At 70.0% G+C, this 57411-nt stretch carries 49 protein-coding genes, 1 tRNA gene, 1 rRNA gene and 1 pseudogene (1 of these 52 only partly in view); 20 read left to right on the top strand and 32 right to left on the bottom strand.

Going from position 1 to position 57411, the window contains the following annotated elements:
- The 5 genes from G3I56_RS20895 to miaA all read right to left on the bottom strand — a co-directional run.
- Window positions 1-526, bottom strand: the beginning of a protein-coding gene (locus tag G3I56_RS20895) for a M1 family metallopeptidase (RefSeq protein WP_164411100.1). It extends 929 nt beyond the left edge of the window; only the first 526 of its 1455 coding nucleotides appear in the window; its start codon is at window positions 524-526; the stop codon falls past the left edge of the window.
- A 69-nt stretch (window positions 527-595) separates the two neighbouring features.
- A complete protein-coding gene (locus tag G3I56_RS20890) occupies window positions 596-2836 on the bottom strand; it encodes an HD domain-containing protein (RefSeq protein ID WP_164411098.1) in 2241 nt (746 codons plus the stop codon).
- A gap of 298 nt (window positions 2837-3134) precedes the next feature.
- Window positions 3135-4004, bottom strand: a complete 870-nt coding sequence (gene dapF, locus G3I56_RS20885) for a diaminopimelate epimerase (RefSeq protein WP_164411096.1) — start codon at window positions 4002-4004, stop codon at window positions 3135-3137.
- 24 nt (window positions 4005-4028) lie between these two features.
- Window positions 4029-4520 carry a hypothetical protein gene (locus G3I56_RS20880; RefSeq protein ID WP_164411305.1) on the bottom strand — a complete coding sequence of 164 codons (492 nt, stop codon included), beginning with the start codon at window positions 4518-4520 and terminating at the stop codon, window positions 4029-4031.
- A gap of 108 nt (window positions 4521-4628) precedes the next feature.
- Window positions 4629-5567 carry a tRNA (adenosine(37)-N6)-dimethylallyltransferase MiaA gene (gene miaA, locus G3I56_RS20875; protein WP_164411095.1) on the bottom strand — a complete coding sequence of 313 codons (939 nt, stop codon included), beginning with the start codon at window positions 5565-5567 and terminating at the stop codon, window positions 4629-4631.
- A gap of 181 nt (window positions 5568-5748) precedes the next feature.
- On the opposite strand from miaA, the gene G3I56_RS20870 reads away from it, so the two are divergent.
- Window positions 5749-6024, top strand: a complete 276-nt coding sequence (locus G3I56_RS20870) for a hypothetical protein (RefSeq protein WP_164411093.1) — start codon at window positions 5749-5751, stop codon at window positions 6022-6024.
- A 23-nt stretch (window positions 6025-6047) separates the two neighbouring features.
- Entirely contained in the window at window positions 6048-6317 is a 270-nt protein-coding gene (locus G3I56_RS20865; RefSeq protein WP_164411091.1) for an antitoxin, read from the top strand.
- A gap of 117 nt (window positions 6318-6434) precedes the next feature.
- On the opposite strand, the gene G3I56_RS20860 is transcribed toward G3I56_RS20865, so the two are convergent.
- From G3I56_RS20860 to miaB, 3 genes are read right to left on the bottom strand one after another with little or no spacing between them, the layout of a single operon-like run.
- Complete coding sequence (locus G3I56_RS20860; protein ID WP_164411089.1) at window positions 6435-7154, bottom strand: class III extradiol dioxygenase subunit B-like domain-containing protein; 720 nt, start codon at window positions 7152-7154, stop codon at window positions 6435-6437.
- A gap of 34 nt (window positions 7155-7188) precedes the next feature.
- Window positions 7189-7458: a hypothetical protein gene (locus G3I56_RS20855; protein WP_164411087.1), complete on the bottom strand. Its 270-nt coding sequence runs from the start codon at window positions 7456-7458 to the stop codon at window positions 7189-7191.
- A gap of 46 nt (window positions 7459-7504) precedes the next feature.
- Window positions 7505-9034 carry a tRNA (N6-isopentenyl adenosine(37)-C2)-methylthiotransferase MiaB gene (gene miaB, locus G3I56_RS20850; RefSeq protein WP_164411085.1) on the bottom strand — a complete coding sequence of 510 codons (1530 nt, stop codon included), beginning with the start codon at window positions 9032-9034 and terminating at the stop codon, window positions 7505-7507.
- Between the two features lie 92 nt (window positions 9035-9126).
- Between miaB and G3I56_RS20845 the strand changes: the two genes are divergently transcribed.
- Window positions 9127-9339: a hypothetical protein gene (locus tag G3I56_RS20845; RefSeq protein ID WP_164411083.1), complete on the top strand. Its 213-nt coding sequence runs from the start codon at window positions 9127-9129 to the stop codon at window positions 9337-9339.
- A 93-nt stretch (window positions 9340-9432) separates the two neighbouring features.
- On the opposite strand, the gene G3I56_RS20840 is transcribed toward G3I56_RS20845, so the two are convergent.
- Together G3I56_RS20840 and G3I56_RS20835 are read right to left on the bottom strand one after the other, a co-directional pair.
- A complete protein-coding gene (locus tag G3I56_RS20840; protein WP_164411082.1) occupies window positions 9433-10125 on the bottom strand; it encodes a M24 family metallopeptidase in 693 nt (230 codons plus the stop codon).
- Between the two features lie 114 nt (window positions 10126-10239).
- Complete coding sequence (locus tag G3I56_RS20835; RefSeq protein ID WP_164411080.1) at window positions 10240-10668, bottom strand: hypothetical protein; 429 nt, start codon at window positions 10666-10668, stop codon at window positions 10240-10242.
- A 138-nt stretch (window positions 10669-10806) separates the two neighbouring features.
- Here G3I56_RS20835 and G3I56_RS20830 point away from each other — a divergent pair.
- From G3I56_RS20830 to G3I56_RS20815, 4 genes and pseudogenes are all read left to right on the top strand, one after another.
- Window positions 10807-11039, top strand: a pseudogene (locus G3I56_RS20830) (TOBE domain-containing protein).
- A gap of 35 nt (window positions 11040-11074) precedes the next feature.
- On the top strand, window positions 11075-11896 hold the full coding sequence (gene modA / locus G3I56_RS20825; RefSeq protein WP_164411078.1) for a molybdate ABC transporter substrate-binding protein: 822 nt from the start codon (window positions 11075-11077) through the stop codon (window positions 11894-11896).
- Window positions 11893-12765 (top strand): molybdate ABC transporter permease subunit, encoded by an 873-nt coding sequence (gene modB, locus G3I56_RS20820; protein ID WP_164411076.1) that lies wholly within the window; start codon window positions 11893-11895, stop codon window positions 12763-12765. Before modA ends, modB begins: the two co-directional genes overlap by 4 nt.
- Window positions 12762-13838, top strand: coding sequence for an ABC transporter ATP-binding protein (locus G3I56_RS20815; protein ID WP_164411074.1), 1077 nt, complete (start codon window positions 12762-12764; stop codon window positions 13836-13838). Before modB ends, G3I56_RS20815 begins: the two co-directional genes overlap by 4 nt.
- A 49-nt stretch (window positions 13839-13887) precedes the next feature.
- Here G3I56_RS20815 and G3I56_RS20810 read toward each other — a convergent pair whose 3' ends face one another.
- Window positions 13888-14319 (bottom strand): MazG nucleotide pyrophosphohydrolase domain-containing protein, encoded by a 432-nt coding sequence (locus G3I56_RS20810; RefSeq protein WP_164411072.1) that lies wholly within the window; start codon window positions 14317-14319, stop codon window positions 13888-13890.
- A 128-nt stretch (window positions 14320-14447) separates the two neighbouring features.
- Here G3I56_RS20810 and G3I56_RS20805 point away from each other — a divergent pair, with 128 nt between their 5' ends.
- Window positions 14448-15446, top strand: a complete 999-nt coding sequence (locus tag G3I56_RS20805) for a TAXI family TRAP transporter solute-binding subunit (protein ID WP_164411070.1) — start codon at window positions 14448-14450, stop codon at window positions 15444-15446.
- Between the two features lie 21 nt (window positions 15447-15467).
- Here the strand turns inward: G3I56_RS20805 and G3I56_RS20800 are convergent, their stop codons facing one another.
- Window positions 15468-16880 (bottom strand): HAMP domain-containing sensor histidine kinase, encoded by a 1413-nt coding sequence (locus G3I56_RS20800; RefSeq protein ID WP_164411068.1) that lies wholly within the window; start codon window positions 16878-16880, stop codon window positions 15468-15470.
- A 9-nt stretch (window positions 16881-16889) separates the two neighbouring features.
- Window positions 16890-17576: a response regulator transcription factor gene (locus G3I56_RS20795; protein WP_164411066.1), complete on the bottom strand. Its 687-nt coding sequence runs from the start codon at window positions 17574-17576 to the stop codon at window positions 16890-16892.
- A 327-nt stretch (window positions 17577-17903) separates the two neighbouring features.
- On the opposite strand from G3I56_RS20795, the gene G3I56_RS20790 reads away from it, so the two are divergent.
- From G3I56_RS20790 to G3I56_RS20760, 7 genes are all read left to right on the top strand, one after another.
- Window positions 17904-18680 (top strand): amino acid ABC transporter ATP-binding protein, encoded by a 777-nt coding sequence (locus G3I56_RS20790; RefSeq protein ID WP_164411064.1) that lies wholly within the window; start codon window positions 17904-17906, stop codon window positions 18678-18680.
- Window positions 18681-18829: 149 nt separating this feature from the next.
- Window positions 18830-19669: a glutamate ABC transporter substrate-binding protein gene (locus G3I56_RS20785; RefSeq protein ID WP_203690314.1), complete on the top strand. Its 840-nt coding sequence runs from the start codon at window positions 18830-18832 to the stop codon at window positions 19667-19669.
- A gap of 113 nt (window positions 19670-19782) precedes the next feature.
- Window positions 19783-20451 carry an amino acid ABC transporter permease gene (locus tag G3I56_RS20780; protein ID WP_164411062.1) on the top strand — a complete coding sequence of 223 codons (669 nt, stop codon included), beginning with the start codon at window positions 19783-19785 and terminating at the stop codon, window positions 20449-20451.
- On the top strand, window positions 20448-21332 hold the full coding sequence (locus tag G3I56_RS20775; RefSeq protein WP_164411060.1) for an amino acid ABC transporter permease: 885 nt from the start codon (window positions 20448-20450) through the stop codon (window positions 21330-21332). Before G3I56_RS20780 ends, G3I56_RS20775 begins: the two co-directional genes overlap by 4 nt.
- Before the next feature lie 278 nt (window positions 21333-21610).
- Complete coding sequence (locus G3I56_RS20770; protein ID WP_164411058.1) at window positions 21611-23353, top strand: FAD-dependent monooxygenase; 1743 nt, start codon at window positions 21611-21613, stop codon at window positions 23351-23353.
- Between the two features lie 281 nt (window positions 23354-23634).
- The gene (locus G3I56_RS20765) at window positions 23635-24180 is read left to right on the top strand and encodes a cysteine dioxygenase (protein ID WP_164411056.1); all 546 of its coding nucleotides are present in this window, start codon (window positions 23635-23637) and stop codon (window positions 24178-24180) included.
- Window positions 24171-24578: a rhodanese-like domain-containing protein gene (locus G3I56_RS20760; RefSeq protein WP_164411302.1), complete on the top strand. Its 408-nt coding sequence runs from the start codon at window positions 24171-24173 to the stop codon at window positions 24576-24578. Before G3I56_RS20765 ends, G3I56_RS20760 begins: the two co-directional genes overlap by 10 nt.
- Before the next feature lie 150 nt (window positions 24579-24728).
- Here the strand turns inward: G3I56_RS20760 and recX are convergent, their stop codons facing one another.
- The 4 genes from recX to G3I56_RS20740 all read right to left on the bottom strand — a co-directional run bounded on the left by recX (window position 24729) and on the right by G3I56_RS20740 (window position 28759).
- Window positions 24729-25667, bottom strand: coding sequence for a recombination regulator RecX (gene recX, locus G3I56_RS20755; protein ID WP_164411054.1), 939 nt, complete (start codon window positions 25665-25667; stop codon window positions 24729-24731).
- Window positions 25668-25673: 6 nt separating this feature from the next.
- Complete coding sequence (gene recA, locus G3I56_RS20750) at window positions 25674-26804, bottom strand: recombinase RecA (RefSeq protein ID WP_164411052.1); 1131 nt, start codon at window positions 26802-26804, stop codon at window positions 25674-25676.
- A gap of 376 nt (window positions 26805-27180) precedes the next feature.
- Window positions 27181-28482: an AI-2E family transporter gene (locus tag G3I56_RS20745; protein ID WP_164411050.1), complete on the bottom strand. Its 1302-nt coding sequence runs from the start codon at window positions 28480-28482 to the stop codon at window positions 27181-27183.
- 82 nt (window positions 28483-28564) lie between these two features.
- Window positions 28565-28759, bottom strand: coding sequence for a DUF3046 domain-containing protein (locus G3I56_RS20740; protein WP_164318288.1), 195 nt, complete (start codon window positions 28757-28759; stop codon window positions 28565-28567).
- 80 nt (window positions 28760-28839) lie between these two features.
- Here G3I56_RS20740 and G3I56_RS20735 point away from each other — a divergent pair, with 80 nt between their 5' ends.
- Window positions 28840-29784: a hypothetical protein gene (locus G3I56_RS20735; protein WP_164411048.1), complete on the top strand. Its 945-nt coding sequence runs from the start codon at window positions 28840-28842 to the stop codon at window positions 29782-29784.
- 27 nt (window positions 29785-29811) lie between these two features.
- Here the strand turns inward: G3I56_RS20735 and G3I56_RS20730 are convergent, their stop codons facing one another.
- The 3 genes from G3I56_RS20730 to G3I56_RS20720 are packed head-to-tail and all read right to left on the bottom strand — an operon-like array spanning window position 29812 to window position 31741.
- A complete protein-coding gene (locus tag G3I56_RS20730) occupies window positions 29812-30120 on the bottom strand; it encodes an AzlD domain-containing protein (RefSeq protein ID WP_164411046.1) in 309 nt (102 codons plus the stop codon).
- Window positions 30117-30851 carry an AzlC family ABC transporter permease gene (locus G3I56_RS20725; RefSeq protein ID WP_343240018.1) on the bottom strand — a complete coding sequence of 245 codons (735 nt, stop codon included), beginning with the start codon at window positions 30849-30851 and terminating at the stop codon, window positions 30117-30119. The genes G3I56_RS20730 and G3I56_RS20725 overlap by 4 nt, the downstream gene beginning before the upstream one ends.
- Window positions 30752-31741, bottom strand: a complete 990-nt coding sequence (locus G3I56_RS20720; protein WP_239135007.1) for an AraC family transcriptional regulator — start codon at window positions 31739-31741, stop codon at window positions 30752-30754. The genes G3I56_RS20725 and G3I56_RS20720 overlap by 100 nt, the downstream gene beginning before the upstream one ends.
- A gap of 342 nt (window positions 31742-32083) precedes the next feature.
- On the opposite strand from G3I56_RS20720, the gene G3I56_RS20715 reads away from it, so the two are divergent.
- The 3 genes from G3I56_RS20715 (at window position 32084) to G3I56_RS20705 (ending at window position 38692) form a co-directional block, all read left to right on the top strand.
- Window positions 32084-36919, top strand: coding sequence for an ATP-dependent helicase (locus tag G3I56_RS20715; RefSeq protein ID WP_164411042.1), 4836 nt, complete (start codon window positions 32084-32086; stop codon window positions 36917-36919).
- A gap of 63 nt (window positions 36920-36982) precedes the next feature.
- Entirely contained in the window at window positions 36983-37822 is an 840-nt protein-coding gene (locus G3I56_RS20710) for an Fpg/Nei family DNA glycosylase (RefSeq protein WP_164411040.1), read from the top strand.
- A gap of 105 nt (window positions 37823-37927) precedes the next feature.
- Window positions 37928-38692, top strand: coding sequence for an SDR family NAD(P)-dependent oxidoreductase (locus tag G3I56_RS20705; RefSeq protein ID WP_164411038.1), 765 nt, complete (start codon window positions 37928-37930; stop codon window positions 38690-38692).
- Here the strand turns inward: G3I56_RS20705 and G3I56_RS43970 are convergent.
- The 9 genes from G3I56_RS43970 to G3I56_RS20660 all read right to left on the bottom strand — a co-directional run bounded on the left by G3I56_RS43970 (window position 38640) and on the right by G3I56_RS20660 (window position 53231).
- Window positions 38640-38930 (bottom strand): hypothetical protein, encoded by a 291-nt coding sequence (locus G3I56_RS43970; protein ID WP_164411036.1) that lies wholly within the window; start codon window positions 38928-38930, stop codon window positions 38640-38642. The two genes, G3I56_RS20705 and G3I56_RS43970, sit on opposite strands and share 53 nt — an antisense overlap.
- A gap of 296 nt (window positions 38931-39226) precedes the next feature.
- The gene (locus G3I56_RS20695; protein WP_164318274.1) at window positions 39227-39601 is read right to left on the bottom strand and encodes a helix-turn-helix transcriptional regulator; all 375 of its coding nucleotides are present in this window, start codon (window positions 39599-39601) and stop codon (window positions 39227-39229) included.
- A gap of 109 nt (window positions 39602-39710) precedes the next feature.
- Window positions 39711-40256: a CinA family protein gene (locus tag G3I56_RS20690; protein ID WP_164411034.1), complete on the bottom strand. Its 546-nt coding sequence runs from the start codon at window positions 40254-40256 to the stop codon at window positions 39711-39713.
- Window positions 40253-41092 (bottom strand): CDP-diacylglycerol--glycerol-3-phosphate 3-phosphatidyltransferase, encoded by an 840-nt coding sequence (pgsA, locus tag G3I56_RS20685; protein WP_164411032.1) that lies wholly within the window; start codon window positions 41090-41092, stop codon window positions 40253-40255. Before pgsA ends, G3I56_RS20690 begins: the two co-directional genes overlap by 4 nt.
- Window positions 41089-42660, bottom strand: coding sequence for a 30S ribosomal protein S12 methylthiotransferase RimO (rimO, locus tag G3I56_RS20680; RefSeq protein ID WP_164411030.1), 1572 nt, complete (start codon window positions 42658-42660; stop codon window positions 41089-41091). The genes pgsA and rimO overlap by 4 nt, the downstream gene beginning before the upstream one ends.
- 101 nt (window positions 42661-42761) lie before the next feature.
- Window positions 42762-43610 carry a helix-turn-helix domain-containing protein gene (locus G3I56_RS20675; protein ID WP_164411028.1) on the bottom strand — a complete coding sequence of 283 codons (849 nt, stop codon included), beginning with the start codon at window positions 43608-43610 and terminating at the stop codon, window positions 42762-42764.
- 270 nt (window positions 43611-43880) lie between these two features.
- The gene (locus G3I56_RS20670; RefSeq protein ID WP_164411026.1) at window positions 43881-46607 is read right to left on the bottom strand and encodes a DNA translocase FtsK; all 2727 of its coding nucleotides are present in this window, start codon (window positions 46605-46607) and stop codon (window positions 43881-43883) included.
- A 158-nt stretch (window positions 46608-46765) separates the two neighbouring features.
- Window positions 46766-47452: a response regulator gene (locus G3I56_RS20665; RefSeq protein WP_164411024.1), complete on the bottom strand. Its 687-nt coding sequence runs from the start codon at window positions 47450-47452 to the stop codon at window positions 46766-46768.
- 307 nt (window positions 47453-47759) lie between these two features.
- Entirely contained in the window at window positions 47760-53231 is a 5472-nt protein-coding gene (locus tag G3I56_RS20660) for a HAMP domain-containing protein (protein ID WP_343240012.1), read from the bottom strand.
- Window positions 53232-53550: 319 nt separating this feature from the next.
- Between G3I56_RS20660 and G3I56_RS20650 the strand changes: the two genes are divergently transcribed.
- On the top strand, window positions 53551-56298 hold the full coding sequence (locus G3I56_RS20650) for a SpoIIE family protein phosphatase (RefSeq protein ID WP_164411020.1): 2748 nt from the start codon (window positions 53551-53553) through the stop codon (window positions 56296-56298).
- A gap of 58 nt (window positions 56299-56356) precedes the next feature.
- On the opposite strand, the gene G3I56_RS20645 is transcribed toward G3I56_RS20650, so the two are convergent.
- The 3 genes from G3I56_RS20645 to rrf all read right to left on the bottom strand — a co-directional run bounded on the left by G3I56_RS20645 (window position 56357) and on the right by rrf (window position 57409).
- Window positions 56357-56432 (bottom strand) — tRNA-Thr (locus tag G3I56_RS20645).
- An 83-nt stretch (window positions 56433-56515) separates the two neighbouring features.
- Window positions 56516-57178, bottom strand: a complete 663-nt coding sequence (locus G3I56_RS20640) for a DegT/DnrJ/EryC1/StrS family aminotransferase (RefSeq protein ID WP_164411299.1) — start codon at window positions 57176-57178, stop codon at window positions 56516-56518.
- A 114-nt stretch (window positions 57179-57292) separates the two neighbouring features.
- A 5S ribosomal RNA gene (gene rrf / locus G3I56_RS20635) occupies window positions 57293-57409 on the bottom strand.
- Window positions 57410-57411: the final 2 nt, after the last annotated feature.

The raw sequence follows: 57411 nt of genomic DNA, 5'->3' as shown, positions 1-57411 counted from the left end.
TCGCCTTGTCGGAGGGGTGGTCGTTGCACGGGAACACCAGGTGCGCGACATCGGCCTGGTTGGCCATCGCGAGCCCGTCGTTCGTCCGCACCCACCCACCGTCCCGGGCAGCCGGCGACACAGGGTTGCTGGTGTGCCGCACGGTGATCCTCATCCAGCTCCCGGCGGGCAGCGGTTCCCTGGGCGTCACCACCAGGTCCTCGCCCGCGCTGGTGAACGACGCCGGCTCACCGTCGACCTCGACCGACCCGACCGTGCCGTGGGCGAAGTCGAGGTTGATCCGGTCGAGCGGCGTGGTCGTCCAGGCGTCGATGGTCGTGACGGCGGACAGCGGCTTGGTGTTGGTGCCGGGGTAGCTGAAGGCCAGGTCGTACGACGCCACGTCGTACCCGGGGTTGCCCAGGTGCGGAAAGAGGCGGTCGCCGATGCCCAGGGGTGCCGCGGGGGCACTCGCGGCGACGAGGCAGACGGAGACGGCGGAGGCGAGCAGCGCCGACGTGAACCGGGTACGGGGGTTGAGCAGCATGCACCACCGCTACCAGCGTCCACCCGCCGGAGGGCGACGACTCGCGCCGGGCCCACCCGAACGGGTGCCTCAGGGAACCGCCACGTGATGCTGCGCCCGGCTCACGTCGTACACACCCGGCACGTTGCGCATGGCCCGCATGAGGGCCGGAAGGTGCGCCGCGTCCGGGAGTTGGAGCGTGTAGGTGTGGCGTACGCGCTGCTGGCTGGGGGGTTCGACGGTCGCCGAGACGATCGCGACGCCCTCCATGGCGATGGCTTCGGTGAGGTCGGCCAGCAGATGGGGCCGCCCGAACGATTCGGCGACCAGGGTGACCCGGGCCTCGGTGGTGTCCCCCCAGTGCACGCCGACCTCCGCGCGCCCCGTGCTCTTCATGTGCGCCACCCCGGCGCACTCCACCCGGTGGACGGTCACCACTCCCCCGCGCACGGCGAAGCCGGTGACCTCGTCGGGCGGTACGGGCGTACAGCAGCCGGCGAGCCGTACGGTCGCGCCGGGCTGGTCGACGACGGCGGTCGCGGCGGGGTCGGCGGACTCCGGACCCTCCTGGGCCGAGCGGGCGTCGACGGCCGCGCGAGCGGCCTCGGCGGTGGCCTCCTCGGCTTCCGAGGGGTCACCGGAGGACCTCGCCGGCACGTCCGCCGGATCCCGGTGCGCCGGATGGGCGGCCAGCCAGCGCTGGATGGCGATCCTGGCGACGGGTGTGTGCGCGTGCTCCAGCCACTTCCTGGAGGGCTCGGAGGCCGGGTCCTGCCCCATGAGGAGCTGGACCGTGTCGCCGTCCCGCAGGACCGTGCTCAGCGTCGCCAGCCGGCCGTTGACCCGGGCGCCGATACAGGCGTGCGCGTCCTCGCCGTACAGCGCGTACGCGGCGTCCACGCAGCTCGCGCCCTCGGGCAGGCCCAACGAGCCTCCGTCGGCCCGGAAGACGGTGATCTCACGGTCCTGGGCGAGGTCCTCGCGCAGGGTGGACCAGAAGGTGTCGGGGTCGGGCGCGGCCTCCTGCCAGTCGAGGAGACGGGACAGCCAGCCGGGCCGGGTGGGGTCGATGCGCTCGCCGTCGGCGTCGAGGTCGGCGCGTGCCCCGTCGCCGGCGGTCTGCTCCTCCGAAGGCGGAGCGTAGGGATTACCGAGCGCGATGACGCCGGCCTCGGCGGCCTTGTGCATCTGGTGGGTACGGATGAGGACTTCGGCGACCTGGCCGTCCCCCCGGGCGACGGCGGTGTGCAGCGACTGGTAGAGGTTGAACTTGGGTACGGCGATGAAGTCCTTGAACTCGGAGACGACGGGCGTCATACAAGTGTGGAGCTCGCCCAGTACGCCGTAGCAGTCGGCGTCCTCGTTGACGAGCACCAGGACCCGCCCGAAGTCGGAGCCGCGCAGCTGGCCGCGCTTGCGTGACGCCCGGTGCAGGGACACGAAGTGCCGGGGCCGGATGAGGACTTCGGCCTGGATCCCCGAGTCGCGCAGTACCGCGCGTACCTCGTCGGCGATCTCGGCGAGCGGGTCGTCCGCGCGGGAGGCGTTGTCGACGATCAGCTCCCGGGTGTGCCGGTACTCCTCGGGGTGCAGGATCGCGAAGACCAGGTCTTCCAGTTCGGTCTTGAGCGCCTGGACGCCGAGCCGTTCGGCGAGCGGGATGAGCACGTCCCGGGTGACCTTGGCGATGCGTTCCTGCTTCTCGGGGCGCATCACACCCAGGGTGCGCATGTTGTGCAGCCGGTCGGCGAGTTTGATCGACATCACGCGGACGTCGTTCCCGGTGGCGACCAGCATCTTGCGGAAGGTCTCGGGCTCGGCGGCGGCGCCGTAGTCGACCTTCTCCAGCTTCGTCACACCGTCGACGATGTAGCGGACCTCGGCGCCGAACTCCTCGCCGACCTGATCGAGCGTCACGTCGGTGTCCTCGACGGTGTCGTGGAGCAGAGACGCCGTCAGGGTCGTGGTCTCCGCGCCGAGTTCGGCGAGGATCAGGGTCACGGCGAGCGGGTGCGTGATGTACGGCTCGCCGCTCTTGCGCATCTGGCCCCGGTGCGAGGACTCGGCCAGGACGTAGGCCCGGCGAAGCGGTTCCAGGTCGGCGTCGGGGTGGTGGGCGCGGTGCGCCTCGACGACATGGCCGATGGCGTCGGGCAGCCGGTCTCGGGTCGCGGAGCCGAGGAAAGCGGCCCTGCCCAGTCGGCGCAGGTCGATCCTGGGGCGGGTCCGTCGGCGGGGCGCCTGGGCCCCGTCCTGTTCCAGCGAGGCCGCGAGCTTGGGCGAGGACGTCACAGCACCTGGGCTCGCGGGATTCGTGGCCTCCGCACTCATGGGCACCTCCGGCTACCTGGACCGGCGGACGGGATGCCCCATGGCGGACGACGGCTCAGGGGATGGCGTTGTTCCCCCGTCCGGGCCGGTGCTTGATGCTACCGAGCCCACCACGCGCGACTGACCACCTCTCGTCGAGCGTGAAACGGATCACCCATTCGAGCGACAAGTCAGACACCTATGTCGACGAGCCATCAGAGCCGAGATCAACCCTGCATTCAAGACGCAACGGACCCAGTGATCTTCATTTCCATGACCCACGAGACATGCAGCCTGCGATATCAAGCGATGGACCGCTTCAGTTCGCCGCGATTTCCAGCCACTCGGCATCGATCTCGCCCTCGGCGACGATCACCGCGGGACCCGTCATCTCGATCTCGCCGTCGGCGCTCTCGGTGATCACCAGGCGCCCGCCGGGCACATCGACGGTGTACGTCACCGGCGTCCCGGTCACCGCCGGGTCGGCGCCGTCGCGCCGGGCGGCGGCCACAGCGACGGCACACGCGCCCGTGCCGCACGAGCGGGTCTCACCGGACCCGCGCTCATGCACGCGCAGCGCGACGTGTCGCGGGCCCCGGTCGACCACGAACTCGACGTTGACCCCGTCCGGGTAGACGGAGGCCGGGCTGACCGGCGGCGCGGTGAACAGGTTGCCCGCGTGCGCGAGATCGTCCACGAAGGCGACCGCGTGCGGGTTGCCCATGTTCACGTTCCGCGCGGGCCAGCTGCGCTCGTCGACACGCACGGTGATCTCACCTTCGGGGAGGAGCGCCTTCCCCATACCGACGGTGACGTCGCCCTCCTTGGCGATGTGTACGCGCTTCACGCCCCCGCGTGTGGCGACGGCGATGTCCCCTTCGGTCACCTGTCCGGCCCGCTGGAGGTAGCGCGCGAAGACCCGCACCCCGTTGCCGCACATCTCCGCGATCGAGCCGTCACCGTTGCGGTAGTCCATGAACCACTCCGCCTCGGCCGCCATACCCTTGGCCTCGGGATGCGCGGCGGACCGCACGACGTGGAGCAGTCCGTCACCCCCGATGCCCGCACGACGGTCACACAGGGCGGCGACGGCGGCCTGGGGGAGGTCGATGACGTTCTCGGGGTCGGGGACGATCACGAAATCGTTCTCGGTCCCGTGCCCCTTGAGGAAGGCGATCCGCGTGCTCATTCCCCGATCGTACGGCGTCGAGCCCTACCGCAGACGGGCCACTCGCAGGACGGCCAGCGCGATGACGACGACGACCACCACGACATACGCCGACACGATCCGCCAGTCCCGCCGGGGGGTGTCACCCAGCCCTGGAGCCGTGTAGCCGACCCGGCGGGCGGCCATCATGCCCCAGCCCGCCGCGCATGAGCAGATGAGGAGCCCCAGCATGGCGATCACGGCTCCGCTGTCGCCGAAGTCGAACGCCAGCGGGAAGGCGAACATCAGGGATCCGAGGGCTGCCAGGACCACGATCGGGGCGAGCTGCCAGATGCGCAGACGGCGCTGCGGCCGGAGTTCGACCTCGACCTCGGGCCCGAGGAACATCTCGTCCGGTTCGGGTCCGTCGGCGGTCACGCCGCCCTGTGTCTCGTCGGGCCCGTCGGGGCTCAGACGATCCTCGTCCCGTTCCGTTTCGCCACCGTCACCTGTGACGGGTCCCGCGCCTTGTGCGGTGTCGCGAGGGCCGGCTTCCATCGCCACGCGCCCTCCCAACTCGGACTCCACTTGGTCGATCGAAGCTCGATGATGGCACGGCGCCGGAGGCCTGGATGACGGCCTGAGCGTCCCGATGCCATGACGTGATCAGGCTGTGACCGGTCGTTCGACCAACGCCAGTGCGAGGTGCGGAAGTTCTGTGAGATCCGACGCAGCCCCACTCAACCAGTGCACCCGGGGATCGCGCCTGAACCACGAATCCTGACGGCGCGCGAAGCGCTTGGTGGCGCGCACGGTCTCGGTACGCGCGTCGTCCTCGCCGCACTCCCCGGCGAGCGCCGCGAGCACCTGCTGATAGCCCAGCGCACGCGATGCCGTGAGCCCCTCGCGCAGGCCGTGCGCCTCCAGCGCGCGCACCTCGTCAACGAGCCCCGCCGCCCACATCCGGTCGACCCGGCGGGCGATGCGTTCGTCCAGCTCGGGGCGGGACACGTCGACGCCGATCTGCACGGTGTCATACACGGAGTCGTGGCCCGGAAGGTTGGCGGTGAAGGGCTTGCCGGTGATCTCGATGACCTCCAGGGCGCGGACGATGCGGCGGCCGTTGCTGGGCAGGATCGCCTGGGCGGCCTCGGGGTCGGAGGCGGCCAGCCGGGCGTGCAGGGCGCCGGAGCCGCGCAGGGCCAGCTCCTCCTCCAGGCGGGCCCTGACCTCGGGATCGGTGCCGGGGAACTCCATTTTGTCGACGGCTCCCCGGACGTACAGACCGGAGCCGCCGACCAGGACCGGCCAGCGCCCCTCGGCGAGCAGCGCGTCGATCCGTTCACGTGCGAGGCGCTGGTACTCGGCGACGCTGGCCGCGACGGTGACGTCCCAGATGTCCAGGAGGTGGTGCGGAATTCCGCCGCGCTCCCCGGGCGTCAACTTGGCGGTGCCGATGTCCATCCCTCGGTAGAGCTGCATCGAGTCGGCGTTGACGACCTCGCCGCCGAGACGCTGAGCGAGAAACACGCCCAGATCGGACTTTCCGGCCGCGGTGGGGCCGACGACGGCGATGACTCGTGGGGTGGGGGCTGCGCTGCTCACCGCCACAGTCTCGCAAACCCCGGACGCGTCCTCGAACGAGCGACGTGACGGCGGCGATCCGGGGTCGTTGCCAGTTGCGAGGTTCGCGCCGCCGGATACGGGAGGCGGTGACGGGGGCGACGCAAACGGACGCACCGGGCAACGCGGGATTTCGCCCGCACGAGTAACGTATGGAGTGGATATGGGCGTTTTTGCACGACTTCTTGGACGGTCGAAGACCACGGAGGAGACGTCGACCGCCGACGAGCAGACCGTCGTAGTGACGGACGGGCCGGCGGCGGAGGAGACGGAAGCGGCGAAGGGGTCGCCCGAGCCCGGCAGCGGTGCCGAGACGGAGATCACGGCGGAGAGGACGGAAGCCGTGACCGTCCCCGCCACCGAGGGCGTCGAGATCCCCAGGCAGCAGTCCGCCGAGGAGGCCGCCGACAGCGAGGCCGGCGAGGGCGCCCGCAGGTAACCGCCCGTGAGGGAAGGCGAAAAATGGGTCTGCTGGACAATCTGAAAGCGAAACTCGCCCCGGCCAAGGAGAAGGTCGCGGACTTCGCGCACCAGCACGAGGGCCAGATCGAGCGAGGCCTCGACAAGGCCGCGAAGGTGGTCGACGAGAAGACCAAGGGCAAGTACAGCGACAAGATCCATACGGGCACCGGCAAGGCGAAGGGCGCCGTGGACCGACTCGCGCACAAGGACGGTGGCACCCCGGACGACACGTTCACGCCGCCACCGGACACACCGCCACCGGCTTCCTGACCGGCGCGAACGACAGAACAACACATCGACGGACGGCCGCGGAGCCCACATTCCCGGCCGTCCGCCGCGCGACGGCTACGGCTACGGCGACTGCTACTGCTACTGCTACTGCTACTGCTACGACCAGGCCGCGACCACGTACCCCACGCCGTACGGAGCGTCCTCGTACAGCAGAGTGCCCGCGAGGTCGGTGTTCTCGGCCGCTCCCGCGAGGACCTGCCAGGGCGCCCGGCCGGAGACCTTCAGTTCGTACGCCAGTTCCGCGTCCAGGGCCTTGAGTGCCGCCACGTCCGCCGAACCGAGCGCCCGTGCGATGTCCGCGTCGAAGCCGGCCGCCCGCTCGTCCAGGTACCCGGGCGCCTTGAGTGTGCGGCAGGCGCTGGCGTCGCCCATCACCAGCAGGGCCACCCTCTCCGGCCGCCCGCCGATCTCCCTCCCGGCCGCGATACACCGCTCGGCCGCCAGCGGCTCCCCCACGCCCAGGCCCTCCACAGGCGCCTGGGACCAGCCGGTCCGCTCCAGCAGCCAGGCGGCGACAGCGAGCGACAGCGGCAGCTCCCGGTCCGCCGCGGCCGGTCCGGCACTCTCGGTACCCAGGCGTACGTCGAGGTCCACCCCGAAGCCGCGGAACGAGCCCCGGGTGCCCTCCGGGTGCGGTCCGCGCCCGCTCCGTCCGGCGGGCCCGACGACCAGCAGGCGGTCGGGTCGGGAGGCCGCGAGCACGCCCAGCGCGTCCGTGCAGGCGGCGCGCGCGGTGTCCAGCTCGGGTGCGGCTTCCGCGGCAACGTCGGGGACGAGGAGCGGCGGACAGGGGCAGACGGCGGCGGCGACAAGCATGATCGGCAGGGTAACCCCGGAGGACGGCTCGGTGTCAGTCCTCGATCAGCACGTCGGTCAGGTCGATGACCGTGAGGAGGAGCACCACGAGCTTGCCGTCGCTGATCACGTACTCGATGAAGAGGTTGCGCGAGAGGGCGATCTCACGCGTTGTCTCGTCACCGCGGACGGAGTGGGAGAGCTTGTGCCGCGGGTCGGTCACCAGTATGGCCAGGCCACGCTCCAGCACGTCACGCCGGTCGGCGGGCAGGCTGTCGCGCACATGGGCGGCCTCTTCGGTGAACGCGACTCTGTACGGCAACATGTGATGCTCCTTTCCACCCGCTCTCCACCCGCATTGTGGCAGCACGTCAGTCGCAGCCGCAGCCGCTCCCCGTAGCCACCGGCAGCGGAGCAGGCGCCCCGATTCCCGGCAGGCCCAGCATCACGCCTGTCGGCTTCGCGGCCTCCGCGGTGTTGCGCTTCTCCCAGGCGTCACCCGCGCGCGTGGGACGCACGTTCAGGGCGGCGCCCTCGGCGAGGAGGTGGTGCGGGGCGGCGTACGTGATCTCGACCGTGACCACGTCCCCGGGGCGCACCGCGGTGTCCGGTCGGGTGAAGTGGACCAGGCGGTTGTCGGGGGCGCGGCCGGAGAGGCGGTGGGTGGCGCCGTCCTTGCGGCCCTCGCCCTCGGCGACCATCAACTCCAGGGTGCGGCCGATCTGCTTCTTGTTCTCGTCCCAGGAGATCTCCTCCTGGAGGGCGGCGAGACGCAGGTAACGCTCCTGGACGACTTCCTTGGGGATCTGGTTCTCCATGGTGGCGGCAGGAGTGCCGGGCCGCTTGGAGTACTGGAAGGTGAACGCCTGCGCGAACCGCGCCTCGCGCACCGCGTGCATCGTCTGCTCGAAGTCCTCCTCGGTCTCCCCGGGGAAGCCGACGATGATGTCCGAGGTGATCGCCGCGTGCGGAATGGCGGCCCGCACCTTCTCGATGATCCCCAGGTAGCGCTCCTGGCGGTACGAGCGGCGCATCGCCTTCAGGATCGTGTCCGAGCCGGACTGCATGGGCATGTGGAGCTGCGGCATCACGTTCGGTGTCTCGGCCATCGCGGCGATGACGTCGTCGGTGAAGTCACGCGGGTGCGGGGAGGTGAAGCGGACGCGCTCCAGGCCGTCGATCTTGCCGCAGGCCCGCAGCAGCTTACTGAAGGCCTCGCGGTCACCGATGTCGGAACCGTACGCGTTGACGTTCTGGCCGAGCAGGGTGATCTCGGAGACGCCCTCGCCGACCAGCGCCTCGATCTCGGCGAGGATGTCGCCGGTGCGGCGGTCCTTCTCCTTGCCGCGCAAGGCCGGGACGATGCAGAAGGTGCACGTGTTGTTGCAGCCGACGGAGATCGACACCCAGGCCGCGTACGCGCTCTCGCGCCGCGTCGGCAGCGTGGACGGGAACGCCTCCAGCGACTCGGCGATCTCCACCTGCGCCTCCTCCTGAACGCGCGCGCGTTCGAGCAGGACGGGCAGCTTGCCGATGTTGTGCGTACCGAAGACGACGTCCACCCAGGGTGCCCGCTTCACGATGGTGTCGCGGTCCTTCTGCGCGAGACAGCCGCCGACGGCGATCTGCATCCCGGGGCGCTTCGTCTTCATCGGGGCGAGCCTGCCGAGGTTGCCGTACAACTTGTTGTCGGCGTTCTCCCGCACGGCGCAAGTGTTGAAGACGACGACGTCCGCGTCACCGTCCGCGTCCTTGGGAGCGCGTACGTAACCGGCGTTTTCGAGCAGACCGGACAATCGCTCGGAGTCGTGGACGTTCATCTGGCACCCGTAGGTGCGGATTTCATACGTGCTGGTTCTCTGAACGTCCACTACCGGGCTCCGGTCACTGCTGCTGGTCATGTTTCAAGAGTAGGCGGTCGTGAACGGGGTCCCATCTCGGCAGGGCGACCCGCTCGACGCTGCCGCAGGAGAGGAACGGGAGGAACAGGACGATGAGGCAGGCAGTGGCGCGCTGGTGGCCCACGACACGATCGGTTCTCGCCTGGTGGGTGTGTGTCACGCTCGCTCTGTGGCTGTTGGGCGAGGGTCTCGGTCAGTCTGCGGGGCTCGCCCCCTGCGCCGCGTCCGCGGGGTTGCTGGTGGCGGTCGGGGAGGCGGGCGACTGGCTGCGACGGCGGTGGAACGCGCGCCACAGCTCCGGCTGAGTCCTGGCATCCCACGCCACTCCGGGTTCCCGCCGACCCGCGACCGGTCTGTCCGGCCGCCTGGCCGGCTCTCCACGAAACCGGGGTGGCGGATCAGCCGAGGGTGAGCAGTTCCTCGTAGAAGCCGCCGAACTCCCGTTCCCGGTCGATGAGATGGATCTCCAGGATCCAGTGGCAGGAGCGACCTGCCTTGTCGGTTCGCCGCAGTGGGGTGTCGTTGGCGGGGGCGATGTACGACTCCGTGTCCGCGCCCTCGATCCACTCGTGCGGGAATTCGCCGACCAGGTGCCCTGCGTGCCAGCCGCCCAGCTCCCACCCGGCTTCCTGCGCGAGCCTTTCGATCTCGGCGTACAGCCGTGCGCCGGTGATGTCCCGGTCGGCTTCGAAGAAGCGGCGGCCCGCCTCGAAGACCTTCGGCAGGTCGTCGCGCAGCCGGTGCTTGACCGGGTCGTCGCCCAGCACGAACGTCCGGCCGAAGTCGGCCTCGTACTCCTCGAAGATCGGGCCGAAGTCGGCGAACACGATGTCGTCCGCGCCGATCAGCCGGTCCGGCGGGTTCTCCCGGTAGGGCTCCAGCGTGTTGGATCCGGAGCGCACGATCCGCTTGTGCCAGTGCCGGGTCGTGCCGAACAGTTCGTTCGCCAGGTCCCGGACGCGGTCGCTGACCGCCCGCTCGCCCTCGCCCGCCGCGACGAGCCCGCGCTTCTCGATCTCCGTGAAGAGCCGTTCGGCGTTGGCCTGGGCGTCCAGCAGCCGTGCCGCTCGTGTGGGTTCGTCGTCCGCCATGGGCCCGAAGTTAGGCTGCCGGATCGTTTCTCGGCAACCGGGATCGGCAACCGGGAAGGACGGGTGTGCTGGACGGGGCTCACCGCGCTCCTCTCCGCAAGGCCATGGCCCGGTTCACGCCCACGCGCGGTAACCCTCGTCCACGCGGATCGCGTCGATCCAGCTGATGTGTCGCGCCCCGCGGAGGAGCACGGGAGCACATCCGAAGTCCGGGTCTATCTCCGCCCAGGACAGCAGGGCGTGGTGGCCGTCCGCACCGGCCACGGCGATCGGGAAGCGCGGGCGGTCCTTGCGTCGGGCGGGGTCGAAGCCCGGCTCAGCCGCCGACAGCACGTCGTACAGCAGCGGCCCGGTGAAACGGTGGTGCCGGACGCCGCTGGTGACGCACTCGAAGCTGGCGTCGGCCTCGCGCCGGGGCCAGGCGAGCAGGTCGGGCACCGTCAGCCGGGACGGCCGGGCCAGGTCACCGGCGAGGGTGAGTTCCGCCATCGGAACGGCGACCGTACCGGCGGCTGTGCTGGCGGCTGCGAGGGACTGACTCACGGGCTACCACCTCCCGGATGACCGCACCCAGGCCCACCTTCCATGCAAACGCACATGCCACCCTGACAGATCACAGCTCCGGCTCATGCGAAGCCACAGGAGACTTTCTCCTTGCATCTGCGGCATTATCATCAACGCATGCACACCTACCGGATCGGGGACGCCGCCACCCTGCTCGGTGTCAGTGCCGACACCGTGAGGCGGCTGGTCGACGGCGGGACACTCACCGCCGAACGGGATGAGCGGCGCTGGTCAGCCGCGAGTCGGCCGATGAACTGAAGCTGGAGCCCGGTGTTCCGGCGGTTGCAGTGATCAAGTCGACCGACGTGGTCGTCGAAAGACCCTGGAAGGTCCGCCAGGACCGCAGGTGATTGTGTCCGTCAGGACCAGAGGGAGCAGACCCGTGATGACCCGTACCGCGCGCCGGACCCGTCGGACCCTGCAGGTGACCGGTGCGGGCGTCGCCGCGCTGCTGACCCTGAGCGCCTGCTCGTCGTCCGACGACTCCCCGTCGGCGAAGTCGGACCCGTCCGCATCCGCCTCGGACAAGGTGTCCGGCACGGTGACCGTGTTCGCCGCCGCCTCACTCAAGGAGAGCTTCACCGCCCTGGGCGAGCAGTTCGAGAAGGCGCACCCGGGTACGAAGGTCACCTTCAGCTTCGGCGGTAGCGACTCCCTCGCATCGAGCATCACCGGCGGCGCCCCCGCCGACGTGTTCGCCTCTGCCAGCCCCAAGACGATGAAGATCGTCACGGACGCCGGGGACGCCTCCGGCACGCCCGCCACCTTCGTCCGCAACCAGTTGGAGATCGCCACTCTGCCGGGCAACCCCGACAAGATCGCGTCGTTGAAGGACCTCACCAAGTCGAGCCTGAAGGTCGTGCTGTGCGACAAGACGGTGCCCTGCGGTGCCGCCGCGCAGAAGGCCCTCGGCGCCGCCAAACTGAAGCTCACCCCCGTCTCCTACGAGCAGGACGTCAAGGCCGCCCTGACGAAGGTCGAGTTGAAGGAGGCCGACGCGGCCGTCGTCTACAAGACCGATGTGCACGCGGCGGGTGACAAGGTGGAGGGTGTGGAGTTCCCCGAGTCCGCCGGCGCCATCAACGAGTACCCGATCGTCCAGCTCAAGGACACCCAGAACGCCGACGCCGCCAAGGCGTTCATCGCGCTGGTGCAGTCCGCCGAGGGGCAGAAGATCCTGACCGAGGCCGGGTTCCTCAAGCCGTGACCCTTCCGACCGACAAGTCCGGCGCCGCGACCGACACCCTCAAGGGCGGTCCGCGGCGTCGGCGTGTCCGGACGGGCGGACGCGGCGTCGGCCAGGGCGTGCCACTCGCACTGCTGGTGCCCGCGCTGATCGGCCTGGCGTTCCTGCTCGTGCCGCTGATCGCCCTGCTCGTACGGGCCCCGTGGCGCGGCCTGCCCGACCTGCTGAGCAGCGCCGAGGTGTGGCAGGCGCTCCAGCTGTCCCTGCTCTGCGCCACGGCCGCGACCGCGGTGAGCCTGGTCGTCGGTGTGCCGCTGGCCTGGCTGCTGGCCCGGGTCGAGTTCCCCGGACGGGGCCTCGTACGGGCTCTGGTCACCCTGCCGCTCGTGCTGCCGCCGGTGGTCGGCGGTGTGGCGCTGCTGATGGCACTCGGCCGCAACGGCATCGTCGGGAGGTCGCTGGACTCCTGGTTCGGGATCACGCTCCCGTTCACCACCGCCGGGGTCGTGGTCGCGGAGGCGTTCGTCGCGATGCCGTTCCTGGTCATCAGCGTCGAGGGCACCCTGCGCGCAGCCGACCCGCGCTTCGAGGAGGCCGCCGCAACGCTCGGCGCCTCCCGCTTCACCGCGTTCCGCCGGGTCACCCTCCCCCTGATCGCGCCGGGCATCGCGGCGGGCGCGGTACTGGCCTGGGCGCGGGCACTGGGCGAGTTCGGCGCGACGATCACCTTCGCGGGCAACTTCCCGGGCCGAACCCAGACCATGCCGCTCGCCGTGTACCTGGCCCTGCAGAGCGACCCGGAGGCCGCCATAGCCCTCAGCCTGGTCCTGTTGACCGTGTCCATCGCGGTGCTGGCGGGCCTGCGCGACCGTTGGATGACAGCAGGATGACCGAACCACGTCACTCAGCCGCCGACCCGGCCCTGGACGGCCTCGACGCCCACCTCGTCGTCGAGCGCGGCACCTTCCGTCTCGACGTGGCGATGCGCGTCGCACCCGGCGAGGTCGTCGCACTGCTCGGCCCGAACGGCGCCGGAAAGACCACCGCCCTGCGCGCCCTCGCCGGCCTGACGCCGCTCACCGATGGCCATCTGCGGCTGGACGGCACGGCGTTGGAGCGTACGCCGCCGGAGTCCCGACCGGTCGGCGTCGTCTTCCAGGACTACCTGCTCTTCCCGCACCTGACCGCCCTGGACAACGTGGCGTTCGGGCCGCGCTGCCACGGCTCGACCAAGGCGGAGGCGCGTGCGCAGGCCGCCGAGTGGCTGAACCGCCTGGGACTCGCGGATCACGCCGGTGCCAAGCCGCGCAAGCTGTCCGGCGGCCAGGCCCAGCGCGTCGCTCTGGCCCGCGCCCTGGCGACCCGCCCCCGCCTGCTGCTCCTCGACGAACCGCTCGCCGCGCTGGACGCCCGTACCCGCCTGGAGGTGCGCGCCCAACTCCGGCGCCACCTGGCCGAGTTCGAGGCCGTCGCCGTCCTGGTCACGCACGACCCGCTGGATGCCATGGTGCTGGCGGACCGGCTGGTGGTCGTAGAGGACGGCCGGGTCGTCCAGGAGGGCACCCCCTCCGACATCGCCCGCCACCCCCGTACGGACTACATCGCCCAGCTGGTCGGCCTCAACCTCTACCGGGGCCTGGCCGACGGCCACACCGTCCGCCTCGACGACGGCCCTTCCATCACCACCACCGAGGCCCTGGTCGGCCCGGTCTTCGTGGCGTTCCCGCCGAGCGCGGTCACCCTCTACCGCGACCGTCCGACCGGTGCCAGCGCCCGCAACCTCTGGCGCTGCGAGGTGGCCGGCCTGGAGAGCCACGGCGACCAGATCCGTGCCGACCTCACCGGAGAGCTACCGCTGGCCGCGGACCTGACCACGGTCGCCGCCGCCGAACTCGATCTGCACCCGGGCGCGGAGGTCTGGGCGACGGTGAAGGCCGCGCAGACCCACGCCTACCCGGTCTGAGGATGCGCCCGAGCCGAGCCTCACCCGACAAGGGCAGGCCGTACGCGGGTCACCCCTCCCCCGCGTTCCAGCCCTGACGGCGCAGGACGGCTCCGACGTCCGGGGCCCGGTAGTGGTCGCCCTTGAGCACCTTGCCGTCGGCCCTGCGGGCGACCAGGCCGTCGGGGCCAAGCTTCGTCATGTTGGCGCGGTGGATCTCCGCGATCACCGCGTCGAGGTCGACCCCGTGGACCAGGGCCGTGCCGTACGCGACGTACACGACGTCGGCCAGCTCGTGCGCCAGCCGGTCCAGCGGGCCCGTGACCGCTACCTCGGCCACCTCCGCCGCCTCCTCCGCGAGCAGCTCGCCCCGGTGCGCCGCGAGCTGCGGGGAGACCTCGGCGGGCGTACCGCGGGTCTCGAGGCCGAAGGCGAGGTGGAACTCCCGGACGAGGTCGGCGGGAGAGGAAGGGGAAGCGGAAGGAGAGGTACCGGGGCGCATGCGGTGACTCTAGCGACCTCGCGGCGGCGCTCCGGGTGCCGATCCGATCGTCGTACGGACGGGTACGGCAGATACCCCTCTCCCTATTTCCTGGTCAGCACGGGGGCCGTACTGGCAGGATCTCGCGCATGTTGAAGGTGCTCCCCAGGATCCGCAGGCGACAGGCCCTCATGGGCTCGGCCGCCGCTTTCGTGGTCTTCGGGCTGCTGCTGTGGTGGCTGCTGCCGCTGGACGAGGACCCTCCGGCCGGGACGATCACGTTCAGCACCGGGTCTCCCGCCGGCGTCTACCAGCAGTACGGCTCGGGGCTCAGGACTGCGTTCGCGAAGGACATGCCGCACCTGGACGTACGACTGCTGAACAGCCAGGGGTCGCAGGAGAACGTCGAGCGGGTGGCCACGGGCGACGCCGACTTCACCATCGCGGCGGCCGACGCGGTGGAGACGTACAAACTCAGGAAGCTGCCGGGGGCCGACACCCTGCGTGGGGTCGCACGCCTGTACGACGACTATGTACAGCTGGTCGTACCGCGCGACTCCAAGATCTCGACCCTCCAGGACCTGCGGGGCAAGCGGGTGGCCATAGGGCTGGAGAACTCCGGCGTACGGCTGATCGCGGACCGGGTGCTGGCCGCCGCCGGTCTCGACCCGGCCAAGGACATCAAGCCCTTCGCCGACGGCATCGACACCGGGCCCGGGCGGCTCAGGAAGGACCAGATCGACGCTTTCTTCTGGTCGGGCGGGCTGCCCACGAACGGTCTGGTGCAGCTGGCGAAGGACTTCCCCTTCCGCTTCGTCCCGATCGACGCGGACCTGGTCACCAAGCTGCACGAACAGGGCGGAGCCTCCCGCTACTACCGGGCCACCAACATGCCCGAGTCGGCCTACCCGTCCATCCAGGACGGCTCGACCGTGGCGACGCTCGCGGTGTCCAACCTGCTGATGACGCGCGAGGACGTGGACCCGAGGCTCACCGAGTGGCTGACCCGGTCGGTGATCAACAGCCGGGACCGCATCGGCGCCGACGTCCACTCGGCGCAGCTCGTGGATCTGCGGACGGCCATCTACACCGACCCGTTGGCCCTGCACAAGGGCGCCCGGCGCTACTACCGCTCGGTCAAGCCGTAGGGCCGGTCGCGGCACGGGGCCTCAGGACGCCGGGCCCGACCTCGGCACCCGCACGGTCACCTTCAGTCCGTGCGGTTCGTGATGGTCGTACGCGATCGTGCCGCCGCCCGCTGCCAGCAGCACCCGGGAGATGGACAGGCCCAGGCCCGAGCCCTTGACGTTCTGATGCCTGCCGCTGCGCCAGAAGCGGTCGCCGATACGAGCGAGTTCGTCGTCGGTGAGGCCCGGGCCGCCGTCGGTGACCATGACGGTCGAGGTCGCGCCGTTCGACGCGACCGACACCTGCACGCACTCGTCCTCGGGCGTGAACTTCACCGCGTTGTCGATCACCGCGTCCAGGGCGCTGGACAGCGTGACCGGGTCCGCCCACGCGGTGGTGGCCGGGCAGTCACCGACCAGGCGTACGCCCTTGGCCTGGGCCAGCGGGGTCCAGGCCGCGACGCGCTCGGCAGTCAGCGCGCCGATGTCGGTGAGCGCGAGGTCCGCCTCGGCATGCTCGGCCAGCGCCAGGTCGAGGAGGTCGTCCAGGACCTCGGCCAGGCGTTTGCCCTCGGTCTGGACCGAGGCGATCTCCTCGTTTCCCTCCGGCAGTTCGAGTGCGAGCAGTTCGATTCGCAGCAGCAGCGCCGAGAGCGGGTTGCGCAGCTGGTGCGAGGCGTCGGCGACGAAGGCACGCTGCTGTTCCAGCACGTCCTCGACGTTGTCCGCCATCTCGTTGAACGACCGGGCCAGCCGTCTGAGTTCCGGCGGCCCGCCGGCCACCGCGACCCGGGACTTCAGGCTGCCGGTCGCGATGTGGTGCGTGGTGGCGTCGAGGACGCGTACGGGCCTGAGCACCCATCCGGTGAGGCGCAGCGCGGCGCCCACGGCGAGGAGCATCGCGGCGATCTCGCCGGCGCCGATGACGATCCAGCCGTGCAGCGTCCGTGAACGCATCTGCCCGGTGGGCGAGTCGGTGACCACGACGGCCACGACGTCGCCGTCCCGGATGACCGGCGACGCGACGACGAGCCGGTGTTCCTGCCAGGGCCAGACCTGTTGCGGATCGTGGCTGCGACGGGAGAGGAGCGCCTCGGCGAACGCGTCACGCACCTCACCCGTTTCCGGTAGGTACCAGTCGGTCGGCGCGTTGGCCATGGGTGCGTCGTTGCGGTAGAAGACACCGGAACGGATGCCGTAGACGTCGTAGTAGCTCTCGAGTTCCCGTTGGAGGGTCTCGCCGCGCTCGTCGGTGTCCACGTCCTTGACGCGGGACCCGGTGGGCCGGTCGGTGACGAACTGGGCGAGCGCCGCGAAACGCGCGGTGTCGTCGATCCGGTCGACGACGACCGTCTGCTGCTGGGCGGCGGCCACGCTGATGGCGAGCGGGATGCCGAGCGCGAGCAGGACGGCCGCCATCAGGACGATGAGCAGGGGAAGGAGACGTGTGCGCACCCGTACCCGCTACCGCGTCGGGGCGACGAGCCGATAGCCCACGCCGCGGACGGTCTCGATCAGCGCCGGCATGCGCAACTTGGCGCGCAGGGAGGCAACATGTACCTCCAGGGTGCGGCCGGTCCCCTCCCAGCTGGTCCGCCAGACCTCGCTGATGATCTGTTCGCGGCGGAACACCACTCCGGGACGCTGCGCGAGAAGGGCGAGCAGATCGAACTCCTTGCGGGTCAGCTGGACCACCGAACCGTCCACGAGGACCTGCCGGTTGGACAGTTCGATCCGCAGCGACCCCAGGAGCAGCGCGTCCTCCCCAGCCTCGGCGGCGTCCTCGTGGACGGTGCGCCGGCTGACGGCGTGGATCCGGGCGAGCAGTTCCCCGGTGTCGTACGGCTTCACCACGTAGTCGTCGGCGCCGAGATTGAGGCCGTGGATGCGGGAGCGGATGTCGGAGCGCGCGGTGACCATGATCACGGGGGTGTTGGTGCGCTTGCGGATCTTGCCGCACACCTCGTACCCGTCCTGGTCGGGCAGGCCCAGGTCGAGCAGGACCACGCCGAAGCCGTTTCCTTCCGGGACGAGCGCCCGGAGGGCCTCCTCGCCGCTGCGGGCGTGCGTGACGTCGAAACCGTGCCGCGCCAGGACCGCGGAGAGCGCGGCGGCGACATGGTTGTCGTCCTCGACGAGGAGCAGTCTCATCGCGACCCCCTTCGGTTCATGGGCTTCATGTGCTTCATGGGCGTCGGTTCATGAGCTTCGGTCCGTCGGCCGTGCGTGCGGTTTCGACTTGTACACCACATGCGGTGCCCCAGCGGAGTACACCATGTGGACACACGCACGCGCGCGCCTGGTTCCGGCTGCGGAACGCTTCCGTTATCCAGCCGGTACACCTCTTTCGGAGGACGCCACAAAGCGTGTTGACCTGACATCAGATCGTTATCCTCAAGTTCCCCTCAGATGTGGTGACGCTGGTCTCACGAGGTCACTACTGTCCTCCGAAACCGAGCAGGACGGAGCCAGCAAGCCATGACCGAAGTATCGATGGCCAAGGACGACGTGGCCGCGACCGGCGATCTGGTCGTCCTGAAGAGCGTCAACAAGCACTTCGGCGCGTTGCACGTGCTCCAGGACATCGACCTGACCATCGCCCGCGGCGAGGTGGTCGTGGTCATCGGACCTTCCGGGTCCGGTAAGTCCACCCTGTGCCGTGCCATCAACCGTCTGGAGACCATCGACTCGGGAGACATCTCGATCGACGGCAAGCCGCTGCCCCAGGAGGGCAAGGCACTGGCCCGGCTGCGGGCCGACGTCGGCATGGTGTTCCAGTCCTTCAACCTGTTCGCGCACAAGACCGTGCTCGAGAACGTGATGCTGGGCCAGATCAAGGTCCGCAAGGCCGACAAGAAGGCGGCCGAGGAGAAGGCCCGCGCCCTGCTCGACCGGGTGGGTGTGGCCACGCAGGCGGACAAGTACCCCGCACAGCTGTCCGGCGGCCAGCAGCAGCGTGTCGCCATCGCCCGCGCCCTGGCCATGGACCCCAAGGTCATGCTCTTCGACGAGCCGACGTCGGCGCTCGACCCGGAGATGATCAACGAGGTCCTGGAGGTCATGCAGCAGCTCGCCCGCGAGGGCATGACCATGATCGTCGTCACCCACGAAATGGGATTCGCCCGTTCGGCCGCCAACCGAGTGGTGTTCATGGCGGACGGCCGCATCGTCGAAGAGGCTGTGCCGGACCAGTTCTTCAGCAACCCGCGCAGCGACCGCGCGAAGGACTTCCTGTCCAAGATCCTGCACCACTGAACCCACGCCCTCCCAGGGCCGGCGCCCAACTCGGCGCTTCCCGCAGCAGTGAAGGAATCCGTCTCGTGGACGGGTTCCGAAGCTCGGACGAACTGCGTCATCCGCACGTGACGGCCCGCATTCACTTCATCACTCAAAGGATGTTCACCATGAAGCTTCGCAAGGTCACCGCCGCGACCGCCGCAGCCCTTGTCCTCGCCCTCACGGCGACGGCCTGTGGAGGCGACGACGACAAGAAGGACACCGGCTCGGGCGGCGGCGACAAGATCAAGGTCGGCATCAAGTTCGACCAGCCCGGCATCGGCCTGAAGCAGCCCGACGGTTCCTTCGCCGGCTTCGACGTGGACGTGGCGACGTACGTGGCCAAGCAGCTCGGCTACGAGCCCGACAAGATCGAGTGGGTCGAGACCAAGAGCGCCGACCGCGAGACCGCGCTGGCCCGTGGCGACGTGAAGTTCATCGCGGCCTCGTACTCGATCAACGACAAGCGCAAGGCGCTGGTCGACTTCGCCGGCCCGTATCTGCTCGCCCACCAGGACCTGCTCGTCAAGGCGGACTCCACGATCGCCAAGGGCACGGACCTCAACGGCAAGAACCTCTGCTCCGTGACCGGCTCCACCTCGGCGCAGAACATCCACGACACGATCGCCCCGAAGGCCAACCTTCGTGAGAACTCGGGCTACTCGGAGTGCATCGCCGCCCTGCAGAGCGGTGCCGTCGACGCGGTGACCACGGACGACTCGATCCTCGCGGGCTTCGCCGCCCAGGACAAGTACAAGGGTCAGTTCAAGCTGGCGGGCCTCAAGCTGAGCAACGAGAACTACGGCATCGGCGTCAAGAAGGGCGACACCGCGACCGTCAACAAGATCAACACCGCGCTGGAGAAGATGGTCAGCGACGGCGCCTGGGAGACCGCGGTCAAGAAGAACTTCGGTCCGGCCGAGTACAAGAACGAGCCGGCTCCGAAGATCGGCACGATCGTCAGCTAGCACAGAGTTCCGCAGGTGCGCCGCCGCCCACCGCGATCAGGGCAGCGGCGCACCGCGTCTGCCACGTACACCTCGTACGCCACATACGCCTCACACCCGGAAGCGCGGGGATCGTGTTCGACTTTCTTGATGGTTACGACGTCCTCGGGGCGTTCTGGATGACGGTGAAACTCACCGCCCTCTCCGCCCTCGGCTCCCTGGTCTGGGGCACACTGCTGGCCGCCATGCGGGTCAGCCCGGTCCCGCTCATGCGCGGGTTCGGCACCGCCTACGTGAACATCGTCCGCAACATCCCGCTGACGGTCATCATCGTCTTCACCTCGCTCGGCCTCGCCGACATCTTTGGTGTGACGATGGGCGCATCCGACGACTTTCCGCTCCAGGGCTTCCGGCTGGCGGTGCTCGGCCTCACCGCGTACACCGCGGCTTTCGTCTGCGAGGCACTGCGCTCCGGCATCAACACCGTGCCCGCGGGGCAGGCCGAGGCGGCCCGTGCCATCGGGCTGAGCTTCCGCCAGGTGCTGGGCCTCGTCGTGCTGCCGCAGGCGTTCCGGTCGGTCATCGGCCCGCTGGCCAACGTACTGATCGCGCTGACCAAGAACACCACCGTGGCCGCCGCGATCGGCGTCGCCGAGGCCGCGAGTCTGATGAAGAAAATGATCGAGAACGAGGCGCAGTTGGTGCTCATCGGTGCGGTCTTCGCCTTCGGCTTCGTGGTGCTCACCCTGCCCACCGGCCTCGCCCTCGGCTGGCTGAGCAAGCGACTGGCGGTGAAGCGATGACCTCCGTGCTCTACGACGCGCCGGGCCCCCGCGCCAAAAAGCGCAACGTGGTCCTCACGATCGTCTTCTTCGTCCTGCTCGCCCTGTTCCTGTGGTGGATCTGGCGGACGATGGACGACAAGGGCCAGCTGAAGTGGGCCCTGTGGGAGCCGTTCACCACGTCACAGGCCTGGACGACCTATCTGCTGCCCGGCCTCGCCAACACCATGAAGGGCGCGGCACTCTCCATGGTGATCGCCCTTCCCCTGGGCGCGCTCCTGGGTATCGCACGGCTGTCCGACCACCGGTGGGTACGGATTCCGGCCGGTGCGCTGGTCGAGTTCTTCCGGTCCATTCCGGTGCTGCTGCTCATGCTGTTCGCCGCCGCGTTCTACGTCAGCTCCACGGACATCAGCAGTGAGGACCGCCCCCTGTACGCGGTCGTCACCGGCCTGGTGCTCTACAACGCCTCGGTGCTCGCCGAGATCGTACGAGCGGGCATCCTGTCCCTCCCCAAGGGACAGACGGAGGCCGCCCTCGCGGTCGGTCTGCGCAAGGGCCAGACGATGACGAACGTCCTGCTCCCGCAGGCCGTCACGGTCATGCTGCCGGCGATCGTCAGCCAGCTCGTCGTCATCGTGAAGGACACCGCGCTGGGTGGCGTCATGCTCGGGTTCACCGAGCTCCTCAACGCGCGCAGCACGCTCGCGGCGAACTACGCCAACGTCGTCGCGAGTTTCATCGTGGTGGCGGCCATCTTCATCGTGATCAACTTCCTCATCACCACCTTCGCGAGCTGGCTCGAGGGCAGGCTGCGGCGCGGCAAGAAGTCGACCGGTGTGGTGCTCGGAGCGGCGACGGTGGCCGGCACGGAGGCGGCCGGTGCGGGTGGCTCCATCTGACGGGCGCTCAACTCGTATGACCTGCCCGGAGACAGTGGTGTGACCGGCATGGAGGCAGTGGCGTGTTCGCCACTGCCTCCGTCGTCTGCCGTCGGCGCCGGGTGCACATGGCGTACCAGGGGAAACGCCGAATGTGTCGGGGCGGGCTCCTGGGGTGCGTCCAGCTTGACCGGGTGGCGCGGAGTCTGTTGCATACGTTTTGTGATCGTGCACCCTGCTCCAACTTCCTGTTCACTTGTGTCGATGAAGACGTCGCTCTGGGCAGGGGGCGCCGCGCCATGGACCCGGTGATCATCGTCGGAGCGGGGCCGGTCGGGCTCACGCTGGCGCTTGCGCTGGCGCGCCAGGACGTCCCCTCGGTCGTCCTCGACGAGGGGCCGGGCAAGGACGACCAGCGCCCCGCGCGCACGGTCGTGCTGCGCGAGGACACCGCCGCGCTGCTGGAGCGGCTGACCGGTGCGCCGATCGCCGACGCCGGTTTCCACTGGGCCGGATGGCGGTCGATGCGGCGCAAGCAGGTGATGCGTCAGATCTCCTTCGGCACCGAGGAATCCGACGGGCCGACCGACGCGATCCCGTCGGGATTCGGGCAGGGGCTCGGGGCGGGGCTCGTCACGGAACCCGGCACGGAATCCGACATCCCCCTGCACATCGCCCAGCACGTACTGACCGGTGCCCTGCGGACCGCCATCGCCCACGAGCGGCTCGTCGAGGTCGCCGTCAACAGCCGCCTCGACTCAGTCGAGCAGGAGCCGTCCGGCGTCACGGCACACACCCGCGGCCCGGGCGGCACCTGGTGGCGCGGCAGTTACCTCGTCGGCTGCGACGGCCCGCGCTCCACAGTGCGCAAACTCCAGGACATCCGCTTCCCCGGACGTACGGCCGTGGAACGACACGCCGTTGCCGCGCTGCGTACGGAACTTCCATGGCCCGGTGAGGCGTTGTTGCACCGGATGCCGCCGTGGCGGACGTCCGGGCCCTCGGCCGGGGAGATCACCGCCCGCCCCCTCCCCGACGGTGTGTGGCGCCTGGACTGGCTGCTGCCACCCGGCAAGGACCTGGTCACACCCGAGCTCCTCGTGACCCGCGTCCGGGAGACCCTCGCGGGCTGGAGCGGCGGCACCACACCGCCGTACGACCTGCTCGACACGGGCGTCCACATCGTCCATCACCGGCTCGCCCGGCGCTGGCGGGCAGGTCGGGTCTTCCTCGCCGGGGACGCCGCGCACCTGCTCGGCGCGCTCGGCACCCAGGGGCTGGACGAGGGACTGCGGGACGCCGACAACCTCGCCTGGAAGCTGGGCCTGGCCTGGCACCACGGCCCGCACGAGGCCCTGTTGGACAGCTACCAGACCGAGCGGCGTGCGGCCGTCTCCGCCCGGCTGCGCGCCGCCGACCAGGCGCTGCCGCTGCTGCGCGGCGGCGCTGGGCTGCGGTCGTACGTCCCCGGGTCGGCCCGCGGACACGACTCGCTGCTCACGGACGGTCACCTGGGGCGCGGAATCCTGGGCGAGCCGGGAACGTACGGCCATTCGCCGCTGGCGCCCCGGCACATCGAGGCGGAGATCTCGGTGGACACCCCGCCCGGCGCGCAGGTGACGGACGTACGGGTCACCGCCGAGGACGGTTCCTTCGTACCGCTGCGGGAACGGCTGGGCCGCGGCGCGCTGCTGGTGGTGCTGATCGCGCCGGGTACGGGTGTGTGGGAGCGCAAGCACTGGGTGGGCGCCGGGATCATGCCCCGGCTGGCGGCGGCGGTGGCCGCGCTGCCGAACCCCGCCGAACTGCTGGTCACCGAGAGCTATCCGGGCGCCGCCGCCCACACCGTGCTTCTGGTCCGCCCGGACGGGCACCTGGTCACGGCGCTCAGCGGGGTACGCCCGGCCGACCTGTACGCGGCGGCCGAGGCGACGCTGGGCGGGCCCCCGCCGGACAGGACGAACGGCAAGGCCGACGGGACGGGCGGGGCCGAGAAGACGAACGCGACGGCGAACACCGAAGCCGCGGCAGGCACCCGCTGACACCTGCCCTCCCTCCGCGCCGTCGCCCTCTCCCGTCCGCTCGTCACCACGCGTCCACATGGTGACAACGAGTTGACCGGTCAGCACCGTCATGCTGTACTCCGGAGCGTGACCGACACTGACACCGATGTGCGCCTGTGGCGGAGGGTCCATATGGACCTCGTCCGCTATGCGGGCTGCGTGTGTCGTCCGTCCTGCTGAATTCGCATCCCATTTCTCGCGCGCGCCGCTCTTCCGGCGCTATTGCGCGCTCCCCGCGAACGTTCACCAGGACGGTACCCGTGTCCGTGTCACCTTCCGTATCCGCAGCCGTCCAGGTCTCCGGGACTCCCCGGACCCCGACGCAGGCGGACCTGCTCGACTTCGTACGACGTACGGCCGCCGACGTCGAGCTGATCGCCTCCCTGCCGCTCGACCCCGAGGGCCGCACCTGGGTGCGCCTGGAGGGCCCCGGCGGCAGCGAGGCCTGGTTGATCGGCTGGCCGCCCGGCACCGGCACCGGCTGGCACGACCACGCCGACTCGGTCGGTGCCTTCCTCACCGCGGCCGGTGAGCTCAAGGAGAACTCGCTCGCCGCCCGGCTGCCCACCGACGGCTGGAAGACCCTGGAACTCACCGAGGGCGTCGACCGGGAGCGGCGACTGCCGGCCGGCCAGGGCCGGGGCTTCGGCCGCCACCATGTGCACGAAGTGCTCAACGAGTCCCGCGACCAGCACGCGATCTCCGTCCACGCCTACTACCCGCCCCTGCCCCAGATCCGCCGCTACAGCCGTACGGGACAGGTGCTGCGCCTGGAGCACGTCGAGCGCCCGCAGGACTGGCAGTGAGCGAACAGCCGGTCGGCATCGACGAGTTACTGGACCGTGCGCGCGGGACCTACGCGCGCGTGGAGACACACGAGACGTATGAGGCCGCAGAGGCCGGCGAAGCGCTCCTGGTCGACATCCGGTACGCGGCCCTGCGGGAGCGCGACGGCCTGATCCCCGGCGCGCTCGTGGTCGAGCGCAACGAACTGGAGTGGCGCCTCGACCCCCTGGGCAGCCATCGCGCGCCCCAGGCGACGGGCCATGACCTGCGGGTCGTGGTGATCTGCAACGAGGGTTACGCGTCGAGCCTCGCGGCCGTGTCCCTGCACCGGTTGGGGCTGCACCGGGCGACCGACCTGATCGGAGGGTTCCAGGCGTGGCGAGCGGCCGGGCTTCCGGTGACGCCGCAGACAGCCTGACACCCGAAGCCGCCGTACCGTCCTTCTGTTCGCCCGGCCCTGAACGCGATCGGCGCCCCCGCGCGTCCACCGTTGTCCAGGGCCGGGGACTCAGACCTCCCGAGCGGACCACTACTTCTCGGGTCGGCCGGACCTCCGGCACCACCGGGCTCAGAACTCCTCGTCCGCAAGGAACTCGGTGTCCTCGCCCTCCTCTTCCAAGGCCTGCCGTACGACCCGCAGGGCCATGCCCTGGGGGTAGCCCTTGCGGGCGAGCATGCCCGCGAGGCGTCGCAACCGCTTGTCGCGGTCCAGACCGCGTGTCGCACGCAGTTTGCGGGCGACGAGTTCACGCGCGGTCGTCTCCTCCTGCTCGGAGTCGAGCTGCCCGACGGCCTCGTCGATGAGCGTCGCGTCCACGCCCTTGGTGCGCAGTTCCTGTACGAGTGCCCGCCGGGCCAGTCCCCGGCCGTGGTGGCGGGACTCGACCCAGGCGCCCGCGAACGCACTGTCGTTGATCAGTCCGACCTCCTCGAACCTCGACAGCACCGCCTCGGCCACCTCGTCCGGGATCTCGCGCTTGCGCAGGGCGTCCGCGAGCTGTTTCCGCGTACGCGGCGTCCCGGTGAGCAGGCGCAGACAGATCCCCCGCGCCCGCTCAGCCGGATCCGCCGGCGGCTCCGCCTTCTCGGCCCTCGACGAGGAAACGGAACCTCCGTCCTGTGGGTCGCCGCCCGACTCGCCGAAACCACGCTGCCGACGACGACCACGGCCACCGCGTGAGCCCTCGCCGCGCGAGTCCTCACCGCGCGAGCCGCCTTCGCCGTACGGGCCGCTCCCAGCGCTCGGGGCACCACCGCCACGGCGCCCACCGGCTCCGGGAGAACCGCCGCCGCGACGTCGGCCGCCCCCCGGCAGACCCTCACCGCGCCGCAGTCCGGCGTCTCCGTCACCCTCGTGCACCCCGTCGCCTTCACGGGCCCCGCGGCCACCCCCGTATGGCCCGGCATCCCCGTAGGCGCTGTCACCGCCCCCGGCAGAGCCCCCGCCGCCCCGGTCTTCCGAGGCACCGGGGTAGGCGTACTCGGCCCAGTCGGTTCGTCGTGTCACGGCGGGCTAGCTCTTGACCGCCGTGGCCGTTGCCTTGGCCTTGGTGGTCTTGGCCGCCGGAGCGGGCACCGTCTTGGCGGCCTCGTCCGAGGCGACCGTGACCGCCGCGTCCGCGCCCGGCTCGGCAGTGGGCTTCTCCGGCTTCACACCGACCCCCAGCTTCTCCAGGATCTTCTTCTCGATCTCGTTGGCGAGGTCGGGGTTGTCCTTCAGGAAGTTGCGCGCGTTCTCCTTGCCCTGGCCGAGCTGGTCGCCCTCGTACGTGTACCAGGCACCGGCCTTGCGGACGAAGCCGTTCTCCACGCCCATGTCGATCAGACCGCCCTCGCGGCTGATGCCGTGCCCGTAGAGGATGTCGAACTCGGCCTGCTTGAACGGCGGCGCGACCTTGTTCTTGACGACCTTGACGCGGGTGCGGTTGCCGACCGCGTCGGTGCCGTCCTTCAGCGTCTCGATGCGACGGATGTCGAGCCGCACCGAGGCGTAGAACTTGAGCGCCCGGCCACCGGTCGTGGTCTCCGGCGAGCCGAACATCACGCCGATCTTCTCGCGGAGCTGGTTGATGAAGATCGCGGTGGTCCCGGACTGGCTCAGCGCACCGGTGATCTTGCGGAGCGCCTGGCTCATCAGACGAGCCTGCAGACCCACGTGCGAGTCACCCATCTCGCCCTCGATCTCCGCGCGCGGCACGAGCGCCGCGACGGAGTCGATGACGATGAGATCGAGGGCACCGGAGCGGACCAGCATGTCCACGATCTCCAGGGCCTGCTCGCCGTTGTCCGGCTGGGACAGGATCAAGTTGTCGATGTCGACGCCGAGCTTCTTCGCGTACTCGGGGTCGAGGGCGTGCTCCGCGTCGATGAACGCGACCTGGCCGCCGGCCCTCTGGGCGTTCGCCACCGCGTGCAGGGTCAGGGTCGTCTTGCCGGAGGACTCCGGGCCGTACACCTCCACCACTCGTCCGCGCGGCAGACCGCCGACACCGAGGGCGACGTCGAGCGCGGTCGACCCGGTGGGGATGACTTCGATGGGCTCATTCGGCCGCTCGCCCAGGCGCATCACCGCGCCCTTGCCGAACTGCCGTTCAATCTGCGCGAGCGCGGCGTCCAACGCCTTGTCGCGGTCGGTTCCTGCCATGGGTTCCACCCGATTTGCTTGAGTCGATCGCTTCACGTCAAAGACGCTAACGCCTGCCACTGACAATGCGCCCCGACGCCCGTCCGGCCTGTGGATAACTCGGGCACATCTCCATGAAAACCCTGACGAAATCCCCGTCACGAGCCTCGCCGGAACCTCAATCAGAATGGATGTTCGATTTCCGTGTCAAGCGCAACACCCGGCACCTCCGAGAGTAGGTTCGCGACGCGCCAAGGGCCGGGATGTCGGGTTCGACACCCCAGGAGCACATGGCATGGGGAGTCCACGACCGGACAGGACGGTGGCGGGCACCTCTGTCACACGGCAGGCGGCCGCACGGCGTCCGTCGCGGGCAGGACGGCGGCCAGGGCTCAGCTCAGGCGGGCGTGGAGCCTTCCCCCGACGACGGCCCCGACCCCGGTCCGGGCGCCTGCGCGGAGTGCGCCGAGTCTTCGGCGCCGGCGCCCTGCCGCCCCTCCAGCAGATTCCGCAGCCGCGTGAGGATGCTCGTGCCCCGGCTGCGGTGCCCCTGGACACGAGGGTCGTCCGTGACGTCGTACCGCTTCACGTACGCCCCCAGGAACGCCTGGAGCGTGGCGACCGCCGGGATGGCGATCAGCGCGCCGACCGCACCGAGGAGCGCGGTGCCGGCGATGACCGAGCCGAAGGCGACCGCGGGATGGATGTCGACGGTCTTCGCGGTCAGCTTGGGCTGCAGCACGTAGTTCTCGAACTGCTGGTAGAGCACGACGAAGACCAGCACCCACAGCGCGTACCAGGGATCGACGGTGAAGGCGATCAGCATCGGCAGGGCGCCCGCGAGATAGGTGCCGATGGTCGGGAGGAACTGCGAGACCAGCCCCACCCAGACGGCGAGCACGGGCGCGTACGGCACGTTCAGCGCCTGCAGCAGGACATAGTGGGCGACCCCGGAGATGAGCGCCATCAGGCCGCGCGAGTACAGATAACCGCCGGTCTTGTCGACGGCGATCTCCCACGCGCGCAGCACCTCGGCCTGCCGGGCGGGCGGCAGTACGGAGCACAGCGCGCGGCGCAGTCTCGGCCCGTCGGCGGCGAAGTAGAACGCGAACAGTGTGATCGTCAGCAGCTGGAAGAGCCCGCCCAGCACCTGGCCGGAGACGTCCAGGACGCCGGTGGCGCTGTTCTGTACGTAACTGCGCAGCCAGTCGGAGCGGAGCAGTCCCTCCTGAACGTCCACACGCTTCAGGTCGGTGTGGAAGTGCGCGTTGATCCAGTTGATGACGGAGTCGAGATAGGCCGGGAAGTCCTCGACGATCTTGATGATCTGGCCCGCGAGCATGGAGCCGAGCAGGGTGATGAATCCGGCGATCGCGATGAGCAGGCCGATGAAGACCAGGAAGGTGGCCAGCCCCCGGCGCATACCGCGCGACGCCATGCGGCTCACCGCGGGTTCGATCGCGAGCGCGGCGAAGAACGCGATGAGGAGGTTGATCAACAGGCCTGTGAGCTCGTGGAAGGCCCAGCTGCCCAGCTGGAACAGGCCGACGAGGGCGAGCGCCAGCATCATGGCGCGGGGCAGCCAGCGGGGCATGCGCGCGCCCTGCCCGGCGGTGTGCCCGCCCGGGGGTGTGGGCGGCGTCGTGCCGAACGGGGACGCCTGCTGTCCGGGCTGTCCGGTCTCGTCTGTGGATGCCACGGTGCAAGTCTCGCCCACGCCAACGGCAATGAGTCGCCACCCTGCGGTCTACGGGGCCGACCGGCGTCGTTTCAGTGCGATTTCACCGGTTCTCCGACGGAACGTTCATGGCCGCGCACACCACACGCCACACGTCCTTCGCCTCCCAGCCTGCGTTCAGGGCCTCGTGCACGGTCCGTCCGCCGAGCTCCGTCATCACGTGATCGCGCGCGAACGTGTCGGCGTACCCCGAACCGAAGTGTTCCGCCATCCGCTGCCAGAAGACCGTCAACCGCATGACTTCAGTATCCCGCCCCTGAGGGTGGGCCGACGCCGGGACCGCTCTCCGGGACCGCTCCGCGCCCTACGGTCTGACGCATGGCCGAAACAGGAGCAGCCCCACTCCCCCCGACGCCCCCCGCGCGTTCCCCGCTCTTCCGTGCCGAGCACTTCGTGTGGCTCACCGCGCGCGTGCTGGAGCAGCGTCGCTTCGCGTACCACTTCCTGAGCGGGGGCGCCGACGCGGTCGAGACCGCGCTGGACGCCTACCGCAACGAGGACGGCGGATACGGCCACGCACTGGAACCCGATCTGCGCGGCCCCGTCAGCCAGCCCCTGCACACCGCGCACGCGCTGCGCGTCCTGGACGCCATCGGGCGCTGCGGCGGGCAGCGGGTGGAGCGCGTGTGCCGCTATCTGACCTCGGTCTCGTCACCGGACGGCGCGCTGCCGGCGATCCACCCCGGCCAACGTGGCTATCCGGCGGCGCCGTTCATCCCGATCGTCACCGATCCGCCGAGTGAACTCCTCGCCACGGGCCCGGTGGTGGGCCTGCTGCACCGCAACGAGGTGTGGCACGCCTGGCTGTTCCGGGCAACGGACTTCTGCTGGCAGGCGGTCGACTCCCTGGAGAAGTCCCATCCGTACGAGGTGGAGGCCGCCGTGGCCTTCCTGGACTCGGTCCCGGACCGCTCACGCGCGCAGGCGGCGGCCGACCGGCTGGGCCGCCTGGTGCGCGAGCACCGGCTCGTGGCACTCGACCCGGAGCGCCTCGACGCCTCCCCGGTGGCGCCCGGCTACGCCCCGGGCGAGCACCACTTCCCTTACGACTACGCGAGGACACCGGGCTCACTCGCGCGCGCGTGGTTCACGGACGAGGAGATGACGCGTTCCCTGGACTTCCTCGCGAGCGAGCAGCGCGAGGACGGCGGCTGGCCCATCCGCTGGCGCGCGTGGGCACCGGGCACGTCCCTGGAGGCACGCCCCATGGTGACGGTCGAGGCCCTGCGCACCCTGAAGGCGTACGGCCGCCCCATCGGCTGACGCCGGACGCGCGGGCACGGCCGACGCTCAGCCGGTCATCGCCCGGACCCCCGCCGTCACCGCCACGGCTGCCACGACGACGACCAGGAAGGGAGCACGCAGCACCAGCGCCACGGCGGCTGCGGCGAGCCCTGCGGCCTTCGCGTCCAGGGCGAGCACCCGCCCGTCGGCGAAGGCCTGCTGGGCCGTGAGAGCGGCGAGGAGAGCCACAGGAAGCAGCGCCGCCAGCCGCCTGACGAGCGGACGTTCCAGGACACCGGCGGGCACGAGGAGCCCGACGAGCTTGACGACGTAACAGCCGAGGGCGGTCACACCGATCGCGATCCAGACGTTCAACGGTCCTCCTCCTTCCTGTCCCGCTGCCTGTCCCGCTGCCCGTTCCTCGCCCCACGACGGCCCTGGGCCCAGAGAACGGCGGGTGCCGCGAGCCCGGCCACCAGAACCGGCACACCGGCCGGCAGTAGGGGCAACAGGCCGAGCCCCAGCACCACCGCGAGGCCCGCGACAGCGCGCTCGACGCCGGACTTCAACATCGGCGCGAGCAGCGCCAGGAAGACGGCGGGCCCGGCCGCGTCCAGACCCCAGGCGTCGGTGTCCCCGATGGCCTCGGCCCCCAGTCCGCCGAGCAGCGTCGTGAGATTCCACAGCACGTACAGGCTGAGCCCGGTGACGGCGAACCCGATACGGGCGCCGCGCCGCGTGGGCTGCGCCAGGGCGACCACCGTGGTCTCGTCGATGACCCATTGGGCCGCGAACGGACGCACCGCGCGCGGGAGGGCCAACAACTGGGACAGACGCAGCCCGTAGAACGCGTTGCGCACTCCCAGGAAGAAGGCACCCGCTGCCGCCGTGAGCGGATTGCCGCCGGCCGCGAGCGCGCCCACGAGCGCGAACTGGGAGGCCCCGGTGAACACCAGAAGGCTGAGCGCACAGGTCTGGAGAAGCGTGAGCCCATTGCCGACCGACGTCACCCCGAAGGCGAACCCGGACAGTCCGACGGCGACCCCGACCCCGAGGGCGTCTCGTACGACGGCGGCGTCCGGCTTGCCTCCGTCGTCGGCACGTATGTCTGTGAGAGCTGTCTGTTCTGCCACCTGTCGGACGGTAGAAGCAGGTGCCCCGTCGGGTCTTGTACGTTCTTGCGCTCGCGCTGGTACGCCCCTGGGGGCACGCCCACGATCCGGGTGAAGTGACGGTTGAGGTGCGGCTGATCGGTGAAGCCGACGGCGACCGCCGCGTCGGCGGGTGCGGTCCCCGCGTCCAGCAGCCGTCGCGCCCGCCGTACGCGCGCGTCCGTCAGCCAGGCGTGCGGCGGCAACCCGTACGTGTCCCGGAACGCCCGCAGCAGCGCGAAGGGGCTGGTGCCCAGGTCTTTGGCGAGTGTCTCCAGAGTCGGCGGCCCGGCCATCGTCTCCTCCAGCACAGCACGCGCGCGTGCCGCGATCCGCGCGCCCGCCGTAGGTACCACCCGTTCCTCAAGGACCCCGCCGTTGAGCCGGAGCAGCCGGGTCACCACCACCCGCAGCAGCGTGTCGGCCGCCAGCGCGTTGCCCTGCTCGGCCGCACGCAGCACTTCATGTACGAGATTGACCGAGTACGGATCATCGAACACGGGGGCGACAAAGCCTGGGGTTCCCCGAATCACCGTGGTCTCCGCGGCGATCTCGGCCACCACATCGGGCGCCGGGTAGACAGCCCCGTACCGCCACCCCTCGGGAACCCCCGCACGCCCCGTATGCGGCGTATCGGGATTGACCAACGCGAGCGCACCCGCCCCCGCGTGCTGATCGGCCCCTCGATGACGGAAGACCTCCACCCCTTCCGTGATGGCGGCGATGACGAAGTTCTCATGCGTATGCCGGACAAAGGTCTTATGCACGTACCGCGCACGCAGAAGATCGACACCGGGCAGCTCCGCGTACCGCCAGTGCCGAGCCAGCTCACCCGAACCCGCCATACCCCCATTCTCCGCCAAGGAGCCGCAGCCCGCCGAGGCACGCCCACGCACCCGCAGCCGCGTACGGCGGAAAGGGGACGTGTCGGGGGGTGTCCGCCCGCAGCGGCGGGCGTCCATCACCGAGCACATCCCAATCAGCCGGCACCGCCCGACCGAGGACGGACACCCCCCGGCGCGTCCCCGACCCACAACGCAACCGAACGTGCGACCACGGGCCGGAAAGCCAGGACACAACAGTCACACAAACCACCCCACCGCCCACCGCCCACCGCCCACCGCCCACCGCCGGAGGCGAACTCGCAGGTCAGGGCAATTGTCAGTGCCGAGGTGCAGGATGGACGCATGGTCAGCTCCGCACACCGAGCCCTAGACGGCTTCTCCCCCGCGACCCGCGGCTGGTTCACGGGGGCCTTCTCCGCGCCCACCGCGGCCCAGGCCGGCGCGTGGGCGGCCATCGGTGAGGGCTCGGACGTGCTGGTGGTCGCCCCGACCGGCTCCGGGAAGACCCTGGCCGCGTTCCTCGCCGCCCTCGACCAGCTCACCTCGGCGCCCCCGCCGGCCGACCCCCACAAACGCTGCCGCGTGCTCTACGTGTCACCGCTCAAAGCTCTCGCCGTCGATGTGGAACGCAACCTGCGCAGCCCCCTCACGGGCATCCGCCAGGAATCCGTACGACTGGGTCTGCCCGAACCCGAGGTCAAGGTGGGCATCCGCTCCGGCGACACCCCGCCCGCCGAGCGCCGCGCCCTGGCCACCCGCCCGCCGGACATCCTGATCACCACCCCCGAGTCGCTGTTCCTGATGCTCACGTCGGCCACGCGCGACGCGCTCACGGGCGTGGAGACCGTGATCCTGGACGAGGTGCACGCGGTCGCGGGCACCAAGCGCGGCGCGCATCTCGCGCTCTCCCTGGAAAGGCTGGACGAACTGCTGCCGAGGCCCGCCCGACGCATCGGCCTCTCCGCGACCGTCCGCCCGGTCGACGAGATCGCGCGTTACCTCTCACCCCAGCGCAAGGTGGAGATCGTCCAGCCCAAGTCCGACAAGGAGTTCGATCTCTCGGTCGTCGTCCCGGTCGAGGACCTGGGTGAACTGGGCGGCTCCCCGGTCGCCGACGCGAACGAGGGGGCGGAACGTCCGTCCATCTGGCCGCACGTCGAGGAGCGGATCGCCGATCTCGTCCAGGCGCACCGCTCGACGATCGTGTTCGCCAACTCCCGCCGCCTCGCGGAGCGCCTGTGCAACCGGCTCAACGAGATCGCGTACGAACGGGCCACCGGCGAGCCCCTGGCCGAACACCACGCTCCCGCCGAGCTGATGGGCGGCTCGGGCGCGGCCCAGGGCGCGCCTGTGGTCATCGCCCGGGCCCACCACGGATCGGTCTCCAAGGAGCAGCGCGCGCTCGTCGAGGAGGACCTCAAGGCGGGCCGGCTGCCCGCCGTGGTGGCCACCTCCAGCCTCGAACTGGGTATCGACATGGGGGCCGTGGACCTGGTCATCCAGGTCGAGTCGCCCCCGTCCGTGGCCTCAGGGCTGCAGCGCGTCGGCCGCGCCGGGCACCAGGTGGGCGCGGTCTCCACCGGCGTCGTCTTCCCCAAGTACCGGGGTGACCTGGTCCAGGCGGCCGTGGTCACCGAGCGCATGCGTACCGGTTCCATCGAGTCCCTGAGGGTCCCCGCCAACCCCCTGGACGTCCTCGCCCAGCAGCTCGTCGCGATGGTGGCGCTGGACACCTGGCAGGTGGACGACCTGCTGGCCACGGTCCGCCGGGCGGCGCCCTTCGCCTCACTCCCGGAGTCGGCGTTCACCGCGGTCCTCGACATGCTCGCGGGCCGCTATCCGTCCGACGCGTTCGCGGAGTTGCGCCCGCGCGTGGTGTGGGACCGCGTCGCCGGCACCGTGACCGGCCGCCCGGGTGCGCAGCGGCTCGCCGTCACCTCCGGGGGCACGATTCCCGACCGCGGGCTCTTCGGGGTCTTCCTCGCCGGCGCCGACCCCAAGAAGGGCGGCGGCCGGGTGGGCGAGCTGGACGAGGAGATGGTGTACGAGTCCCGCGTGGGGGACGTCTTCACCCTCGGTACGAGCTCCTGGCGCATCGAGGACATCACCCGCGACCGTGTCCTGGTGTCCCCCGCTCCCGGGGTCCCCGGCCGCCTCCCCTTCTGGAAGGGCGACCAGTTGGGCCGCCCGCTCGAACTGGGCCGCGCGGTGGGCGCGTTCCTGCGCGAGGTCGGATCACTGCCCGAGGAGGACGCCCGCCTCCGACTCCTCGCCGCCGGACTCGACACCTGGGCCGCCGGCAATGTGCTCTCCTACCTGGCCGAACAGCGCGAGGCCTGCGGCCACATCCCGGACGACCGGACCATCGTCGTGGAGCAGTTCCGCGACGAACTCGGCGACTGGCGGGTCGTCGTCCACTCCCCCTTCGGCGCCCAGGTCCACGCCCCGTGGGCGCTCGCGCTCAGCGCCCGCCTCTCCGAGCGGTACGGCATGGACGCCCAGGTCATGCACGCCGACGACGGCATCGTGCTGCGCCTCCCGGACGCCGATCTGATGAGCCTGGACCTGCTCGACCAGGAGCCGGTGAAGACCGGCCTGGAGTATGACGCCGAGAAGGCTCCCGTAGGCGCCGCCGACATCGCCTTCGACAAGGGCGAGGTCAACCAGATCGTCACCGACCAGGTGGGCGGCTCGGCCCTGTTCGCGGCCCGCTTCCGCGAGTGCGCCGCGCGCGCCCTGCTGCTCCCGCGCCGCAGCCCCGGCAAACGCACCCCGCTGTGGCAGCAGCGCCAGCGGGCCTCACAACTGCTCCAGGTGGCAAGCGAGTTCGGTTCGTTCCCCATCGTTCTCGAAGCGGTCCGCGAATGCCTCCAGGACGTCTTCGACGTGCCCGGGCTCGTGGAACTGATGGGCGACATCGAGTCCCGCAAGGTGCGCCTGGTCGAGGTCACCACCCCCGAGCCGTCCCCCTTCGCCCGCTCCCTCCTCTTCGGGTACGTCGCACAGTTCCTGTACGAGGGTGACTCGCCGCTGGCCGAGCGGCGCGCCGCCGCCCTGTCGCTGGACTCGCGGTTGCTGGCCGAGCTGCTGGGCCAGGCGGAACTGCGCGAACTCCTCGACGCCGAGGTCCTGACCGAACTGGAGCGGGAACTCCAGTGGCTCACCGAGGACCGCCGCGCGAAGGACGCCGAAAGCGTCGCGGACCTGCTGCGCCTGCTCGGCCCGCTCACCGACACCGAGCTGGCCGAACGCGGCGCCGATCCGCAGTGGGCCCGGGAGCTGGCCGGCGCCCGCCGCGCGATCCGGGTCCGCATCGGCGGCGCCGACCACTGGGCGTCGATCGAGGACGCGGGCCGCCTGCGCGACGCGCTCGGCACGGCGCTGCCTGTCGGCGTCCCGGAGGCCTTCACCGAGCCGGTCAAGGATCCGCTGGGCGACCTCCTCGCCCGCCACGCCCGCACCCACGGCCCGTTCACCTCGGCCACGGCGGCAGCCCGTTTCGGCCTGGGCGTCGCGGTCACCGAGGGCGCTCTTCAGCGTCTGGCGGCCAACAGCCGTGTCGTACAAGGGGAGTTCCACCCGGCCGGAATCGGTCAGGAGTGGTGCGACGCGGCGGTCCTGCGCCGCCTCCGGCGCCGCTCCCTGGCCGCCCTGCGGCACGAGCTGGAGCCGGTGCCGCCCGCGGCCCTCGCGCAGTTCCTGCCGCAGTGGCAGCACGTCGGCAAGGGCCACGGGCTGCGCGGCGTCGACGGACTGGTGCGCGCGGTCGAGCAGTTGCAGGGCGCCTCCGTGCCGGCGTCGGCCCTGGAGAAGCTGGTCCTGCCGTCCCGAGTGGCGAACTTCGCCCCCGCGATGCTCGACGAGCTCACGGCAGCCGGGGAAGTCGTCTGGGCCGGGGCGGGTGCCCTTCCCGGCAAGGACGGCTGGGTGTCCCTGTACCTGGCGGACGCGGCCCCGCTGCTCCTGCCACCGCCCCACCCCCTGGAACCCACCGCACTCCACCAGTCCGTCCTGGACTCCCTCACCGGGGGCTACGGGCTCTTCTTCCGCCAGATCGCCGACCATGTCCGCGCCACCACGCACCCGGACGCCACGGACCCCCAGTTGGCCGACACCGTCTGGGACCTGACCTGGTCGGGCCGCCTCACGAACGACACGCTCGCCCCGATGCGCTCCCTCCTCGGCTCGGGCCGTACGGCAGGCTCGACGGCGCACCGGGCGAAACGCGCCGTCCCCCGCGGCCGGTACGGCTCGCTCACGGCCGGCGCACGCCCCGTCTCGCGCAGCGGCCCGCCGACCGTGGCCGGCCGCTGGTCCCTGCTCCCCGGACCTGAGCCCGACCCCACCGTCCGCGCCCACGCACTGGCCCGCACCCTGCTCGACCGCCACGGGGTGGTGACCCGGGGAGCCGTTTCGGCGGAGGGTGTCGAGGGCGGCTTCTCAGCCGTGTACCGCGTCCTCTCCGCCTTCGAGGACAGCGGTCAGGCCCGTCGCGGCTACGTGGTGGAGGGCCTCGGCGCCGCCCAGTTCGCCATGGACGGCGCGGTGGACCGTCTCAGGGCAGCAGCGAACGCCCGAGACCGCGGCGACTCCCGCCCCGCCCCGGCCTTCGGCACCGGCACGGCCGACACACACGGCGTCGCGTTCCCTGCCGGCCACGACTTCACAGACGACTTCGACCTCGACTTCAGCTCCGAGTCCCCCCACGCCCCCGCCGCCCAGAACAGACACTCCGACACCCACGGTTTCGCCGGGAACACCCTGTCCCGGGCCCCCTCCTCCGAAGCCACCCGTGCCGTCGTCCTCGCCGCCGCCGATCCGGCGAACGCGTACGGTGCCGCCCTCCCCTGGCCCGAACCCCCGACCGGCGCAGGCCACAAACCGGGCCGCAAAGCCGGTTCACTGGTGGTACTGGTCGACGGGGAACTGACCCTTTACATGGAGCGCGGCGGCAAGACACTGCTCGCCTGGCCCTCCGAACCGGACGGCCGGACCACCGAGGACCCGCGTCTGCGCGCGGCGTCGGAGGGCCTGGCCGCAGCGGCCCGCGCGGGTTCCCTGGGCACGGTCACGGTGGAGCGAGTCAACGGGGCCTCGGCCCTGACCTCCCCCTTCGGCACCCTCCTGGAAGGAGCGGGCTTCATAGCCACCCCTCGCGGCCTCCGCCTGCGCGCCTGATCACCAGGCCACCCGCTCGCCTGCTCGAAGGCCCCGTCCCACCCGACATGTCACCCTGGACCCATGCCCGAAGGTGACACGGTCTGGCAGGCGGCGAAGCGGCTGCACGACGCACTCGCCGGCGAGGTACTGACCCGTTCCGACCTCCGTGTGCCCAAGTACGCCACGGCCGACCTCACCGGCCGCACCGTCCTGGATGTCACCCCTCGTGGCAAGCACCTCCTCACCCGTGTCGAGGGCGGCCTGACCCTCCACTCGCATCTGCGGATGGACGGCTCCTGGAAGGTGTACGAGAACGGCCGGCGCTGGAGCGGCGGCCCGTCGCACCAGATCCGGGCGATCCTCGGCACCGCGGACCGCACCGCCGTCGGCTACCGCCTCCCCGTACTCGAACTCCTGCGCACCACCGACGAACACCGGGCCGTCGGCCATCTCGGCCCCGACCTCCTGGGCCCGGACTGGGACCCCGAGCAGGCTCTCGCCAACCTCCTCACGGACCCCGCCCGCCCCCTGGGCGAGGCCCTGCTCGACCAGCGCAACCTGGCAGGCATCGGCAACGTGTACAAGAGCGAGCTGTGCTTCCTCCTTGGCGTCACCCCCTGGCTTCCCATCGGCGGTCTGCCCGCCGACCGCACCGCGAAGCTGCCCACCCTCGCGAAGAAACTCCTCGAAGCCAACCGGGACCGCCCGGTCCGCAGTACGACGGGCCGCCGCGGCCAGGACCTCTTCGTGTACGGCCGCGCACCACGCCCCTGTCTGCGCTGCCGGACCCCGGTCCGCATCGCCAACCAGGGTGACGGCTCCCGCGAACGCCCCACCTATTGGTGCCCGACCTGCCAGCTGGGCCCGGCCCCCGCCCCCGGAGCCGCCAGAGCACACCGGAAGCCTCTCCCGTACAACTGAAACCGCCCACGCTCCGCGCGACGGGAGCCTCAGACCCGAGCCGCTCAGAACCGAACCGTGCACAATCAATTGACGACCCGTCAGCAACCCTCGTACCGTCCCAGCATGCCCGTACAGGCGTACGACCTCACCGGACGCACCGCATTCGTCACCGGGGCCGCCAGCGGCATCGGACGCGCATCCGCCGTACTGCTCGCCGAGGCGGGCGCCCTGGTGCACTGCGCCGACCGGGACGCGCAGGGACTGCACGAGACGGCGACCCTGATCAAGGGCATGGGCGGCACGGCCCGTACCCACCACCTGGACGTCACCGACCGGGCCCAGGTCCGGCAGGCCGTGGCCGGGTGCGAGCGGCTGGACATCATGGCGGCGGTAGCCGGGATCATGCACAGCAGCCCCGTGCTGGAGACCCGTGACGAGGATCTCGACCGGGTCCTGGGCATCAACTTCAAGGGCGTGCTCTACGCCTGTCAGGAGGCGGCCCGTCTGATGATCTCCGGCAACACCAGGGGCAGCATCATCACCATGGCCTCGGGCGCCGTCGACACCGGCAACCCCGGCCTGCTCTGCTACGGCGTCGCGAAGGCAGCCGTCGTCCAGCTGACGAAGACGCTGGCCGCCGAGATCGGCCGCCACGGCATCCGCGTCAACGCGGTCGCGCCGGGGTGGATCCGTACACCGATGACCGACCGCCACGACGGCGAGGCTCAGGCGCACACCGAGGCGCTGATGTCCCGGATGGCCCCGCTGGGCCGGGTCGGCGAACCGGAGGAGGTCGCCCACGCGGTGCTGCACCTGGCGTCGGACGCGTCGGCGTTCACGACGGGCCAGATCCTCCGCCCGAACGGCGGCGTGGCGATGCCCTGGTAGACCCGGCACCGACACCCGCACCGGCACGCCCCCGCACCAGCCCCGTGACCCTCACGGCCCGCGCCGCCCGCGCCTTCGGCACACAGTGCACCGGCAGCAGACTCAGCCCCCACCCCCCGGCCGCGACCGCCCCCTCCAGGACTCCCGCGCCGGGCGCCAGCGCGAGCCGCAGGACGGCCCACCACCACACGGCACCGAGCCCCAGCAGCGCCCCCCAGCGAGCTGTCCGCACCGCCATGGCCCACCTCCAGCCCCACGCTAGAACGCCACGCTCACCCGCACACAGGGCGCATCACCGGCACAGAGGCGCACCAATTTCCCAAAGACGGCCGCCGGGGAAATCCGCACGCGCCCGCCACCTCCCCACCATGACCGCCCCACGACCCACCGGCAAACGCACCCGTGGAGGGACCCCCAAGAGTGCGCAGACAGTGCACAGGGCGTGCGCACAAAGCGAAAACCCCGACCGCACTCCTCCGGGTCTCCCCGGAGAAGCCCCGGCCGGGGCTCTCACACACTCAACTCTCGTGCACCTCAGGCGGCGACGACATCCACCGCTTCGGCGGGCGCCTTGATGGTCACCCGTTCCGGTGGCACACCGGCCACCGATACGGAACCCAGCCTGGGACGCACCGGCGTGGGTACAGGTTCGTTGGCCGCAGCAGACTGGGCCAGCTCGGCGAGAGCGAGATCGTCGCTCACTTCCCGCATGAGCTCGGACATCCGTACGTCCAGCGCGTCGCAGATCGCGGACAGCAGTTCGGAGGATGCCTCCTTCTGCCCCCGCTCCACCTCGGAGAGATAGCCGAGTGAGACTCGGGCGGACGAGGAGACTTCGCGCAGAGTACGGCCCTGGCGCTGGCGCTGCCGACGCAGCACGTCACCCAACAGGCGACGGAGCAGAATCATCGGTGGCTCCCTCCTCGGACCGTGTAGCCGCATCCTTCACGCCCCACCGTACCGCCTTGCGCCGCGGCCGTGCGGGGAGCGATGTCGTGTTCACTCAGGGCTGCAAACATCAGGTCCCCCCGTTCTGTTCCGTATCCTGTGCCCGCTCGTTTCCGGTCTGTTCGCCCGCGATCTCCTCCAGGAGGAGTGCGAGTACGCTCCGTACACTCTCCTTACGAATTTCCGCCCGGGAGCCGTTCAACCGCAGCGACGCCACTTTTCCGCCACCTTCAGAACCGGAATCCGCTGTGCGAGGGCCGTCCACGGCCACGAAAACCGTTCCGACGGGCTGCCCGTCCTGTGGTTCCGGGCCGGCTACACCGGTCGTCGCGATACCCCAGTCGGCGCCGAGAACCCTGCGGGCGCCGGCCGCCATCTGGGCCGCGACCTGCGGATCCACCGCTCCTCGGCCGGCCAGCAGCGCGGCGTCGACACCCAGCACCTGGTGCTTCAGTTCGGTCGCGTACGCCGTCACCGCGCCCCGGAACGCCTTGGAGGCCCCGGGCACCGATGTGATCTCCGCCGCGACCAGACCACCCGTGAGGGACTCCGCGACAGCGAGCGTCTCACCCCTCACCGTCAGTAGTTCCACCACGTCGGCGGCCACGGAACTCACCGTTCCGCCTCCATGGACGCGGCCTCGCGATCGGCGATTCCCTGGTTGCGCAGCACAATGGCCTGTCTTACGTAGTCGAGCCCGGTCACCACGGTCAGCACCACCGCCGCGGCCATCACCCAGAACCTCAAGCTGGCCAGCGGCCCCGTCAGCGTCAGCACGTACATCCCGACGGCCACACCCTGCGTGAGCGTCTTGACCTTGCCGCCGCGGCTCGCGGGGATCACGCCGTAGCGGATCACGACGAAGCGCAGCAGGGTGATCCCGAGCTCGCGCCCGAGGACCACGCCGGTCACCCACCAGGGCAGATCACCGAGGGCGGAGAGACAGATCAGCGCCGACCCCATGATCGCCTTGTCGGCGATGGGATCGGCGATCTTCCCGAAGTCGGTGACGAGGTCGTACGTTCGCGCCAGATGACCGTCGAAGATGTCGGTGATCATCGCGACGGCGAAGGCCGCCCAGGCGAGCGAGCGCCATGCCGGGTCGTATCCGCCGTCGGCCAGCATCAGGGCCACGAAGCCCGGCACAAGCAGCAGGCGGATCATCGTAAGGATGTTCGCGATGTTCCAGAGGCTGGCCTGATTGACGGCCGCGGCGCCCAACTTCCCGCCGCGCACCGCCTTCCCAGCCTCCTGATCACCGGAAACCAGGGAGTCGGCAGGGGACCCGGCCGCCCCGGAGTCCACAGCGGCACCGAAGTCCGCGGGGGCGACCGCGGGGGCGACGGCCCCGGTGGCACCCATCGCGCCCGGCACAGCCACCGCAGCCGGCCCGCTCTTGGCGTTCCGCGCGCTAGAGGAGCCGCTCGCTGCGGATGCCGGGACTCCGGTCATCTGGCCGCCTCCTCTGAATGCGAACGCGCGAGCGAGCTGATCGAGCCAGGGAGCAGCTCGGCCAGCAGGTCGACACCTTCCGTACCGACCACTTTCGCCTCGACCATACGACCGACACTCAGCTCTTCGCCGCTCGTGAGACCCACGAAGTCCTCGAAGTTGGTGAACAGCACCTGTCCGTCGGTCTCCGGCGCCTGGTGGGCGCCGCGGCCGTACGCGCCGTCCTCGCCGCCGACCGACTCGACCAGCACGTGCACCGTCTCGCCGACGCGCTCCTCCGCGCGCTGCGAGACCAGTTCCTCGGCGAGCCGCGACACCCGGACGAGCCGCGCCTCGACCACGTCCTCGTCGAGCTTGTTCTCGTATGTCGCCGCTTCCGTGCCGTCCTCGTCGGAGTACCCGAAGACACCGATGGCGTCCAGACGCGCGTGGGTCAGGAACCGCTCCAGCTCCGCCAGGTCGGCCTCGGTCTCACCGGGGAAGCCCACGATGAAGTTGGACCGCACGCCGGCCTGCGGCGCCTTGCTCCGGATGGTGTCGAGCAGCTCCAGGAAACGGTCCGTGTCACCGAAGCGCCGCATCGCGCGCAGCACGTCGGGTGCGGAGTGCTGGAAGGAGAGGTCGAAGTAGGGGGCGACCTTCGGAGTCGAGGTCAGTACGTCGATGAGCCCCGGGCGCATCTCGGCGGGCTGGAGATAGCTCACGCGCACGCGCTCGATGCCGTCGACGTCCGCGAGCTCGGGCAGCAGTGACTCCAGCAGCCGGATGTCGCCCAGGTCCTTGCCGTACGAGGTGTTGTTCTCGGAGACGAGCATGACCTCCTTGACGCCCTGCTCGGCGAGCCACCTGGTCTCGTTCAGTACGTCGCTCGGGCGGCGTGAGATGAAGGAACCGCGGAAGGACGGGATGGCGCAGAAGGTGCAGCGCCGGTCGCAGCCGGAGGCGAGCTTCACCGAGGCGACGGGCGCGCCGTCGAGCCGCCGGCGCAGGGGCGCACGGGGGCCGGAGACGGGAGCGACGCCTTCGGGAAGATCGGCAGGAGCCTCGACCGGTTCCACCGGCCCGGCGACCCGGTCGGCGTCGGTGTCCGTGGCGGCACCGTGCCCCGGAAGAGCGACCCCCGCACCCGCGCCCTGCCGCTCCGCCGGGCTGATCGGCAGCAGCTTGCGCCGGTCGCGCGGGGTGTGCGAGGCGTGGATACCGCCGTTCAGGATGGTCCGGAGGCGGTCCGAGATGTCGGCGTAGTCGTCGAAGCCGAGCACGCCGTCCGCCTCGGGGAGGGCCTCGGCGAGTTCCTTGCCGTACCGCTCGGCCATGCAGCCCACCGCCACGACGGCCTGGGTTCTGCCGTGACCCTTGAGGTCGTTGGCCTCCAGAAGGGCGTCGACGGAGTCCTTCTTGGCGGCCTCGACGAAGCCACAGGTGTTGACGACGGCGACGTCCGCGTCCTCGGCGTCCTCCACGAGTTGCCAGCCGTCCGCCTCCAAGCGGCCTGCGAGCTCCTCCGAGTCCACCTCGTTACGGGCGCAGCCAAGGGTGACGAGTGCGACGGTACGGCGTTCAGGCATGGGCTCAAGACTACTTCGTCCCACTGACACCCCACGTCGACGGGGCTGGCCCCGTGCTGGGCCGGCCCCGTACCTGTGGAACCGTGGGAGCGCGGTACCGCCTAGCCGACCTCGGGGTCGCCCTTCGTGTACGTGAGCCGCTCCACGGCGCCCGGCTGGAACTCGTCCTCGATCTTCTTGCCGTTCACGTACAGCTGGATGGCGCCCGCGTCGCCCAGGACGAGGTTGATCTCCTCGTTGTCCTGGAAGGTCTGGGACTGGCCCTGCTTGAGCAGCCCGTCGAAGAGCAGGCGACCGTTGTGGTCCTTGGCGGAGATCCAGCTGCGCCCGTCCGCGGCGCTCACCTGGACGGTCACCTTGTCGCGCGGCGCCGCCGCGATCGCGCTGTCCGACGGGTCCGGCTTCGGGTCGGCGGGCTTGTCCTTCTTGGGTGTGGCCGAGGCCGAGGCGCTGGCCGTGGGCGTGGAGCCCTCGGCGACCTGCGCCTGTGTGCCCTCGTCACCGCCCTTGACCAGCGTGAAGCCGACGAATCCGATCACGGCGACGATCGCGGCGACCATCGCCGCGGTCCAGTTCGGTCCGCGGCGCTCGGGGCGGATGCGTTCCGCCTCGAACATGGGCGCGGCGGGGGTCGGCGCCGGACGCCCGCCGTGGGCGTCGGCGAACTGCGAGAGCAGCGGTTCGGGGTCGAGGTGGACGGCACGGGCGATGGTCCGGATGTGCCCGCGCGCGTAGACGTCTCCGCCACAGGGGGCGAAGTCGTCCTGTTCGATCGCGTGCACGATGACGATTCGGACCCGGGTGGCGGAACTGACGTCGTCGACGGTCAGCCCTGCCGCGATGCGCGCTTGCTGGAGGGCGCGACCGATCGAAGGGCGGGCTGCTTCCTCCCGATCGTCGCGGTCATCTTCGAACGGACGCTCGTCTTGTGGAGAGTTGCCGATGGACACGGGGGCGCCTTTCGAGCGTTTAGCCACCTGTGCTGGAGGTTCAGTTTAGGGGGGTTCGGAAAGAGTGGGGCAACCGGGCGGACGGACTTTGTACGCCATCGGAATGGCCAGGACACGCCGATGACCAGGTCATGGAGAGGCAAGGATCTGCCGTCTCCCTCAACTTGACGTACGCGGAAGGGAAACGGTTGCTCAATGATCCCTTACGAGTGAGTCACGATCGACCACCCGGTTGCCGCACACACGGACACCCGTTCACCGGACGACTCCCTAGGAGTCAGCCTGCCCACGAATCACCGCGAGCATCTCGTCCAGCCCGTCAGCCTTCACAAGAACGTCACGCGCCTTGGACCCCTCGCTCGGCCCCACGATCCCCCGCGTCTCCATGAGGTCCATCAGCCGTCCCGCCTTGGCGAACCCGACTCGCAGCTTGCGCTGGAGCATCGACGTGGACCCGAACTGGCTACTGACCACGAGTTCGGCCGCCGCGCACAGCAGTTCGAGATCGTCGCCGATCTCCTCGTCGACCTCTTTCTTCTGCTTGGTGCCCACGGTGACGTCGTCCCGGAAGACCGGCGCCATCTGGTCCTTGCAGTGCTGGACGATCACCGCGACCTCGTCCTCGGTCACGAAGGCACCCTGCATACGAGTGGGCTTGTTGGCGCCCATCGGCAGGAACAGCCCGTCGCCCTTGCCGATCAGCTTCTCGGCGCCGGGCTGGTCGAGGATGACACGCGAGTCGGCCAGCGAGGAGGTGGCGAAGGCGAGCCTCGACGGCACGTTCGCCTTGATCAGCCCGGTCACCACGTCGACGGACGGCCGCTGCGTGGCGAGGACCAGGTGGATACCGGCCGCGCGCGCGAGCTGCGTGATGCGCACGATGGCGTCCTCGACGTCCCTGGGCGCCACCATCATCAGGTCGGCGAGCTCGTCGACGATCACCAGCAGATACGGGTAGGGGTGAAGCTCGCGCTCACTGCCCTCGGGCAGCTTGACCTTGCCGTTCCTGATGGCCTCGTTGAAGTCGTCGATGTGCCGGTATCCGAACGCGGCCAGATCGTCGTACCGCAGATCCATTTCCCGTACGACCCACTGGAGCGCCTCCGCGGCCCGCTTCGGGTTGGTGATGATCGGCGTGATCAGGTGCGGGATGCCCTCGTACGCGGTCAGCTCGACGCGCTTGGGGTCGACGAGGACCATCCGGACGTCCTCCGGGGTCGCCCGGACCATGACCGACGTGATCAGACAGTTGATACAGGACGATTTGCCCGAACCGGTCGCACCTGCGACGAGCAGGTGCGGCATCTTCGCGAGGTTGGCCATCACATAGCCGCCCTCCACGTCCTTGCCGAGCGCGACCAGCATCGGGTGGTCGTCCTCGGCCGCGTCGGCCAGCCGGAGCACGTCCCCCAGGTTGACCATCTCGCGGTCGGTGTTGGGGATCTCGATGCCGACCGCCGACTTGCCGGGGATCGGGCTGATGATCCGTACGTCGGGGCTGGCGACGGCGTACGCGATGTTCTTGGTGAGGGCGGTGATCCGCTCGACCTTCACCGCGGGGCCGAGCTCCACCTCGTACCGGGTGACCGTCGGACCACGGGTGAAGCCGGTGACCGCGGCGTCGACCTTGAACTCCATGAAGACGTTCGTGAGGGAGGCCACCACGATGTCGTTCGCCGCGCTGCGGGTCTTGCCGGGGCCGCCGCGCTCCAGCAGGTCGAGCGACGGCAGCGCGTACGTGATGTCCCCGGCGAGCTGGAGCTGCTCGGCGCGCGGCGGCAGGTCGCGCATCGTCTCCGGCGGTGCCTTCGTGAGGTCCGGGACCCCGGCCTTGACCGATTCCGCCTTGAGCTTCTCCTGCTTGGGGCGTGCCCCCGGGACGGGCACGGGCGTCGGGGTCGTCTCCTGGCGGTCGCCGCCCGTGCTCACCCCCTGGGTGAGGTCGGCGACGATCGGCGAGGGCGGCATGCCGTGCAGGACGGCCCCGTCGAGCGCGGCAGCGGCGGCCGCTGCGACGTCCACGGCGTCCATCGGCCGCCCTGGGTCGGGCTGGCGCACCGCGGAGCGCCGGGGGCGGCTCCGGCGCTTGGAGAGCGCCTCCTGCTCGGCGCCGTCCGGGTCGTAGTCCTCGGGGGCGGACCCGCGCCTGCGGGGGCGCCCGGGGAGCGACTCGCGCCACTGGTCGTCGTACCGCTCGTCGTCCTCGGAGAGCCCGTCCTCCTCGGGGTCCCGGAGGATCCCGAGCCGGATCCCGAGCTGCCGCAGCCGCTGCGGAATGGCGTTGACGGGCGTCGCGGTGACGACGAGGAGCCCGAAGACGGTCAGCAGCGCCAGCAGCGGTACGGCGAGGACGTCGCCCATCGTGTACGTCAGCGGGGTCGCCGCGCCCCAGCCGATGAGCCCGCCGGCGTCCCTTATGGCCTGCATGCCGGCACTGCGCGCGGGGGCGCCGCACGCGATGTGGACCTGTCCGAGCACACCGATGACGAGCGCCGAGAGGCCGATGACGATCCGGCCGTTGGCGTCGGGCTGCTCGGGATGCCTGATGAACCGTACGGCGATGACCGCGAGGAGTATCGGCACAAGCAGGTCGAGGCGGCCGAAGGCGCCGGTGACCAGCATCTCGACGAGGTCACCGACGGGTCCGCGCAGGTTGGACCAGGTGCCCGCGGCGACGATCAGCGCGAGGGCGAGCAGCAGCAGTGCCACGCCGTCCTTCCGGTGTGCCGGGTCGAGGTTCTTCGCGCCCTGCCCTATGCCGCGGAACACGGCACCGACGGCGTGCGCGATACCGAGCCACAGGGCGCGTACGAGTCTGTAGATGCCCCCGGTGGGGCTGGGTGCCGGAGGGGGCGCGGTCTTCTTCACCGCCGCTCTCTTGGCGGGCGCCCTCTTCGCGGGGGCTTTCTTCGCCGCGGCCTTCCTCGCCGGAGCCTTCCCGGGCACGGCTGCCTTCTTCGCGGGCGGCTTCTTGGCTGCGGAAGGACGTGAGGCCATGTGTGTGAGGTTACCGGGAGACGCCCGCGGACACGTGTGCCTACTGCTTCACCCGTTCGTGTCGCCCTTGCGTGAGCACGGAACTGACGCGTGCTCACGCGCAACTGCGTTCGGTGTACGGGTGAGTTCTGTGCGGGAAGTGGTGCCCGGTGCGCGGGTCAGTTCGGCGACGGCACCGTGGGCGCCCCGCTGCCGGTGCCCGGTTCGAGCGCGTCCAGAGCCCGGCGCAGGCCGGTCAGTTTGCGTTCGAGATGGGCTGCAGTGGCCACCGCCGCCGCGTCCGCCGACTCGTCGTCGAGCTGTTTGGACAGCGCCTCCGCCTGCTCCTCGACGGCCGCGAGCCGCGCGGACAGCTCGGCGAGCAGACCTGCCGGTTCCTTGGCCGCACCGATCGACGCCTTGCCGCCACCGCCTTCCAGCTGCAGCCGCAACAGGGCCGCCTGCTCCCGGAGTTGGCAGTTCTTCATATAGAGCTCGACGAACACCGAGACCTTCGCCCGCAGTACCCACGGGTCGAACGGCTTGGAGATGTAGTCCACCGCGCCCGCCGCATATCCCCGGAAGGTGTGGTGCGGACCGTGGTTGATCGCGGTGAGGAAGATGATCGGGATGTCCCGGGTCCGCTCCCGCCGCTTGATGTGAGCGGCCGTCTCGAAGCCGTCCATGCCCGGCATCTGGACGTCCAGCAGAATGACCGCGAAGTCGTCCGTCAGAAGTGCCTTGAGCGCTTCCTCCCCGGACGATGCCCGCACCAGTGTCTGATCCAACGCAGAGAGGATGGCCTCCAGCGCCAGCAGATTCTCCGGCCGGTCATCGACCAGGAGGATCTTGGCCTTCTGCACCATGGCCCGCCCTCCTCGCCCCGGCTTGGGGCCTCCCCTGTCCTCAGGACTTGGGGCAGCACCACCCGGCGCCGCCCCAGGGGACGGCTTCCTTGCGCCGCCCGTCCTCGTGCCGGTCATGGTAGCCGCACCCTGCCCGTCGCCACACCCTGTCACCGCGATGTCACTGTGCACGTAGCAGAAACGTAGCGGGAGACCAGAAGGTTCCCCGAATCCCGTACTTCTACACGGCATCGGCCACACTGAGTCAGCAACTCCGTGTGAACACCGGGTGTTCCCGTCCGCGTGACGGAAACACCCAGCTCAACCGTCACTCCTCGCGCATCCACTGCTCCATCACCGACAGCAGGTGATCGGGGTCGACGGGCTTGGTCACATAGTCCGAGGCCCCCGACTCGATCGCCTTCTCCCGGTCGCCCTTCATCGCCTTGGCGGTCAGCGCGATGATCGGGAGCCCGGCGAACTGCGGCATCCTGCGGATCGCCGTGGTCGTCGCGTAGCCGTCCATCTCCGGCATCATGATGTCCATCAGTACGACTGTCACATCATCGTGCTGTTCCAGGACTTCGATGCCCTCCCGGCCGTTCTCGGCGTACAGCACCGACAGCCCGTGCTGCTCCAGGACGCTCGTCAGCGCGAACACGTTGCGGATGTCGTCGTCGACGATCAGCACCTTCTCGCCGTCGAACATGATGCTACGACGCGGCTGTTGCGGAGCCTCCTGCTCCGCGGCCGCCCAGTGGCCGTTGGCCCTGGAGGACGCGTTCAGTTCGGTCACCGACACGGCCCTGCGGCGCCGCCTGAAGAGTGCGGCGGGCCCGCTCTGCGCCTCGTGGTACGACTTCACCTCGGCCGGCGTCTCGATGCCCGCCCCGGCCAGCTCGGCCTCGGAGGCCAGCAGTTCACCGACCTCCAGGGACGGCGCCAGCTGCGCGTAGCCCTGCGGGGGCAGTTCACTCGGGTGCAGCGGCAAATACAGCGTGAACGTCGATCCACGGCCCGGCTCGCTCTGCGCGTGGATCTCACCGCCGAGCAGCCGGGCGATCTCCCGCGAGATGGACAGCCCCAGCCCCGTACCGCCGTACTTGCGGCTGGTCGTGCCGTCGGCCTGCTTGAACGCCTCGAAGATCACCCGCATCTTGCTGGCCGCGATACCGATGCCCGTGTCGGTCACCGAGAACGCGATCATGTCGGCGTCCGCGTCCCGCAGCGAACCCGCCTCCAGCAACTGCTCCCGGATCGCCACCGGGACCTCCGCGCCGGCCGGCCGGATGACCAGCTCGACCGCTCCCGTGTCGGTGAACTTCACCGCGTTGGACAGCAGGTTGCGCAGCACCTGGAGCAGCCGCTGCTCGTCGGTGTGCAGCGTGGCGGGCAGTTCCGGCGATACCCGTACGGAGAAGTCGAGGCGCTTCTCCGCGGTCAGCGGACGGAAGGTGGCCTCCACGTAGTCGACGAGCTGCACGAGCGCGATGCGCGTCGGGGAGACGTCCATCTTGCCCGCCTCGACCTTCGACAGATCGAGGATGTCGTTGATCAGCTGGAGCAGGTCCGAGCCGGCCCCGTGGATCGTCTCGGCGAACTCGACCTGCTTCGGGGTGAGGTTGGTGTCCGCGTTGTCGGCGAGCAGCTTGGCCAGGATCAGCAGCGAGTTGAGCGGCGTACGCAGCTCGTGCGACATGTTGGCGAGGAACTCGCTCTTGTAGCGCATCGACACGGCGAGTTGCTCGGCCCGCTCCTCCAGGACCTGTCGTGCCTCCTCGATCTCCGTGTTCTTGACCTCGATGTCGCGGTTCTGCTGGGCCAGCAGCTCGGCCTTCTCCTCCAGCTCCGCGTTGGACGACTGAAGCGCCTTCTGCCGGTTCTCCAGCTCGGCCGAGCGCTCCCGCAACTGCTCGGTCAGCTCCTGCGACTGCTTCAGCAGCACCTCCGTCTTGGTGTTGACGGAGATGGTGTTGACGCTGGTCGCGATCATCTCGGCGATCTGGTTGAGGAAGTCCTTCTGGATCTGCGTGAACGGCGTGAACGACGCCAGTTCGATGACCCCGAGCACCTTGCCCTCGAACAGCAGCGGCAGCACGATCACCTGCGCGGGCGGCGCCTCACCGAGCCCGGAGGAGATCTTCAGATAGCCGCTCGGCGCGTTCTCCACAAGGATCGTGCGCTTCTCCTCGGCCGCGGTCCCCACCAGCGCCTCACCGGGCCGGAACGAGGTCGGCATGGAACCCATGGAGTAGCCGTACGAGCCGAGCATGCGCAGTTCGTACGCGTTGTCCGGGGCGCTTCCCGGGTCCTTGCCGTCGAGCATCCGCATCGCCAGGAAGAACGCGCCGTGCTGGGCGGTGACGACCGGCGTCAGCTCGCTCATGATCAGCGAGGCCACGTCGTCGAGGTCCCGGCGGCCCTGCATCAGGGCGGAGATACGGGCGAGGTTGCCCTTGAGCCAGTCCTGTTCCTTGTTGGCGATCGTGGTGTCGCGCAGGTTGGCGATCATCTTGTTGATGTAGTCCTGAAGTTCCTGGATCTCGCCCGAGGCGTCCACGTCGATCTTCAGGTTGAGGTCACCGCGGGTCACCGCGGTCGCCACGCGCGCGATGGCACGCACCTGCCGGGTCAGGTTCCCGGCCATCTCGTTCACCGACTCGGTGAGGTCGCGCCAGGTGCCGTCGACGTCCCGCACGCGTGCCTGGCCACCGAGCTGGCCCTCCGTACCCACCTCACGGGCGACCCGGGTGACCTCCTCGGCGAAGGACGACAGCTGGTCGACCATGGTGTTGATCGTCGTCTTGAGCTCGAGGATCTCGCCGCGAGCGTCAATGTCGATCTTCTTCGTCAGGTCACCCTTGGCGATGGCCGTCGTGACCATGGCGATGTTGCGGACCTGGCCGGTCAGGTTGGACGCCATCCCGTTCACCGACTCGGTGAGGTCCTTCCAGGTGCCGGCCACACCGGGCACCCGTGCCTGCCCGCCCAGGATGCCGTCCGTACCCACCTCACGGGCCACCTTGGTGACCTGGTCGGCGAACGAACTCAGCGTCTTCACCATGGTGTTGAAGGTGTCGGCGAGCTGCGCGACCTCGCCGCGCGCCTCGATCGTCACCGTCCGCGTCAGGTCGCCGTTGGCGACGGCCGCCGCGACCTGGGAGATGTTCCGCACCTGGACGGTCAAGTTGTTGGCCATCAGGTTGACGTTGTCGGTGAGGTCCTTCCAGATGCCCGTGACGCCCGACGCGTGGGCCTGGCCGCCGAGGATGCCCTCCGTGCCCACCTCGCGGGCCACCCGGGTCACCTGCTCGGCGAACGACGACAACTGGTCGACCATCGTGTTGACCGTCGTGACGAGTTCGAGGATCTCCCCCTTCGCGTCAACAGTGATCTTCTTCGACAGATCGCCCTTGGCGACGGCGGTCGTGACCTCGGCGATGTTGCGCACCTGGATGGTCAGGTTGTTCGCCATGAAGTTCACGGACTGCGTGAGGTCCTTCCAGGTGCCGGAGACACCCTGCACCTCGGCCTGCCCGCCGAGCTCACCCTCCGTACCCACCTCGCGGGCCACTCGCGTGACCTCCTGGGCGAACGACGACAGCTGGTCGACCATCGTGTTCAGGGTGTTCTTGAGCTCCAGGATCTCGCCGCGCGCGTCCACGGTGATCTTCTGGGACAGGTCACCCCGGGCCACCGCGGTCGCCACCTGGGCGATGTTCCGCACCTGCGCGGTGAGGTTGCCGGCCATACCGTTCACGGAGTCGGTGAGATCGCGCCACACACCGGCGACCCCGGGCACCTGGGCCTGCCCGCCGAGCCGGCCCTCCGTACCCACGTCCCGGGCGACCCGGGTCACCTGGTCGGCGAAGGCCGAGAGTTGATCGACCATCGTGTTGATCGTGTTCTTCAACTCGAGGATCTCGCCGCGAGCGTCGACATCGATCTTCTGGGACAGGTCGCCGTTGGCCACGGCGGTCGTCACCTGCGCGATGTTCCTCACCTGGGAGGTGAGGTTGCCGGCCATGAAGTTGACGGAGTCGGTGAGTTCCTTCCACGTACCGGACACACCGTCCACACGCGCCTGACCGCCGAGGCGGCCCTCCGTACCCACGTCCCGGGCCATCCGCGTCACCTGGTCGGCGAAGCTCGACAGCTGGTCCACCATCGTGTTCACGGTGTTCTTCAGCTGAAGCATCTCGCCGGAGACATCGACGGTGACCTTCTGCGACAGATCGCCGTTGGCCACCGCGGTCGTCACCTGGGCGATGTTCCTCACCTGGCCGGTGAGGTTCCTGAACGCCGTGTTGACGGAGTCCGTCAGGTCCTTCCATGTACCGGCAGCGCCCGGCACCTGGGCCTGGCCGCCCAGCTCACCCTCGACACCGACCTCCCGCGCGACCCGCGTGACCTCGGCACCGAACGCGGACAGCTGGTCGACCATCCCGTTGACGGTGTTCTTCAGCTCCAGCATCTCGCCGGCGACCTCGACGCTGACCTTCTGCGACAGATCACCGCTGGCCACAGCGGTCGTCACGGCGGCGATGTCCCGCACCTGGGTGGTGAGATTCCGGAAGACCGTGTTGACGGAGTCCGTCAGGTCCTTCCAGGTACCCGCCGCACCCGGCACGTTCGCCTGCCCGCCCAGCCGCCCCTCGCCACCGACCTCGTTGGCGACCCGGGTGACCTCGTCCGCGAACGTCCGCAGCGTCTCGGTCATCTGGTTGATCGTCTCAGCGAGCTGCGCGACCTCACCGCGCGCCGAAACCGTCACCTTCTGTGACAGATCACCGTTGGCGACCGCGGTCGTCACCTGCGCGATCCCGCGCACCTGGGCCGTCAGGTTGCCGGCCATGAGATTCACCGAATCGGTGAGGTCCTTCCACACACCGTCCACACCCGGCACCTGCGCCTGGCCGCCGAGCTCACCCTCCGTACCCACCTCGCGCGCGACTCGCGTCACCTCGGAGGAGAAGGACGACAGCTGATCGACCATCGTGTTGACGGTGTTCTTCAGCTCCAGCATCTCGCCGGCCACGTGAACCGTGACCTTCCGGGACAGATCACCCTTAGCGACAGCTGTCGTCACCAGCGCGATGTCCCGCACCTGCGCCGTCAGCCGGTACGCCATCGTGTTGACCGAGTCCGTGAGATCCCGCCACGAACCGGACATCCCGCGCACCTGGGCCTGGCCGCCCAGCTTGCCCTCCGTACCGACCTCGCTGGCCACCCGTGTGACCTCGTCGGTGAATGTCGACAGCTGGTCGACAAGGTTGTTGACCGTGCGCCCGACCTTGAGGAACTCCCCGCGCAGCGGATGCCCGCTGCCCTCTGCGGCCGGTGCCCGCAGCTCCATCCGGGGCGACAGATCACCCTCCGCGACCGCGCTCAGCACCCGGCCGACCTCGGAGACCGGACGCACGAGATCGTCGACGAGCGCGTTCGAGGCGTCGATCGCCACGGCCCACGAGCCCTCGCTGGCACCCGCTTCCAGCCGCTCGGTCAGCTTCCCCTCGCGCCCCACCATGCGCCGTACGCGCGACAATTCACCCGTCAAGTGGAGATTACGGTCGGCCACCTCGTTGAAGACCGCCGAGATCTCCGACATGACGCTGTCGCCGGACACCGTGAGGCGTTTCCGGAAGTTCCCGTCACGCATCGACTCCAGGGCCGACAGCAGCCGGTCCAGAGAAGCGGTGTCCACCTCGGTCGTTCCATTGCGTGGTTTACGCCGGTTACTCAGGGGTTGTCCGCCTTTCGCGCGCGTTTTAGTGGCCCGCGTCGCTGCGCCAGACTCCACTGTGTCCCTCCCGCAGGGGTCGACCGTTACTTCTCTGGGTGCTCTGCTGCCATCAGTCGGGCGTACCCGGATACTGCCAGCCGTGCCTAGACCTTCTCCTGGAGCCTGCCCAGTGTTTCACCCTGTCCGAACCCGGCCATAACAGTTCGGCAGCTTCGCACACCGTCCGCACACTCTGGGGACGTAAACACTGCAGACCTGCATCCGCATGGACCGCGAAGGTAAGTAACCTGGCATACGGCTGTCCAGCCACACCGGTCCGTCCGGTCTGGGCGGTGGCACGACCACGAGCGGGCAGGCATCGGAGGGGCACCGCACCATGACCACCGGACTGCATCCCGGGGAAGCACCCCAGGATCCCCGGCCGACGGGGAACCAGATCCTGCCCCGGCAGGAACGGGTCGGCCCCGGCACCCTGTATGCCGACAACCGGACGAGGAGTTCTGTGATCACCGCGCGCGCGGCCGCCACCTTCGACCCCGTCGGACGATCGGTGGCGACCGCCCGTTCCTTCGTCCGCGACACCCTGCAGGGCTGGGGCTTCGCGGACATCGTCGACGACGCCGTGGTCCTCACCAGCGAACTGGTGACCAACGCGGTCATCCACGCGGGCACCTCCGCTGACGTCCTGTGTCTACGCAGTGACGACGGCATCCGCATCGAGGTGGCCGACCGCTACCCGGAGCGCGAGATCCCCCTCCAGGGTTCGCCCGCCAACATGGGCAGCCCGGACCGGGAGGGAGGCCGCGGCCTCCAGTTGTGCGCGGCCCTGGCCAGCCGTTGGGGCGTCGAGTACACGTCCACCAAGAAACAGGTCTGGTTCCAACTCGACCTCCCGGAACGCGCGATCGGTACCCGTTCCGCGGGCCCGGCCCTCCCCGCCGCCCTCCTCCCGCTGGCCGACGGCCGGGTCCGGGTCGCGGTGATCCAGATCGACCGCGTCGGATCCATCGCCGCATGGAACGAGGACGCCGACGAACTCTTCGGCTACGCACCCGAGTCGGTCATCGGCAAGCCCCTCACCGACCTGGCCGCCTGGCCGCACACTCCCGGCACCGGTACCGGCATCGCCGAGGCCCTCCAACTCTCCCGCTGGGAGGGCAGTTACGGCATAAGGGGCGCCAACGGCCGCGTCATCCCGGTGTACGCCTCACACCTCCGCGTCCGCGACACGGACGGCGAGCCCTCGACGGTGTGCCTCCTCGTACGCGACCACGAACGGGCGGTCCTGCAGACCCCGTTGCGCGGCAGCTCGTCCGACACGACATCGAGCTCCGACGGCCCGAACACCGACCCCTTCGAGGTGTTCATCGGCTCCCCGGCCCCGGACGACCTCGACGGTCTGCTCCAGCGCACGGTGGAGCGCGCCCGCGACATGCTCGACGCCGACTCCGCCTTCCTGCTCCTGGCCACGGACGACGAGACGGAGCTGGAGGTTCGGGCCTCGACAGGTCTGCCCTCCGCCCGCCAGCGCTTCGCCCGCGTCCCGGTCGAGGCAGGCCCCGGCCGCTACGGCTCGGCCCGCATGCCGGCCGTCCACGACGACCTCTCGGCCGTCCCGGGCGCCGTCCCTCTCCTGAGCGGCACAGGCATGCGCTCGGTCGTCACCGTGCCTCTGAAGGTGGAAGGCCGCCTCACCGGCTCCCTGGGCGTCGCCGCCGAGTCCCCAGGCCGCTTCACGAACGAAGAGGCCCTCCGCCTCCAGTTCGCCGCCGACCGCATCGCGTTGGCGGTGGAATCGGCCCGCCTCGGCGAACTGGAACGTCTGCGCCGGGGTTCCCTCAGCTTCCTGGTGGAGGCTTCCGATCTGCTCGCCGGAACACTCGACCGCGACCAGACCCTCGCGCTCATGGCCCAGATGACGGTCCCGACCCTGGCGACCTGGTGCGCGGTCTACACGATCGCCGACCAGGCCTCGGAGCCGTACCTCTCGTACGTCCTGCACGAGGACGAGGACCGCATCGACGGCCTCAAGGCCCTGCTGTCGAAGATCGCCCCGCCGGACCCGGTCCCCACCCCCGGCGCCCGCGTCTGGTCGGCCCCCGCGGCGGCAGCCCATCAGGCCGCCCTGCGTACGTCCATGCGCAGCCTGAGCCTCAACTCGCCCACCTCGGTCGGCTCGGGCATCGGTACAACTCTCGCCACGGCGGCGGCAGTCGGCGGCGAGACGGTCGTCCTCCCCCTGGTCGCCCGCAACCGCGTGATCGGCATGCTCACCCTCGGCAAGCCGACGGACGAACACTTCCGCCAGGAAATCCTGGAACTGGCCGAGGACCTGAGCCGCCGGGCCGCACTGGCCCTGGACAACGCTCGCCTCTACTCGGAACGCACGGCGATCAGCCAGTCCCTCCAACGCAGCCTCCTGCCCCCGGAGTTGCCGCACATCGACGGCGTGGAGGTGGAGGTCATCTACCGCGCGGCCGGCGAGGGCAACGAGGTCGGCGGCGACTTCTACGACCTCTTCCCCATCCGCGACGGCGCCTACGGCTTCGCCATCGGCGACGTCTGCGGTACGGGCCCGGAGGCCGCGGCGGTGACGGGCCTGGCCCGCCACGCACTGCGCCTGCTGGCGAGGGAGGGCTTCGGCGGCCCGGCGGTCCTGGAGCGCCTCAACTCGGCGATCCTCGACGAGGGCGCTCGCAGCCGCTTCCTGACCCTCCTGTACGGCGAGTTGTGGCCCCAGGAGGACGGCAGCGCCGTACTGAAGGTGGTCTGCGCCGGCCACCCCCTCCCGCTCCGCCTGCGCCAGGACGGCACGGTGGAACCGGCAGCCGAACCACAGCCCCTCCTGGGCGTCCTGGAGGACCTGGAGCTGTACGAGCAGACGATCACCCTCGACCCCGGCGACGTCCTCCTCTGTGTCACGGACGGCGTCACAGAACGCCGTGAGGGCACTCGCATGCTGGGCGACGACGGCCTGACGGACGTCCTGAGGACGTGTACGGGCCTGACGGCCGGCGCGGTGGCGGCCCGCATCATGCGCGCCGTGGAACGCTTCGCCTCCGACGCCCCGTCCGACGACATGGCGATCCTCGCGATGCGTGTACCGGGCCGCCAGAAAGACTGACGGCCTGACGCCGGACATGCAGAAGGCCCCGCCCAATCGGGCGGGGCCTTCTGCTGCATGGAGCCCCCCAACGGAATCGAACCGTTGACCTTCTCCTTACCATGGAGACGCTCTACCGACTGAGCTAGGGGGGCCGGTTACCTCTCGAGGTTTCCCCCGTGGCAACGAAAGAGATCATACCCCGAACAGACCCGTGCTCCCAACTACACCCGCGCGATCAGAACGCGGGCTGCAACAGCCCCCCGAGCGAGTTGCACGCGGACACGATCCGCTGCATGTCCCGCTTGGTCAACGAGGCGTCCACCGGCAGCGCCAGCGTCTCGTCGACAGCCAGCTCGGTCTCGGGCAGCGAGACACAGCACCGGAACGCGGGCATCCGATGCACAGGCGCCTTCACCGGCACCCGGCAGTCAACTCCCCTGGCACGCAAGGCCCGAGCGAAGGCATCCCGATCGGGCCGCCCATTGCCGGGCACCCGCACGACGTACTGCTGGTAGGTGTGCCCGTCCCCGTCGTCGGGCGTCCGCACACCCCTCAGCTTCAGATCGAGAAACGCCGCGCGCTGTCGCCGCTGAGCGATCTCGTCGTACGGCGCCTCGGACTCCCCGTGCTGCAGCACCAGAAGCCCGCGCCGCCGCCCGACCTCGATCAACCTCCCCATGTCGGCCGGCCGCCCGAAGCGGTGTACGACAACGACGGCCGCCGTCCGAGGAGTTACGGCCGCCTCGACACCTGACACGTCCAGGCAGTACGTCACCGGATCTATGTCGGCGAACACCGGCAGCGCACCGGCCAGGATCACAGCCTCGGCGACTTCCACGTTCCCGAAGGCCGGCACGACGACCTCGTCACCGACTCCGACGCCGGCGGCCCTGAGCATTGCAGCAGTACTCATGCTCTGGATGTTGGGCGCGAGACGTGAACGCCAAGTAACGCACAACAAAAAAGGGTTGGACCCCGAACCGAAGTTCAGGATCCAACCCTTTCAATATTTGTTCGGCGGTGTCCTACTCTCCCACAGGGTCCCCCCTGCAGTACCATCGGCGCTGTGAGGCTTAGCTTCCGGGTTCGGAATGTAACCGGGCGTTTCCCTCACGCTATGACCACCGAAAC

Source organism: Streptomyces sp. SID12488, assembly GCF_010548275.1.
In the GTDB taxonomy this organism is placed as follows: Bacteria; Actinomycetota; Actinomycetes; order Streptomycetales; family Streptomycetaceae; genus Streptomyces.
Note: the sequence above shows the minus strand (reverse complement) of the source record. Positions and strands in the feature narration are given on the sequence as shown.

Coding starts and splice junctions, on each gene's coding strand:
- miaB (WP_164411085.1), bottom strand. CDS start 9,034: ATGACCAGCAGCAGTGACCGGAGCCCGGTAGTGGACGTTCAGAGAACC.
- G3I56_RS20715 (WP_164411042.1), top strand. CDS start 32,084: ATGGTCAGCTCCGCACACCGAGCCCTAGACGGCTTCTCCCCCGCGACC.
- G3I56_RS20665 (WP_164411024.1), bottom strand. CDS start 47,452: ATGGTGCAGAAGGCCAAGATCCTCCTGGTCGATGACCGGCCGGAGAAT.
- G3I56_RS20855 (WP_164411087.1), bottom strand. CDS start 7,458: ATGTTGCCGTACAGAGTCGCGTTCACCGAAGAGGCCGCCCATGTGCGC.
- G3I56_RS20795 (WP_164411066.1), bottom strand. CDS start 17,576: ATGAGACTGCTCCTCGTCGAGGACGACAACCATGTCGCCGCCGCGCTC.
- G3I56_RS20810 (WP_164411072.1), bottom strand. CDS start 14,319: ATGCGCCCCGGTACCTCTCCTTCCGCTTCCCCTTCCTCTCCCGCCGAC.
- G3I56_RS20845 (WP_164411083.1), top strand. CDS start 9,127: ATGAGGCAGGCAGTGGCGCGCTGGTGGCCCACGACACGATCGGTTCTC.
- G3I56_RS20705 (WP_164411038.1), top strand. CDS start 37,928: ATGCCCGTACAGGCGTACGACCTCACCGGACGCACCGCATTCGTCACC.
- G3I56_RS20785 (WP_203690314.1), top strand. CDS start 18,830: ATGAAGCTTCGCAAGGTCACCGCCGCGACCGCCGCAGCCCTTGTCCTC.
- G3I56_RS20860 (WP_164411089.1), bottom strand. CDS start 7,154: ATGCTTGTCGCCGCCGCCGTCTGCCCCTGTCCGCCGCTCCTCGTCCCC.
- G3I56_RS20840 (WP_164411082.1), bottom strand. CDS start 10,125: ATGGCGGACGACGAACCCACACGAGCGGCACGGCTGCTGGACGCCCAG.
- G3I56_RS20670 (WP_164411026.1), bottom strand. CDS start 46,607: ATGGCCTCACGTCCTTCCGCAGCCAAGAAGCCGCCCGCGAAGAAGGCA.
- G3I56_RS20720 (WP_239135007.1), bottom strand. CDS start 31,741: ATGGCGGGTTCGGGTGAGCTGGCTCGGCACTGGCGGTACGCGGAGCTG.
- G3I56_RS20650 (WP_164411020.1), top strand. CDS start 53,551: ATGACCACCGGACTGCATCCCGGGGAAGCACCCCAGGATCCCCGGCCG.
- pgsA (WP_164411032.1), bottom strand. CDS start 41,092: ATGACCGGAGTCCCGGCATCCGCAGCGAGCGGCTCCTCTAGCGCGCGG.
- G3I56_RS20770 (WP_164411058.1), top strand. CDS start 21,611: ATGGACCCGGTGATCATCGTCGGAGCGGGGCCGGTCGGGCTCACGCTG.
- G3I56_RS20735 (WP_164411048.1), top strand. CDS start 28,840: ATGGCCGAAACAGGAGCAGCCCCACTCCCCCCGACGCCCCCCGCGCGT.
- G3I56_RS20710 (WP_164411040.1), top strand. CDS start 36,983: ATGCCCGAAGGTGACACGGTCTGGCAGGCGGCGAAGCGGCTGCACGAC.
- G3I56_RS20790 (WP_164411064.1), top strand. CDS start 17,904: ATGACCGAAGTATCGATGGCCAAGGACGACGTGGCCGCGACCGGCGAT.
- dapF (WP_164411096.1), bottom strand. CDS start 4,004: ATGAGCACGCGGATCGCCTTCCTCAAGGGGCACGGGACCGAGAACGAT.
- G3I56_RS20695 (WP_164318274.1), bottom strand. CDS start 39,601: ATGATTCTGCTCCGTCGCCTGTTGGGTGACGTGCTGCGTCGGCAGCGC.
- G3I56_RS20805 (WP_164411070.1), top strand. CDS start 14,448: ATGTTGAAGGTGCTCCCCAGGATCCGCAGGCGACAGGCCCTCATGGGC.
- modA (WP_164411078.1), top strand. CDS start 11,075: ATGACCCGTACCGCGCGCCGGACCCGTCGGACCCTGCAGGTGACCGGT.
- G3I56_RS20775 (WP_164411060.1), top strand. CDS start 20,448: ATGACCTCCGTGCTCTACGACGCGCCGGGCCCCCGCGCCAAAAAGCGC.
- G3I56_RS20640 (WP_164411299.1), bottom strand. CDS start 57,178: ATGCTCAGGGCCGCCGGCGTCGGAGTCGGTGACGAGGTCGTCGTGCCG.
- G3I56_RS20865 (WP_164411091.1), top strand. CDS start 6,048: ATGGGTCTGCTGGACAATCTGAAAGCGAAACTCGCCCCGGCCAAGGAG.
- G3I56_RS43970 (WP_164411036.1), bottom strand. CDS start 38,930: ATGGCGGTGCGGACAGCTCGCTGGGGGGCGCTGCTGGGGCTCGGTGCC.
- G3I56_RS20740 (WP_164318288.1), bottom strand. CDS start 28,759: ATGCGGTTGACGGTCTTCTGGCAGCGGATGGCGGAACACTTCGGTTCG.
- G3I56_RS20880 (WP_164411305.1), bottom strand. CDS start 4,520: ATGGAAGCCGGCCCTCGCGACACCGCACAAGGCGCGGGACCCGTCACA.
- rimO (WP_164411030.1), bottom strand. CDS start 42,660: ATGCCTGAACGCCGTACCGTCGCACTCGTCACCCTTGGCTGCGCCCGT.
- recA (WP_164411052.1), bottom strand. CDS start 26,804: ATGGCAGGAACCGACCGCGACAAGGCGTTGGACGCCGCGCTCGCGCAG.
- G3I56_RS20870 (WP_164411093.1), top strand. CDS start 5,749: ATGGGCGTTTTTGCACGACTTCTTGGACGGTCGAAGACCACGGAGGAG.
- G3I56_RS20815 (WP_164411074.1), top strand. CDS start 12,762: ATGACCGAACCACGTCACTCAGCCGCCGACCCGGCCCTGGACGGCCTC.
- G3I56_RS20890 (WP_164411098.1), bottom strand. CDS start 2,836: ATGAGTGCGGAGGCCACGAATCCCGCGAGCCCAGGTGCTGTGACGTCC.